Origin of the sequence: Streptomyces misionensis, from assembly GCF_900104815.1 — a bacterium.
GTDB lineage: Bacteria > Actinomycetota > Actinomycetes > Streptomycetales > Streptomycetaceae > Streptomyces > Streptomyces misionensis.
In genome coordinates this window covers 3,654,715-3,709,817 of record NZ_FNTD01000004.1, presented here as the reverse complement: position 1 = coordinate 3,709,817, position 55,103 = coordinate 3,654,715, and the positions used below count along the sequence as shown (strand labels likewise).

Sequence of the window (55,103 nt, the reverse complement as noted above, 5' to 3'; positions counted from 1 at the left end):
CCAGCTGGCCGACGCCGGCCAGTGGAACCACACGCAGTACGGCATACCGTTCGCCGCCTCCACGCGGGTGCTCTTCTACAACAAGACGATGTTCGAGAGCGCCGGACTCACCCCGCCCAGCAGCTGGGACCAGCTGGCGGCCGACGCCAAGGTGCTCAAGGACAAGGGCGTGAAGTACCCCTTCGCGCTGCCGCTGGGCCCCGAGGAGGCGCAGGCGGAGACCATGCAGTGGATGCTCTCCGGCGGCGACGGCGGCTCCGGCGGCACCGGGTACACCGACGACATCGGCACGTACACGATCGACTCCCAGCAGAACGTCTCCACCTTCACCTGGCTCAAGGACGACCTGGTCGACAAGGGGCTGACCGGCCCGGTGGCGCCCGGGAAGCTCAACCGGGCGCAGGCCTTCGCGGCGTTCGCCGACGGCCAGGTCGGCATGGTCAACGGGCACCCCACGCTGATCCAGCAGGCCGAGCAGAAGGGCGTGCGGTTCGGGATGGTGCCGACGCCGAGCCGCGGCGGACGGGCCCGGTCGTCGGTGGGGGTCACCGACTGGATGATGGCGTTCAAGCAGAACGGCCACGCCGAGCAGGCCGGCGACTTCCTGAACTACGTCTACAGCGAGAAGAACGTCCTCGACTTCTCCCGCACCTACGGCCTGCTGCCGGTCACCAGCTCCGCCTCCAACACCATGAGCGCGTCGGACGCGGCGCCCGACAAGGCCCTGCACCCCTTCCTCGACGAGCTGGCCACGTCCGAGCTGTACCCCGTGGGCAAGACGTCCTGGGCGGCGGTCAGCGCGGCGGTGAAGCAGGACATCGGGCAGGCGGTCGCCCCCGGCGGCAGCCCCGCGGGCGTCCTGACCCGCCTCCAGGCGACGGCCACCGCGGCGGACAGCGCCGCCAGCGCGAACTGAGCTACGGTTCCGGTATGGAACTGGGCGACCGCGAGCGGGCCATCCTCGCGCTGGAACGCCGGGGCTTCACGGGCCCCGGCGCCAAGGAACGCGCCATCCGCGAGCAGCTCCACCTCTCCCCGGTCCGCTACTACCAGCTCCTCAACGCCCTCCTGGACGACGAACGCGCCCTCGCCCACGACCCGGTCACGGTCAACCGGCTGCGCCGGATCCGCGACACCCACCGAGCGGAACGCTGAGCCGGCCGGCACCCGCCGGTCACGCGGGGAGGACGCCCCAGGAGTGATGGCGGCCCCCGCTGGATAGTGTCGGTACATGGACCCTCTGCCGACCCCAGCCACCCAGGCCGGCCGGGACGGGCTGGCCGCGTTGCTGGCCAAGCCCCGCACCGCGGTGATCGGCCTGGACTTCGACGGCACCCTCGCCCCCATCGTCGCCGATCCCGAACAGGCCCGCGCCCACCCGGACGCCGTCCCCGCGCTCGCCGCCCTCGCCCCCAAGGTCGCCCACGTCGCCGTGATCACCGGCCGCCCCGCGGGCGTAGCGGTCCGCCACGGCGGCTTCGCCGGCGTCCCGGGCCTCGCCCACCTCACCGTCCTCGGGCACTACGGCGCCGAGCGCTGGGACGCCGTCACCGGCACCGTCTCCGCCCCCGCCCCGCACCCCGGCGTCGCCGCCGTCCGCGCCGAACTGCCCGGCGTCCTCGACCGGGCCGGCGCCTGGCAGGGCACGTGGATCGAGGAGAAGGGCCGCGCGGTCGCGGTGCACACCCGCCGCGCCGCGGACCCGGAGGCCGCCTACGAGGCGCTGCGCGGGCCCCTCACCGACCTCGCCACCCGGCACGGACTGATCGTCGAGCCCGGCCGGATGGTGCTGGAACTGCGCCCGCCCGGCATGGACAAGGGCGTCGCCCTGAGCGAGTACGTCCGCGAGACCGGCGCCGAGTCCGTCCTCTACGCCGGCGACGACCTCGGCGACCTCCCCGCCTTCGCCGCCATCGAGAAGCTCCGCTCCGAGGGCCTGCCCGGCCTGCTGGTGTGCAGCGGCAGCTCGGAGGTCGCCGAACTGGCCGAGAGGGCCGACCTGGTGGTCGACGGCCCCGAGGGCGTCGTACGGCTCCTCGGGGCGCTGGCGGATCAGCTCGACTGATCCGTCAGGGCGTGCAGCTGGTCCAGGAACCACTGGGCCGGCGGCAGCGCCGTGGCCGCCGCGGCCAGCCGCTTCGACCGCTCCGCCCGCTCACCGGCCGGCATGCTCAGCGCCGCGTGCAGCGCCTGCGCCGTGCCCGTGATGTCGTACGGGTTCACCACCAGCGCGTCCTCGCCCAGCTCCGCGTACGCCCCCGCCTCCCGGGACAGCACCAGCGCACAGCCCTCGTCGGAGACGACCGGCACCTCCTTGGCGACCAGGTTCATGCCGTCCCGGATGGGGTTGACCAGGGCCACGTCGGCGAGCCGGTACGCGGCCAGCGAGCGGGCGAAGTCGTCCTTCACATGGAGCACCACCGGCGTCCAACCGTCCGTGCCGTAGCGCTCGTTGATCTCCTCGGCGACCCGTCGCACCTGTTGCGTGTACTCCCGGTAGACGGCCAGGTCCTGCCGGGACGGGTACGCGAACGCCACATGGACGACCCGCTCGCGCCACTCGGGGTGCGCGTCCAGCAGCTGCCGGTACGCCAGCAGCCCGCGCACGATGTTCTTGGACAGCTCGGTGCGGTCCACCCGGACGATCGTCCGGCGGCCCTCGCCGATCTCCGCCCGCAGCGCCGCCATCCGCTCGTCCACGTCCGCCTCGTGCGACCGCGCGCGCAGGAAGTCGGCGTCCGCGCCGAGCCCGTGCACCCCGATCCGGGTGCCGGTGGGAATCCCGGGCCCGAGCACCGCGTGGCAGCACTCGGTGAACGCGTCCGCCCACCGCCGCGTGAGGAACGCCGCCCGGTCCGCGCCCAGGATGCCGGTCAGCAGCTCGGCCGCGATGTCGTCCGGCAGCAGCCGGAAGTACTCCGCCGGGGCCCACGGCGTGTGCGAGAAGTGGCCGATGCGCAGGTCGGGGCGGAGCCGGCGGAGCATCCGCGGGGCGAGCGCCAGGTGGTAGTCCTGGATCAGCACCGCCGCACCCTCGGCCGCCTCCTGGGCCAGCGCCTCGGCGAACGCCCGGTTGTAGGCCTCGTACGCCGCCCACTGCCGCCGGAACCCGGCGTCGAAGACGGGCTCCAGCGGCGTCTGGTAGAGCATGTGGTGCACGAACCAGAGCACCGAGTTGGCGATGCCGTTGTACGCGTCGGCGAAGACCTCCGCGTCGATGTCCAGCATCCGCACCCGCTGCCCGCCGGTGTCCGCGACCGGCAGCAGCCCGCCGTCCGCGCGCCGGGCGGCCGCCCGGTCGCCGTCGCCCAGCGCGGCGCACACCCACACCGCGTTCGCCTCCGGCCCGATGGCCGAAAGGCCCGAGACCAGACCGCCGCCGCCCCGCCTGGGACGCAGCGCCCCGTCCTCGCCGACCGTGTACGAAACCGGGCCGCGATTGGACGCGACCAGCACCTCAGCACCGTGCGTGGAAGCCATGGTCCTCAACCTAGCCCGGCCCGGAAACACTCAAACGTACGGACCGTCCCCGAAAGCGGCCCTGAACAGCCGTACCTCCGGTTTCACGCCACCCGGCGGTGGGCGTACTCGGCGATCTCGGTCATCGGCGGGCGCTCCTCGGTGTCCACCGAGTAGGTGCGCGGCTCGAAGCCCGCCACCCCCCGCTCGAACTGGGTGAGCGAGGGCCGCACCAGATGGCCCCGGGCCAGCCGCAGCTGGGCGGTGCGGTAGATGGCCGCCGCCATCCGGCCGAGCGCCTGCCCGTCCTGGTGCCGGTGCTTGCGCACCCCCACGTCCACCTGGGCCAGCGCGTCCAGGCCCACCAGGTGCAGCGCGTCCACCAGCATGCCCAGCTCCACCCCGTACCCCACCGGGAACGGCAGCCGCTCCAGCAGCGAGCGCCGGGCCGCGTACTCCCCGCCCAGCGGTTGCACGAACCCGGCCAGCTGCGGCCAGTGCATGTTCAGCAGCGGGCGCGCCATCAGCTCGGTGACCCGGCCGCCCTGCCCCGCCGACCCGGCGAGCGGCCGGTCGTACATCGCCTTGACCAGCTGCACGTCCGGTTCGGTGAGCAGCGGGCCGACGATCCCGGTGACGAAGTCGGCCGAGAACTCCCGCAGGTCCGCGTCGACGAAGCAGACGACGTCCCCGCCGGCGACGAGCAGCGAGCGCCACAGCACCTCGCCCTTGCCCGGTACGGCGGGTATCCGGGGCAGGATCGCGTCGCGGTGCACCACCCGCGCGCCCGCCGCGGCCGCCACCTCGGAGGTGCGGTCGGTGGACCCGGAGTCGATCACCAGCACCTCGTCGACCAGCGGGACCCGCTCCACCAGCTCGCGCCGGATCACGGCGACGATCTCGCCGACGGTCTCCTCCTCGTTGAGCGCGGGCAGGACCACGCTGACCGCCTGGCCGGTGCGCTGCTTGGCCGCCAGGAGCTGGTGCATCGGCCGATCGTGCACGGACCAGGAGCGGTCGCTCAGCCAGCGCTCGACTTCTTCCAGCACGGTCCCGGGCTCCTCACGGTTGTCTCGCGGTACGGACGACTATCTCAACTGTCCAGGCCTTCGGTTACAGTCTTGAACAACGCCGATGACCATCGCATGTCGGGGGTCCACGCGCGCCGACAACCGCATACACAACCGAATACCGCTCATCCAGAGGGGCAGAGGGACACGGCCCGATGAAGCCCCGGCAACCCTCCAGCCGGTCTCGTTCTTCGAACAGCGAGGCTCCCGGCTAGGGAAGGTGCCAAATCCGTCTCGCGGCGAGATGCGTCGCGAGGAAGATGAGGAGAAAGGGCCTCGCCTCCCATGGCTGTGCAGACAGTTGCCTCCACCGGCAGTTCCACCGTCGACCTCGGCCCCGCCGCCGCCCTGAGCTGTCGGGAATGCGGCCACCGTGTCCCGCTCGGCCCGGTCTTCGCCTGCGAGGAGTGTTTCGGGCCGCTGGAGATCGCCTACGACTTCTCCGGCTACGACACCGAGGAACTGCGGGCGCGCATCGAAAGCGGCCCCGCCAACATCTGGCGCTACGCCCCGCTGCTGCCCGTCCCGGCGGACGTGGCCGACAAGCCGAACATCAACCCCGGCTGGACCAAGCTCGTCAAGGCCGACAACCTCGCCCGCGAACTCGGCGTCACCGGCGGCCTGTACGTCAAGGACGACTCCGGCAACCCGACCCACTCCTTCAAGGACCGGGTGGTCGCCCAGGCACTGGAGGCCGCGCGCGCCTTCGGCTTCACCACCCTGTCCTGCTCCTCCACCGGCAACCTGGCCGGCGCCGTCGGCGCCGCCGCCGCCCGCGCCGGCCTGCGCTCCTGCGTGTTCATCCCGCACGACCTGGAGCAGGGCAAGGTCGTCATGGCCGCGGTCTACGGCGGCGAGCTGGTCGGCATCGAGGGCAACTACGACGACGTGAACCGCTTCTGCTCCGAGCTGATCGGCGACCCGGCCGGCGAGGGCTGGGGCTTCGTCAACGTCAATCTGCGCCCCTACTACGCGGAGGGCTCCAAGACCCTGGCGTACGAGATCTGCGAGCAGCTCGGCTGGCGGCTGCCCGACCAGATCGTGGTCCCGATCGCCTCCGGCTCCCAGCTCACCAAGATCGACAAGGGGCTCCAGGAGCTGATCAGGCTGGGGCTCGTGGAGGACCGGCCGTACAAGATCTTCGGCGCCCAGGCCGAGGGCTGCTCGCCGGTGTCGACCGCCTTCAAGGCGGGCCACGACGTGGTGCGGCCGCAGAAGCCGGACACCATCGCCAAGTCGCTCGCCATCGGCAACCCGGCCGACGGGCCCTACGTCCTGGACATCGCCCGGCGCACCGGCGGCGCCGTGGAGGACGTCACGGACGAGCAGGTCGTCGCCGCGATCAAGCTGCTGGCCCGGACCGAGGGCATCTTCGCCGAGACCGCGGGCGGCGTGACCGTCGGCGTGACGAAGAAGTTGATCGACAGCGGGATCCTCGACCCGGCGAAGACCACCGTCGTCCTCAACACCGGCGACGGTCTGAAGACCCTCGACGCGGTGGCCGGCACCGGCCTGACCGCCACCATCCGCCCGACCCTGGACTCCTTCCGAGAGGCTGGCCTCGCATGAGCGTGACCGTTCGCATCCCCACCATCCTGCGCACCTACACCGGCGGCCGGGCCGAGGTCGCCGCCGAGGGCGCCACCCTCGCCGAGGTCATCGAGGACCTGGAGAAGAACCACACCGGGATCGCCGCCCGCGTCCTGGACGACCAGGGCAAGCTGCGCCGGTTCGTGAACGTCTACGTCAACGACGACGACGTCCGCTTCGAGCAGGGCCTGCAGACCGTCACCCCGGACGGCGCGGGCATCTCGATCATCCCGGCGGTCGCCGGCGGCTGCTGACCGAATGACCGATCATTACCTTCGGTAAGGACGGTTACGGAAGGTTCATCGGATTGCCCTCTCCGTGAGAGAAGCGGAGGGGGCAATTCTGTGTGATTGAGCGCGGTACAGTTGGGGAACACGCCCCGGATCACCGAGGGGAAGCCCTCGATTCCTCACCGCGAGCCCGATAAGAAGTAGCCAAAGTGCACGGGTTTTCCGCGGCTTTTGTGTTGTTTTCAGGGGCCCGACTTGCCCTGAACTCTGGTGAATTCTCCCCACATTCCGGATCGGTCGCGTCCAGAATTCTCGTCCAATTGACCTGTTGCAGACGGCAGTTGGACAGATACATTCAGCCGCGGTCGACGCGTTCCGGCGCACGCCCCCGACCGATTGGGGGGTGAGGTCTGACCCGGGTCCGCGAAGTGTGGATCTGTGCAAGGGCCAGTAATAGGGGAGTTAGGCATGGCTCAGGGCACCGTCAAGTGGTTCAACGCGGAGAAGGGGTACGGCTTCATCGCGGTCGACGGTGGTGCGGACGTCTTCGTCCACTACAGCGCCATTCAGATGGACGGCTACCGCACCCTGGAGGAGGGCCAGCGGGTCGAGTTCGAGATCTCGCAGGGCCAGAAGGGTCCGCAGGCCGACATGGTTCGCGTCACCGCCTGAACGTTTCTCGACCGCAGGGCCCGCACCTCGCACGAGGTGCGGGCCCTGCGGCATGTCCGGCCGGTGCGTTCGCCCGGGGCTGACGGCGGGCCCGTACCCGCGCAGGCGCCTGCGCCCGCCCGTCACCCGACCGCCACCCCTCGACGAGCCCGCTACGCGGGCGCACCTTGCACTCGGGCATGCCGAGTGCTAATCATTGCGTTAGCACTCTGAAGGTGAGAGTGACAAAGAAGGACCGGGTCGGTGAGGCCCGCAGGCCAGGTGGGGCAAGGAACCGCAGGCCGGCGAGCCGTCCGTCGCGGGCGCGGGCGCGGTCCGAAGGAATCACCCCCAGTCCTGGAGGGACCACTTCACATGGCCAAGATCATCGCGTTCGACGAGGAGGCGCGGCGCGGCCTCGAGCGCGGCATGAACCAGCTCGCGGACGCCGTCAAGGTGACGCTCGGCCCCAAGGGTCGCAACGTCGTCCTCGAGAAGAAGTGGGGCGCCCCCACGATCACCAACGATGGTGTCTCCATCGCCAAGGAGATCGAGCTCGAGGACCCGTACGAGAAGATCGGCGCCGAGCTGGTCAAGGAAGTCGCCAAGAAGACGGACGACGTCGCCGGTGACGGTACGACCACCGCGACCGTGCTCGCCCAGGCCCTGGTCAAGGAAGGCCTGCGCAACGTCGCCGCCGGCGCCAACCCGATGGCTCTGAAGCGCGGTATCGAGAAGGCCGTCGAGGCCGTCTCCGCCGCCCTCCTGGAGCAGGCGAAGGACGTCGAGACCAAGGAGCAGATCGCCTCCACCGCGTCCATCTCCGCCGCCGACACCCAGATCGGCGAGCTGATCGCCGAGGCCATGGACAAGGTCGGCAAGGAAGGCGTCATCACCGTCGAGGAGAGCAACACCTTCGGTCTGGAGCTGGAGCTCACCGAGGGCATGCGCTTCGACAAGGGCTACATCTCCGCCTACTTCGCGACCGACATGGAGCGCATGGAGGCGTCGCTCGAGGACCCGTACATCCTCATCGCGAACTCCAAGATCGGCTCCGTCAAGGACCTGCTCCCGCTCCTGGAGAAGGTCATGCAGTCGGGCAAGCCGCTGCTGATCATCGCCGAGGACGTCGAGGGCGAGGCCCTGTCGACCCTGGTCGTCAACAAGATCCGCGGCACCTTCAAGTCCGTCGCCGTCAAGGCCCCGGGCTTCGGCGACCGCCGCAAGGCCATGCTCGGCGACATCGCCATCCTCACGGGCGGCGAGGTCATCTCCGAGGAGGTCGGCCTCAAGCTGGAGAACGCGACCCTGGACCTCCTGGGCCGCGCCCGCAAGGTCGTCATCACCAAGGACGAGACCACCATCGTCGACGGTGCCGGCTCCTCCGAGCAGGTCAACGGCCGCGTCAACCAGATCCGCGCCGAGATCGAGAACAGCGACTCCGACTACGACCGCGAGAAGCTCCAGGAGCGCCTGGCCAAGCTCGCGGGCGGCGTCGCGGTCATCAAGGCCGGTGCCGCCACCGAGGTGGAGCTCAAGGAGCGCAAGCACCGCATCGAGGACGCCGTGCGCAACGCCAAGGCGGCCGTCGAGGAGGGCATCGTCGCCGGTGGTGGCGTGGCCCTGCTCCAGGCCTCCCAGGTCTTCGAGAAGCTGGAGCTGGAGGGTGACGAGGCGACCGGCGCCAACGCCGTGCGCATCGCCCTGGAGGCCCCGCTGAAGCAGATCGCCGTCAACGCCGGCCTCGAGGGCGGTGTCGTGGTGGAGAAGGTGCGCAACCTGACCCCGGGCCACGGCCTGAACGCCGCGACCGGCGAGTACGTCGACCTGGTCGCCGAGGGCATCATCGACCCGGCGAAGGTGACCCGTTCCGCGCTGCAGAACGCCGCCTCCATCGCCGCGCTGTTCCTCACCACCGAGGCCGTCATCGCCGACAAGCCGGAGAAGGCCGCCGCGGCCGCTCCGGGCGGCATGCCGGGCGGTGACATGGACTTCTGATCGGCCTTCGCCGATCGGGCTTCCTGCCGAGGGCGGCACTTCCTGTCGGACGACAGGGGGTGCCGCCCTCGGGCGTGTCCGGGCTCACAACATGCGCCCGCCGACGGGGGAATGCGGGCCGTCGCGCGACCGCTTACTTAAGGGTCTACAACAATGCACGTTCACATACCGGTTGGTCAGAAGCTCTAGGAGTCCCCCACGTGACCGTCGACACGTCCGCCGCCTCCCGCGCGGCCCAGATCCTCTCCCGCCCCGTCACCCTCAACGGCCTCACCGTCCCCAACCGGATCGCGATGGCGCCGATGACCCGGATGTTCTCCCCCGGTGGCGTCCCCGGCGAGGACGTGCGCTCGTACTACGCGCGCCGCGCCGCCGCCGGCGTCGGCCTGATCGTCACCGAGGGCACCTACGTGGGCCACGAGTCGGCCGGGCAGAGCGACCGGATCCCGCGGTTCTCCGGCGAGCAGGAGCTCGCGGGCTGGGCGAAGGTCGCCGAGGACGTGCACGCCGCGGGCGGCACCATCGTCCCGCAGCTGTGGCACATCGGCATGGTGCGCAAGCAGGGCGAGCCGCCGTTCGCCGACGCGCCCGCCATCGGCCCCTCCGGCATCCGCCTGGACGGCACCGAGGGCCAGGGCAAGGCGATGACCCGGCAGGACCTCGACGACGTCATCGGCGCGTTCGCCGAGGCCGCCGCGGCCGCCGAGCGCATCGGCTTCGACGGCGTCGAGCTGCACGGCGCCCACGGCTACCTCATCGACCAGTTCCTGTGGGAGCGCACCAACCGCCGCACCGACGCGTACGGCGGCGACCCGGTCGCCCGCACCAGGTTCGCGGCGGAGATCGTGTCCGCCGTGCGCGAGGCGGTCTCCCCGGAGTTCCCGGTGATCTTCCGCTACTCGCAGTGGAAGTCCGACAACTACGACGCCCGCCTGGCCGAGACCCCGGAGGAGCTGGAGGCCGTCCTGACCCCGCTCGCCGCGGCCGGCGTCGACGTCTTCCACGCCTCCACCCGCCGCTACTGGCTCCCCGAGTTCGACGGCTCCGACCTCAACCTCGCGGGCTGGACCAAGAAGCTCACCGGCAAGCAGACCATCACCGTCGGCTCGGTCGGCCTCGACGGCGACTTCACCGGCGCCTTCCGCGGCGAGGGCTCCCCGGTCAAGGCCATCGACAACCTCCTCGACCGGCTGGAGGCCGACGAGTTCGACATGGTCGCGGTCGGCCGCGCGCTGCTCCAGGACCCGCAGTGGGCGGCCAAGGTGCTCGCCGGTCGCTTCGACGAGCTGCGGCCGTACGACGCGGCGTCGCTGAAGACGCTCAGCTGAGGAAGCCCTCAACCGAGGAAGCCCTCGACGAAGGACGCCCCGGCCGCGGATGCCCCCCGGCCGGGGGCGGTCCGGGCGGGGGCGCTACAGGTTGTTCATCGGCTCGATGTCGACGCGCACCGGCGTCCCCCACACACGCAGCACCTCGTAGTCGGTGAACTCGTGCACCAGCCGGTAGGCCATGGCGGGCCGCGCGCCGCGCCGCTGGGCGGCGAGATACGCCTCGGCCTCCCGCCGGTCCCGCCGGGGGGTGCCGCACAGCTGCCACTCCTGCCCGTTCCACAGCTCCGGCAGCCACCGCTGCTGGGGCTGCGGGCGGTCCTCCCGGACGCCGTACCGCGAGGGCGCCGAGGCCGCCGGCTGCGCCGGGCCCGGCCGTCCCTGGAACTCCGAGCGGCGGGCCGCCCGGCGCCGGGTCTCGCACAGCAGGCACAGATCGGGCGCGCTCTCGTCCACCGGCCCCTGCGGGTGCTCGGCGCACCGGGTGGCCGGCGCGTTGGTGCCGGCGCTCTCCTCCAGCAGATCCAGCGCCCTGCGCAGATCCGCCCTGATCTCCTGGAGCCGCCCGTCGGGGGTGTCGGCGGCCAGCGCCTCTCCGTGCTCCCCGAGCACCCGAAGGGCCCGGCCGAGGGCGGCCAGCTGGGCGTGGTTCATGGCGGTTCCCGGTCGATAGGCGGCTTCCGTGGGTCCTCCCAGTGTCCAGGACGGGGGCCCGCCGTGGTGGACTGGGGCGTGGTGACTTTGAGCAGGCGACTGGTCGACGTGCTGGGGCGGGTCAACGACACCTACCCCTGGGATCACAACGCGCACTTCCACCCCTGGCTGCTGAGGCGGCTGCCGCGCCGCTTCGGGCGGGCCCTCGACGTGGGATGCGGGGCCGGGGAGCTGGCGCGGGCGCTGGCCGGGCGGGCGGAGCGGGTGACCGCGGTCGACACCGATCCGGAGATCCTGGAGCGCGCGCGGGAGTCCGGCGGGGCCGTGGCCAATGTCGAGTACTGCCTCGGCGCCGCCCCCGACGGGCTGCCGCCCGGACCCTACGACGTCATCACCTGTGTCGCCGTACTGCACCACCTCCCCTTCACCGAGGCCCTCACCCGGTTCCGGCGGGAGCTGGCCCCCGGCGGGACGCTGGTCGTCGTGGGGTGTGCGCGGGACGAGGACGTGCGGGGGGTGGTCTCCCTGGCGCTCAACCCGCTGTTCGGTCTGGTGAAGAACCGCGGCCGGGCGGCCGTCCGGCGGCCCGTGGCCATGACCGCGCCCACCCGGCCGCCCGGGATGACCTTCTCAGAGATTGCCGGACAGGCCCGTCGGCTGCTGCCCGGAGCCCGGCTGCGGCGGCGGTTCTTCTGGCGGTACACCCTTGTGTGGCAGGCCCCCTGAGCGCCTCGTCGCGGCCGGCAGGCCGAAGAGGTACGTCGCGAGGAAGCCGACCGCGTAGCCGGTGAACAGACCGCCCGCGTAGACCGCCGCCGTCGGGCCCGGGCCCCGGTTGCCCGCGAGCAGCGGGAAGAGGGCCCAGCCGGACGGGCCGATCGCGGTCGCGCCGACCCTGGTGCCGAGCATCGCGAAGCAGCCGATGAACGCCCCGCCCGCCGCGCCGCCCGCGCACGCGGTCAGGAACGGCCGGCCGAGGGGCAGCGAGACGCCGTAGATCAGGGGTTCGCCGACGCCCAGCAGGCCCGCCGGAAGCGCCGATCTGATCGTCGTGCGCAAGGAGACGTCGTGGCGCAGGCGGACGTACACCGCCAGTGCCGCGCCGACCTGGCCGGCGCCCGCCATGGACAGCAGGGGCAGCAGCGCGGTGTAGCCCTGCTGGGCGATGAGGGTGGCGTGGATGGGGATCAGGGCCTGGTGCAGGCCCAGCATGACCAGGGGGAGGAAGAGGCCGCCGAGGAGGAGGCCGGCGAGGGCACCCGTGGTGCCGAGGAGCCAGTTCGCCGCCGTGCCGATCGCGGCGGACACCGCGCCCGCCGCGTACATCAGGCCGTACAGCGTGACCAGGCCGGGGACCAGGACCGTCACCGTGGGGGTGAGCAGGACGTCCAGGGCGTCCGGGACGCGGCCCCGGCACCACCGCTCCACCCGCGTGGCCAGGAACGCCGCCGCCAGCGCGCCCAGCACCCCGCCCTGGCCCGGCACCAGATGCACCCCGAACGCCGTCACCTTCGCCACCCCCGGATGGACGACGACCGCCGCGACCGCCGCGCCCAGCACCGGCGTGCCGCCGAACTCCCGGGCGGTCTGGTAGCCGACGAGGACCGCGATCAGCGCCATGAAGGCCCCGGCCACCGTGGACAGCGCCGGGGTCAGGCCGGGGAGCAGGCCGGTGTTCAGCAGCACGCCGTTCAGGCCCGCGAGGACGCCGCAGCCGATCAGGGCGGGGATCAGGGGGACGAAGACGTCGGCGACGCGGCGCAGGGCCGCCCTCGGGCCGGCCCGCCCCCGGGCGGGCGCGGGTCTCGGTGCCGTCCGCGCCGCCACCTGAGCGGTGACCGCCTCCACCACCCCCGGACCCAGCACGATCTGGCAGGCGCCCCCGTCCGTCACCACCCCCAGCACCCCGGGCACCGCCCGCAGCCCCGCGTCGTCCACGGCGTCCGCGTCCGCGAGGGACAGCCGCAGCCGGGTCATGCAGTGCGTGACGGAGAGGACGTTGGCGGGGCCGCCGACATGGGCGAGGACGGCGGTCGCGGTGGAGGCGGGGTCCTGGTGCACCCCCCGAGCGTGCGGGTCAGCCGCTCGCGCGGGCGAGCGCGGCGCGCAGATGGCCGCCGGAGTCCTCCAGAAGGCGGGCGGCCGTCGGGCCGTCCACGTCGGCGAGCAGGGTGAGGATCGCGTTCTTGACCTCGCCGCCGGACTCGGTCAGGGCCCGCTCGATCTCCTCGTCGCCCGCGCCCGTGGCCAGCGCGACGATGCGCCGGGAGCGGGCGCGCAGCTTGGCGTTGGAGGCGCGGACGTCGACCATCAGGTTCCCGTAGGTCTTGCCGAGCCGGATCATCGTGATGGTCGACACCATGTTCAGCACGAGTTTCTGCGCCGTGCCCGCCTTCAGCCGGGTGGAGCCGGTGATCAGCTCGGGGCCCACCACGACCTCGATGCCGTGCTCGGCGGCGGCCGCCAGCGCGCTGTGCTCGTTGCAGGCCAGGCCGATGGTCAGGGCGCCCTGGGCGCGGGCGTGCTCGACGGCGCCGACGGCGTAGGGGGTGCGCCCGGAGGCGGAGACGCCCACCACTGTGTCGTCGGCGGTGAGCTTGAGGGCGTCGAGGTCGGCGCGGGCCAGCTCCGCGGAGTCCTCGGCGCCCTCGACGGAGCTGACCAGTGCCCCGGGGCCGCCCGCGATCAGGCCGACGACCTGGGCCGGGTCGGTGTTGAAGGTGGGCGGGCACTCGGAGGCGTCCAGGACGCCGAGCCGCCCGGCGGTCCCCGCGCCGGCGTAGATCAGCCGGCCGCCGCGCGCCATCCGCTCGGCGACGGCGTCGATGGCGGCGGCGATGTCCGGCAGCCGGGCGGCGACGGCGGCGGGCACGCCGGTGTCCTCGCCGTTCATCAGGCGGGCGATGTCGAGGGTGGGCAGTCGGTCGATGTCGGCGAGTTCGGGGCGGAAGGCCTCGGTGGTCAGCGAGGCCAGCTGGCTGCGCAGGTCTTGGGTGGTCATGGGAGCGGCTCTCTCGGTCTCGGATGCCGGTTCGCGTGCTGGTGTTCCCCCGTGCGGTCGCTCACCTGGAGGCGGAGCGGTGCCGGTGCGCCAGCGCCTCGTACGACGCGGCCAGCGCGGGCGCCGCCGTCTCGTACGTACGCTGGGCCACTCCCACGAACAGGCAGTCCACCACGAGCAGTTGGCTGGTGCGCGAGGACATCGCGGCCGGCCGCAGCTCGGTCTCCCGTGAGGTGGACGTGGTCAGCACGTGGTCGGCGTACTGGGTGACCGGTGAGTCGGGGCGGCCGGTGATCGCCACCGTCGTCGCCCCGCGTTCGAAGGCGGCCCGCAGCGGCTCGATGACGTCCCCCGTCGAGCCGGAGTGGGTGATCGCGACCGCCACGTCACCCGAACGGAGCTGGACGGCGTTGGTCACCGCGAGATGCGGATCGCTGTGCGCGTGCGCTATGAGTCCTATGCGCAGCAGCTTCTGGGTGAGGTCCTGGGCCACGAGCCCGGACGCGCCTATCCCGTACACATCGGTGCGGCGGGCGCCGGCGAGCGCGGCGACGGCCGCGCCGAGCTGGCCGGTGTCGAGCCCGGCCGCGGTGTCGGCGAGGGTCTGCTGCTCCTCGTAGGCCAGCTTGGCGACGACGTCGGCGATGGGGTCGTCCACGGCGATGTCGGTGGTGATGGCCGGCGCGCGCCCGGACTGCTGCTGGGCGGCCAGGCCCGCGAGGGCGAGGCGCAGGTCCCGGTAGCCGGGGTAGCCGAGCAGGCGGGCGGTGCGCACGACCGTGGCCTCGCTGGTGCCGGTCAGTTCGGCGAGGCCGGTGACCGTGAGGGCGGCGCAGCCGGCCGGGTCGCTCGCGACGGCCTCGGCGACGCGCTGCATGGACCGGGTCATCGACGGAGCGAGGGTGCGCACCTTGGCGGCGAGCGAGCCCACGGGACTGCCGAAACTTTCCTTCACGTCCTGGGTCACCTCTGAAAGATATTTTCGGTTCGGTGTCCGGGTCAAGAGTGCGCACAATGGGTCGTATGGAGCCCATCAGTCCCCTTGAACAGGCCCTGCACGCGGCCCGCGCCCTGGTCCTCGCCGATCTGGTCGCCGGCCGGGTCGCGGAGGCGGACGTGGTGTCGCTGGTCGAGGACTCCGTGGCGCAGCGCCGCTGGTGGGTCGAGCAGTGGCCGGACGGCGTGCGCTACGTGGCCGGCCTGGTCGCGCAGGACGTGCAGGACGCGCTGCTGGAGCGGTACGGCCGCTGGCCGCTGTGTCCGGCCTGCGGCTCGGGCGACCCGCACGCGCTGGACGTGGAGCCGGAGCTGGGCCCCGACCCGCACTGGGTGTGCCACAAGGCGGGCGTGAAGGTCGCGGCGGTGGGTTCGCTCGCCTCGGCCTTCGGCGGGGCGCCGTCCGCGTGAGGCGTCCGTGACGGTGTACATCGATCCGCCCACCTGGCCGGGGCACGGGCGCCTGTGGTCCCACCTGGTGAGCGATGTGTCGTACGACGAACTGCGCCTGTTCGCCGACGGGCTGGGGGTGCCCCGGCGGGCCTTCGAACGCGACCACTACGACCTGCCGGAGCACCGGTACGCCGACGCGGTGGCGGCCGGCGCGGTGGAGGTCAGCAGCCGCGAAGTGGTGCGGCTGCTGCGGGCGTCGGGGCTGCGGCGGCCCAAGGGGCTGGTGCGGCGGGGGATTTCGTAGGCGCCCCGGGCCCGCACCGGCCCGCGTTCACGCGTGCCGCTCGTAGGCCAGGAGCCGGTCGTCGAGCGCGCCCAGCGGCTCGAACCCGGCGCGGGTGAGGACGCCCTGGGAGGCGGCGTTGTCCTTCCGGGCCCGCGCGTACAGCGTCCGTACGTCGTCGCGGGCCAGCGCCCAGCCGGCCAGCGCGCGCAGGGCCTCCGTGGCGTATCCCCGGCCGCGGGCGTCCTCGACCAGGTTGTAGCCGATCTCCACCCGCCCGTCCTCGTCCGGGGCGCCGTGGAAGCCGAGGGCGCCGACCGCGCGGCCGTCCTCGGTGCGGACGAGGACGAAGGAGGTGAACTCGGGCCGGTGGACACCGGCTTCGTACGCCTTCACCAGCATCCGGGCGGCGTCCCGGGTGCCCTCCTCGGGGCCGTCGCCGAGCCAGTCGAAGCCGCCGTCGCCGCCGAGGGCGAGATCGCGGGCGGCGGCCGGGCGGACGCCGGTGAGGGTGAGGCGCTCGGTGCCCAGGACGAGGTTGTTGTACCAGCGCCACTCGGTGACCGGGTCCCGGCCGGGCAGCTCGCCGCGGCCGGTCGCCCACAGCAGGGTCGGCCAGGGCTCCGGGCCGGGCTGGACGTGCGGGAAGATCGTGGCCAGGACCGACTCAGCGAGTTCGGCGGGCGGCTCGTAGGCAAGACCGAGGCCCTCGGCCATGTCGTGGGTGTGCAGCAGGACTTCGGCGACGCCCATCGCGGCGAAGCCGTGGCGGTCGGCGGCGCGGAACGGGTAGGGGTGGAAGGCGCGGACGTCCGGCGGCGCGGTGGCCACGGCGGCGGCGAGCAACGCGCCGGTGGCCTCCAGGACCTGGAGCAGGCCCGCGTTGCCGGTGCCCTCGTCCGGCTTCAGCTCGAAGGGTATGTAGGCGTCCCGCGCGCGTCCGGCCAGGTTGGCGGCGTACGCCACGAGGTCGTCCGCGACGTGCACGGCGGTGGTGTGGCAGTCCCACTCCACCCGCCCGGCCCGCACGCCGTGCCAGTCCCGCCCCACCGCCTCCCGCAGTACGGCCACACACCCGGCCACGGCCTCGTTCACCTGGTCGCCGCTCATCGCTCGCATGGCCGCACCCTAGGTGGCGGCCACCGTCAGGGCGAGAGCATTTCCAGTTCGGCGGCGAGGTTGTAGCGGGCCGTGGCCTCCCAGTGCTCCCGGCCGTACGGCGTGCGGAACAGCCGTGGCAGGGCCAGGAGTTGGCGCAGGACGTCGGAACGCCCCTGGTGGAAGGCGTCGTTGGGGACGAAGTGGTACTCCTCGCGGACCTCGGCGGTGTAGACGGCGTACGCCGACGGGGGCGCGGCCAGGATCGCCAGGTCGGCGTCGCACAGCACCTGGCCGTCGCGGTCGTCGTCGGCCGGGTCGTGCGTGACGGTCAGCCGGACGAGCCGGGCCACCTCGGCGGTCTTCGCCTGCGGCACCCCCGCCTCCGGCAGGGCCCGCTCGGCCAGCCGCGCCGACCGCTCCTCGTTCTCCGAGCGCTCCGGCAGGTAGACGGCGTCGTGGAACCAGGCGGCCAGCCGTACGACGTCCGGATCGGCCGCGTACGGCGCCAGCGTGTCGACGTGGTCGAGGACCGCGGTGAGGTGCGCGAGCGTGTGGTAGCGGCGCTGGGGCTCCTGCCAGCGGGCGAGGAGGTGGTCGGCGTAGGGCGCGGGGTCCGGCCCGCCGCCCGGGGCGCGGGCCGCCTCCAGGGCGCGGGCGAAGCGGGTGCGGAGGGCGTCGAGGTCGGCCATGGGGCCATTCTCGCGTTCGGGCGGTGCGGACGGGGGGAGGCATCCTAGCTTGGGCGCATGACTGATCTGCGTGAGGGACGGGATCCCGAACTGCCCGGGCGGCTGCTGACGATCGAGCGGGACGCCCTGATACCGCTGCTGCGTGACCGGCCCGCCGCCGACTTCGCCCTGCCGGTGCCCGCGTGTCCGGGCTGGACCGTGCGGGATGTGCTGGCCCACTGTTCCGCCGTGCTGAGCCGGGTGGTGGAGCGGCGGTTCGAGAAGGGGGTGTTCTCGCCGGAGGCCAACGACCGGGACATCGCCGAGCGCGCCGCATGGACCGACGGCCAGGTGGTGGACGAGCTGGAGCGCGGGATGACCGAGGCCGGTGCGGTGCTCGCACGGGGGGACGGGCGCCTGGACGCCGTCGCCCTCGGCGAGTGGGTGCACGCGGGGGACGTCCGGGAGGTGCTCGGCGCGCCGGGCGCGTACGCGGGCGCGGGCCTGCCGTACGCCCTCGATCTGCTGGCCCGGTACACCCGTGTGCTGGACCACGTGCCCCTCCACGCCGACCTGGACGAACTGGACGAGCCGCTGCTGCTGGGCGCCACCGCCCCGGGTGCCCCGCCCGCGCGCTACATCGGCGACGCCCCCACCCTCGTACGGCTCTACTCGGGCCGCTCGGTCGACGGCCGCGGGTACGAGCTGGCCGGGGCGACGGTGGCGGAGCTGAACGTGTTCGGCTGAGCGGCGGCCGGGCGGTTTCCCGGTGGCGTACTGGCGCCTCCCCGTCGGCGTACTCTTAAATTGGACTAGACCTTTAGTCGGATCTTTGGCCGCGATGAATGGGGTGCCATGAGCAAGCGTGCAGTCCTGGAGGTGATCGCCCTCGACATCGAGGACGCGGTCGCCGCCCAGGCCGGGGGTGCGGATCGCCTGGAGCTGGTCACCGAGATGGCGGCCGACGGGCTCACCCCGTCCGCCGCCACCGTCGCCGGCATCCGCGCCGCCGTGGACATCGAGCTGCGCGTGATGCTCCGCCTGGCGGACGGGTTCGCGGCCGGCGCCGTGGAGCGGCTGCTCCGTGTGGCGGACGAGATGCGGTCGGTGGGCGCCGACCAGTTCGTGCTCGGCTTCCTCGACGCGGACGGCGGAGTGGACCTGGCCGCCGTGGAGCGGGTCGTCGCCGCGCTGGACGGCTGCCGGTGGACCTTCCACCGCGCCATCGACCGCGCCGCCGACCGCGACGCCCTGCGCAAGCAGCTCGCCGACCTGCCCGGCCTCGACACCTACCTCACCGCGGGCTCCGCCACCGGCGTGGACGAGGGGCTGCCCACCCTGCTCGCCGAGTTCGGCCGCCAGGGCGAACCCGGCTACGACCAGACCATCCTCGTCGGCGGCGGGCTGCGCCTGGAGCACGTCCCGCCCCTGCTCGCCGCCGGCCTCGACGCCTTCCACATCGGCGGCGCGGCCCGCCCCCAGGGCTGGCACGGACCGGTGTCCGAGGCGTCCGTCAAGGAGTGGCGCCGGGTCCTGGACGGAGCGGCCGGCCAGGGCCTCACCGGGTAGATGGCCCGGGGCGCGGCGCGTGAACCCTGCCTCGACGCGGGACCGCCCCGCCCCCCGGCCGGGAGACCGGTACGGGAGCGGGGCGGTCGCGAGGGTGCGCCGGGCGCCCGTCAGTCGACGTCCACCGGGCCGTCGTCCGACTTCTTGTTCTTGCCCGAGTGCAGCTGGAGCAGTCCGTTGTTGCGGTTCTCCTCGGTGCGGCGGCCGTCGGACTCCTGGCCGCCGAGGTTCTGCCGGACCGAGTCCAGGATGGTCAGGCCCTGGGAGACCAGGCCGGCCGCGATCTCGCCGAGGCCGTCCGCGCCGTTCAGGACGTTGACGTTGGCGCCGGACAGACCGCCGGCCGCCTCCTTCACGATCTGCGGCAGCTGGTCGATCAGCATCCGGTCCAGCGCGACCCGGTCGTACGAGGCCGCCGCCTCCGCCTGGATCTTCATCCGCTGGGCCTCCGCCGCCGCGAGGATGCGCACCCGCTCCGCCTCCGCCTCGGCCGGCTTCACGACCTCCGCCACCAGCTGCTTCTGCCGCAGCAGCGCCTGCCGCTCGGCCAACTCGGTCTGCGCGTCCAGCACCTCCCGCTGCGCGTGCGCCTGCGCCAGCGGACCGGCCTGCGCCGCCTGCGCCTGCGCGCGGTCCACCTCGGCCGAGTACTCGGCCTTGACGACCGCGGTCTTCCGGGCGTACTCCGCCTGCCGGCGGGCCGCCTCCTGCTCTGCCTCCACGGCCGCCTGCGTGGCCTGCGCCTGCGCGATCTGCGCCTGGCGCTGGATGGCCGCCTTGTGCGGGGCGGACATCGCGTCGATGTAGCCGGTGTCGCCGTCGTCGATCGACTGGATCTGGAGCGAGTCCACGATCAGGCCGATCTTGGCCATCTCGGTCTTGGAGGTGTCCAGCACCTCCGCGGCCAGCTTCTGCCGTTCGGTGACGATCTCCTCGACGGTCATCGAGCCGATGATCGCGCGCAGATGGCCGGCGAAGATCCGGCCGGTGAGCACCGACATCTGGTCCTGGTCGGAGAGGAAGCGCTGGCCCGCGTTGATGATGCTCTCGTGGTCGTTGCCGACCTTGAAGGCGATGACCGCGCGCACGTGCAGGGCGATGCCCTGCTTGGTCACACAGGTCTCGGTGACCTCCGACTCGCACATCGCGAGGGAGAGGAAGCGGGTCTTGCGGAAGAACGGGACCACGAACTTGCCGTGGCCCGTCACCACTCGGAACGGCGCGCCCCCCAGTCCCCGTCGCCCGCCCGAGATCAGCATCGCCTCGTCGGGCGCGGGTACGCGGTATCCGAACATTTTCTCGTACTCCTCAGCAGGCGTCGGCGGCGCCGCCGCCGAGCGCGTCCAATGGATCGGCCCACTCGATGACGCCGACCGCGCGAGAACCCCGTGATTCGATCACGAGCACCGTCGCGCCCGGCGGCAGGGGCTCCTCCGACCAGGCGAGGAACGTCTCGGAACCGCCCCTGACCCGGACCAGGATCTCGCCCGGTCCCGCGGAGCCACGCGTTCCTATGAGGACCTTCCCCGTGCAGCCGATCACGGCCTCGTCCTGCGGCATCACCGGCCGTCCTCCCTCGCCCTGGCCTCAGGATTCCGACGATAGACCCAGTCGGGCCGGGGACCAACGGGTGGGAGGAAACAGCCGTGTACCGGTCTAGACGAGTTGCTCCGGAAGGGGTGCCGCATGGGTCACGACCAGGCCGGAGACCGCTCGGGTGAGGGCCACGTACAGGCGCCGCAGCCCGGTCCGCTCGTCCGGTTCGCCGTCCACCACGGCCTGCGGTTCGTCGAGCACCACGTAGTCGTACTCCAGGCCCTTGGCGAGCGAGGCCGGCACCAGGGTCAGCCGGGTCTCGCGGGTGGTCTCCTCGCCCGGGGCCAGGTACCCGATGCCCGCCGCCGTCAGCGCCTCGGCCAGCGCCGGGATCCGGGCGTCGGCGGCGATCAGGCCCGTCGAGCCCTCGTTGCGCAGCAACTCCTCGCAGGCCGCGACGACTTGGTCCGTGGTGTCGATCGGGCGGACCTCGAAGAAGCCCGGGTTCTCACGGACGGAGGCGACCGGGGTCAGACCGGGCGCGATGTGCGGGAGCAGCCGGGAGGCGTACGTGATGACGTCGGTCGGCACACGGAAACCGGCCGTCAACTCCTCGATGACGCCGTCCGGTTTGCCCAGGTGGGCCAGCGCCTCGTGCCAACTCCGCGTCGCCCAGGGCGTCGTGCCCTGCGCCAGGTCGCCCAGCACGGTGGCGCTGCCCGTGGTGCAGCGGCGGCCCACCGCGCGGTACTGCATCGGGGAGAGGTCCTGCGCCTCGTCCAGGACCACGTGCCCGAGCGAGTGCGTGCGCTGGATCAGGTCGGCCGCCTCGTCGATCAGCACCGCGTCCGCGGCGGACCACTTGGCCGACTTCACGCTGCGCGCGGGCTTGGCCCACAGGATCGTCTTCTGCTCGTCCTCGTCCAGGACGCCCTCGGCGTGCTCGGCGAGGAACTCCGGCTCGCAGAGCAGCCGCAGCACCAGCTTCGCCGGGTCGACGGCCGGCCAGATCGCCTTCACGGCCGCCTTCACCGCGCTGTTGCGCGCCACCGCGTCCTGCACCCGGTCGTCCGGTGCCTCGCCGGCCCGCTCCATCTGCACCAGCACCGCGTGCGCGATCCGCTGCGGCAGGGCTTCGCGGGCGGCGCCGTACCGGATGTCCCGGTCCAGCAACTGCCGGACCAGCTCCTCCAGTTCGTACGCCGGGACCCGCCAGCGCCGCGACCCGCGCACGACCACCACCGGCTCGGTCGGCGTGGTCACGTACGAGTACAGGGCCCGGCGCAGCACCTCGGCCATCCGGGCGTCGCCCTTGACCACCGCGGCGGCCGCCTCGTCGGTGCCGCGCACCTCCACCTGCGCCACCAGGTCGTCCACGGTGGCCTGCTGCACGGACAGCTCGCCGAGGGCCGGCAGCACCTGCTCGATGTAGTGCAGGAACGACTTGTTCGGGCCGATGACCAGGGTGCCGGTGCGGGCGAGGCGCTCCCGGTGCGCGTACAGCAGGTACGCCACGCGGTGCAGGCCGACGGCGGTCTTGCCGGTGCCGGGACCGCCCTGGACGCAGACCGTGCCGCCCAGCCCGCTGCGGACGATCTCGTCCTGCTCGGGCTGGATGGTGGCGACGATGTCGCGCATCGGGCCGACGCGCGGGCGCTCGATCTCCTGCTGGAGCAGCTTGCTGGTGGTGGCCGCCTCGGCGGGGTCGGACAGCCGCTCGTCCTCGTACGCGGTCAGGTCGCCGCCGGTGTAGCCGAAGCGGCGGCGCAGCCCGATGTCCATCGGGTCCTTCTTCGAGGCCCGGTAGAACGGCTGCGAGACCGGGGCGCGCCAGTCGATGACCATGGGGTCGCCGTCGGCGTCGTGCACGTGCCGCCGCCCGATGTAGAACTGCTCGCCCTGCGCGCCCTCGGCCTGCTCCGCCCCCGGTGCGTGCAGGTAGTCGAGCCGGCCGAAGAACAGCGGGGTGTCGCTGAGGTCGGCCAGCGCCTTGATGCGGTCGTCGATCTGGCGGCTGAGCACTTCGGCGTTGACCCAGTTGGCGGTGACGTCCCGGATGTCCAGCGCCTCCACGTCCTCCCGCATGGCGCGCAGGGCGGCGCGGGATTCGGCGAGGTGCGAGCGCTCGCGGGAGAGGGGGTCGACGGCCTGGTCGTGGGCGGACGTGGACAAGGGGGTGCCTCCGGTGGGCCTGCTACGGGCGGTACGACGGTGACGAGGTCGTGCGGGACGACGTGCCGTCCGGTTTCCGGCCGGGCGGCGGCACTCCGGGGAGGGGAGGCGGGCAAGGGGGAGGATTTTAGTGAGGCGCCGTGGCGAACGCCAATGAATATCCCGCGGCCGGTCCGGCCGGCCTGCCGGCCGCCGCGGACGACGCCGGCCGGCGTCAGTCCTCCCGGTCCGGCTCCCACAGCCGCACCAGGGCCCCGTCCCCGGAGACCGTGTACCAGGCGCCGTCCCCCGCCGGGCGGGCGGGCCCGGAGACGGGAACGGGGTAGGAGATCTCGCCGCGAAGGGTCATCCCACGCGCGTCGACCAGCCAGTGGCGGGCGCCGCCGTGGCGGGCGTCGCACCCGGAGGTCCCGGCGATCAGGGTGTCCTCGTCGACGAAGGCCGCGTCGTGGTCCCAGTGGACCCGGTCCTCGCCGGTGCTCCCCGGGTGCCCCGGCACGGTGCCCTGGGCGTCCAGTTCGCGCAGCACCGAGCCGTCCTGCGTCCGGTGGAGGGCGAGGGACCACCGCCCGGTGTCGACGGTCGGCAGGCGCCGGCCGGACGGGCTCGCCGCGAGGAGGATCCGCTCGACACCGATGCGCTCGGCGGCCAGCCGCCGCCCGTCCCAGCGCCCCCACAGCACGGGCGACCCTTCCTCGCCCTCGCCGACGCTCAGCCCCATCCGCGCGGGGTCCGGGTGCGGGGTGTGCTCGGAGCCGGACGCCACGGTCATCGTCCGCGTGCGCCCCAGCACCCTGCCGTCCGCGGCGTCCAGGACTCGTCGAAGGAGAGGTGCGTGAGATCGCGGCCGCCGTACCTAGGGGATGGGGGTGGGCCCAAGTAGGGGTGGGGTCCACCCGGGGGCGTAGGCGGCGGCCCGGGGAATTGGGCCTCTGGGCCGATACCACCGCGAGGCGGACGGTTCCACCATGGAGGCATGAGCGCAGCAACCGTTTCCCCCTCCTCCGCCCGGCCCCCGACCGGGGCCACGGCCGTGGACGGCGCCCCGCGTCACCTCCTCGGCAGCGCCCTGCGCGCCCTGAAGGTGTTCGCCGAGGCGGCGTTCGGCGTGGTGATCCTCGGCGAGTACGGCGAAGAGGCGGGCATACGCCGGGCGTGACGGCGCCCGCCCCCCGCGCCGGTCAGCCCTCCGTCTCCGACAGCAGCTCGTCGGCGTCCATGATCCGGTAGGCGTAGCCCTGCTCGGCCAGGAAGCGCTGGCGGTGGGCGGCGAAGTCCTGGTCGATGGTGTCGCGGGCGACGACCGAGTAGAAGTGGGCCTGGTGGCCGTCGGCCTTGGGCCGCAGCACCCGGCCGAGCCGCTGGGCCTCCTCCTGGCGGGAGCCGAAGGTGCCGGACACCTGGATGGCGACCGTGGCCTCGGGCAGGTCGATGGAGAAGTTGGCGACCTTGGACACCACCAGCACGTTGATCTCGCCCTCGCGGAAGGCGTCGAAGAGCTTCTCGCGCTGGGCGTTGGAGGTCTCGCCCTTGATGACCGGGGCGTTCAAGTGCTCGCCCAGTTCATCGAGTTGATCGATGTACTGGCCGATGACGAGGACCTGCTGACCCGCGAACCGGCGGACGATCGCCTCCGTGACCTTCCGCTTGGTGTCCGTGGTGGCGCAGAAGCGGTACTTCTCCTCCGTCTCGGCCGTGGCGTACGCCAGCCGCTCGGACTCCGTCAGGTTCACCCGGACCTCGACGCAGTCGGCGGGCGCGATGTAGCCCTGCGCCTCGATCTCCTTCCAGGGCGCGTCGAACCGCTTGGGCCCGATCAGGGAGAACACGTCCGACTCACGGCCGTCCTCGCGCACCAGCGTGGCGGTCAGCCCCAGCCGCCGCCGTGCCTGGAGATCGGCGGTGAACTTGAAGACGGGAGCCGGCAGCAGATGCACCTCGTCGTAGACGATCAGACCCCAGTCCCGGGAGTCGAACAGCTCCAAGTGCGGATAGACGCCCTTCCGCCGGGTGGTCAGCACCTGGTAGGTCGCGATGGTGACCGGGCGGATCTCCTTGCGGGTGCCGCTGTACTCGCCGATCTCGTCCTCGGTCAGCGACGTCCGCTTCACCAGCTCGTGCTTCCACTGCCGGGCGGAGACGGTGTTGGTGACCAGGATGAGCGTGGTCGACTTCGCCTCGGCCATGGAGGCGGCGCCCACCAGCGTCTTGCCCGCGCCACAGGGCAGCACGACGACACCGCTGCCGCCGTGCCAGAAGTTCTCCACGGCCTGCCTCTGGTACGGCCGCAGCGCCCAGCCGTCCTCGCGCAGCTCGATGGGGTGCGCCTCGCCGTCCACGTAACCGGCGAGGTCCTCGGCCGGCCAGCCGAGCTTCAGCAGCGTCTGCTTGATCTGCCCGCGCTCGGAGGGGTGGACCACCACGGTGTCGGGGTCGATCCGGGCACCGACCAGCGGGGCGATCCGCTTGGACTTCAGCACCTCCTCCAGCACCGGCCGGTCCGTGGTCGTCAGGACCAGTCCGTGCGCGGGGTGCTTGGAGAGGGTGAGGCGGCCGTAGCGGTCCATCGTCTCGGCGATGTCCACCAGCAGCGCGTGCGGCACCGGATAGCGGCTGTACTGCACCAGCGCGTCCACGACCTGCTCCGCGTCGTGCCCCGCGGCCCGCGCGTTCCACAGGCCGAGCGGCGTCACCCGGTAGGTGTGGATGTGCTCGGGGGCCCGCTCCAGCTCGGCGAACGGCGCGATGGCCCGGCGGCAGTCGTCGGCGCGCTCGTGGTCGACTTCCAGGAGCAGGGTCTTGTCGGACTGGACGATCAGTGGACCATTCACGCGCGGTACACCCTTTCCACTACGGCCTCCCACTACGGCCAAACGTCCAGTGTGCCCCATCCGGCGGCGATCACGGAGGGTCGCGGGCGCCACGCGGGCCCGGGTGCGGGTCCCCGCTCACTCCCCGGCGAGCTCCGCCACCCCCGTGATGCGGTGCAGCGGGTAGGTGCGCACCTCGTCGGCCGTGTGGTCGTACGCGGTCACGAAGCCGCCCTCCACCCGGACCGGGGCGATGACGCGCTGGCTGGCGGCGCCCTCGGCGTTGACGTAGCCGATCCACAGGGACTCCCCGGTGAGCACCGCGGCCTGCACGGTGGCGAGGGTCTCGGCGGAGGAGGTGCGGGGCAGCTCGCCGGCCGCCGGGTCGGCCCCGGCCGGCTTGCGGGGGGCCGTGGCGGCCAGGTCGCCGGCCCGGATGGCGCGGATCGCGGCCGTGAGCAGGGTGGCGTCGGGCGTCGGCGGCCCCTCCGGCACCGGTTCCGGCGCGGTGCGGGGCGGGGTGCGGTGGGCGTGCGCGCGGGCGATCAGGACATCGCCCTCGGCGGACTCGGCGGCGGGCGCGAAGCCCATCGCGCGCAGTCCCTCCAGCAGGGCGGCCGGGTCGGTCTGCGCGGCCAGCACGGTGGGGGCGAGGCGGCGCAGCCGCAGGGCGGCGGCGCGCTTGTCGGCGAGGATCTCGTTCAGCAGGGCGTCGTCGTCGCAGCGGACGTACGCCGAGGCGGCGCCCACCCGCAGATGGCCGTGTCTGCGGGCCACGTCGTCGATCAGGTAGGCGAGCGGCTGCGGGACCGGGGTGCGCGAGTGCCGGGTGAGGAAGTCGTGCAGGTCGGCGGCGGTCCGCCCGGCGTCCAGCGCGCGCCGCACCGACCCCGGGGTGAACCGGTACACGGTCGCGCCGCCCTTGGACTCCACGTCCGCGAGCACCCCGAGCGTCTCGGCGAGCGGCCGCTCCAGCGGGCCCGGCGCCACCGCGGTCAGATCCGCCTGGAGCAGTACGTGGTCCAGGGGCTCGGGCAGCAGCGGCGCGAGGACGCGGGCCGCGGCCGCGGCGGCGGTGGCCTGCTCGGTGGGGGAGAGGAGGGCGGGCAGCGGTTGCTGCGGCGTCGTGCGGTGGTGGACGGGGAGCTTGTCCCCGGGGCCGCTGGGCTCGCCCGCCCCGGACGGGCCGCCCGCGTCGGCGGGACCGGCGGGGCCGCCCGGTGCCGGTGCCCCCAGCAGGGCCCGGCCATGGGCGGACAGGGCGCCCCGGCCCGTCACCCCCAGCAGTTCCGCCTCGGAGAGGGTCCAGCGGGCGAGGCGGGCACGGAGGTCCTCGGTGCCGCCCTCCGCGCCGGTCCGGGCGGTGGACGCGGCACCGCGCGGGGGGCGTTCCCAGCGCAGCCGGGCGAGGACCGAGTCCGGGTCGGGGGCGGTGCCCGCGGGCAGGCCGGCCAGCAGGGTCAGCACCCGGTGCCGCACCTCGGGCGCGGCCGAGCGGTCCAGGCCCGGGCCGAGCGCGGAGAGCGTCCGGTCCTTCGCGTCCCGGCCGCCGACCAGACCGGACGTCCGGGTGCCCGTCAGCCAGGCCTGGGCGAGCCGCGCCCAGCGCTCGGCCGGGGGCCGCTCCAGCCACTCGTCGTAGAAGGGGGTGGCGGCATAGCGTTCGTCGGCCTCGCCGTCGGAGGCCAACAGGCCCGCCGCGTAGGCGAGTTCGACCCAGAACGCGGCCACCGGCTCGGGCGCGTCCAGGGCGATGGCGGTCCGCTTCAGATCGCGCACGCTCAGGCCCCCGGCCCGCAGCACCGCGGGCCCGCCCTCGTTCCAGTCCGTCAGCAGCTCCTCGACGGTGGCGAGGGCGGTGTGGGCCTGCCCGGCGGCCGTCGCGTCCACAACCTGTGGACGGTGGGCGGCGGCCGGCTCCACCGCCGGCGGCAGCGGCTCGGGCTCCCGGTGGGCGCGGCCCGCGCGCAGATGCAGGGCCACCTCGCGGGGCAGTACGACGGTGCCCGGAGCGGTCGGCAGCAGCAGCCCCCGGTCCAGCAGCCAGCGCAGATGGGCGGCCGGTTCCGGGGTGACCTGCCCGTACGGCGGCCCCCACACCAGCCGGGACAGCACCTCCCGGGAGGCGTCCGGGGCCCCGGCGAGCAGCCGGGACATCCTCTTCCGGTCGGTGAACAGGGCGGTCAGCGCGGCCACCGCCGACACCGAGTCGTGCGTCGAGGCCAGCCCGGCGGTGGTCACGATCTCCTGGATCCGCCCCGGAGACATGCCCGAGGTGGCCTCCGACACGGTGGGCCCCAGACCGGTCGGCGAGGGGTGCTGCGCGGAGGGCGCGAGCAGTTCGCGGGCGGTGCGCACCAGGCGCAGCCGATCGTCGTCGCCCCACACCAGCGCCTGTTCGCGCAGCGTGCCGAGGGCGCGGGGCAGCGCGGCGGCCACCGCCTCGTCCCCGGCGTCCCCGGCCATCAGCCCGAGCAGGACGGGGTAGGGGGCCGGGTCCGGGGCCACGGCCAGCGCCTGTGCGGTCTGGAGCGCGAACCGGTCCAGCCGCTCCAGCGCCCGCAGCACCGAGGCCCGGGTGCCGGCCCGGGTGGCCAGCTGGGTCAGATCGGTGGGGACGGGCGTGATGAGGTCCGGGCGGCTGCGCAGCAGCGCGGCCAGGGAGGCGTCGTCCCTGGCGCGGAGGGCCTCCGCGAGGGACCGAGGGGCTGGGTTGGCCTCTTGGCTCATCCGGCCAACGGTAGCGGGTTGTCCCCGGCGGTTCAGCCGTGGCGGGGGCGGCCAGGCTCTGCGCTACCGTCCTCACGGGGTTTCAGTCGGCGTCACCCCGGAGGGATTCCGTGGGCATCGAAAGCGACAAGGTCGTCTACGAGTACCTGAGCCGCGTCGGGGACATCGCGCAGCAGCGGCAGCTGCCGTCGTCCGCCCGGATGCGGCTGGTGTCGGAACTGCGCAACGAGATCGACCGCGACCGGGCGAGGGCCACGGTGGACAGTCCCGCCGCCGTCCGCCGCATCCTGGACCGGCTGGGCACCCCGGACGAGGTGGTCCGGGCCGCGGGCGGCTCCGGCGGCACCGGGACGGCCGGGCCGCCGGCCGCCGTACCGGTCCAGCCCGCGGCCCCCGAGCGGCCGCCGCGCCCCGAGCCGGCCGAGGAGCAGCTCCCGAAGCTGCTGCGCCGGGTCGTGCCCCGGCCCCGCTCCACCGAGCCCCCGGCCGCGCCGGAGCCGTCCGTGCCGAAGGACGCCCCGTCCCCGCCGCACACCGCCCCCGCGCACGAACTGGGGGACACCGCCCTGCCGCCCGACTGGTGGCGGGTGGCCGACGGCCCCTTCGCCGGCGCCGGGCGTGGCGCGCTCCCGGAGACCGACGAGGTGCCGGGTTTCGTCGGCGGTGTGGAGATCCCCGATCTGCTCAAGCGGCCCCCGCACGAGACGGAGCGGGCGCGCGAGCCGGAGAAGGAGGCGGAGGAGGAACCCGGGGAGGAGGCCGCCGAGGCCGCTCCCGCCCGCCGCTTCGGCCTGTTCCCGCGCCGCGCCCCCGCCCCGGCGGAGGACGCCCCCGCCCGCCGTCTGCTCCCCGGCCCCGCGGGCGGCTGGACCAACCCGTTCCTGCTGCTGGCCGCCGCCGCGCTGGTCGTCGGCGCCGTGCTCGGCAACTGGTTCGCGCTGCTGGCGGGCTGGGCGGTCGCCTACACCTCGCGGCGGCTGTCCCCCGCCGAGGCGAAGTGGGCGGTCCTGGTCCTGCCCGGCACGGCGGCCGCGGCGGGCCTGGTGTGGCTGTGGGGACGGCAGAGCGGCCGCTGGGGCGACCCGATCGCCCAGGGCCAGATGGGCGACGCCGTCTCCCAGACGTGGCCGTGGGTGGTGCGCGGCGCGGCCGTCGCCTCGGCGCTGTACCTGGTGTGGCGCTCACAGCGCCGCGGCTGATCGCCCCGGCGGGGGACGCGGGTCACGGGAACGGAGGATGGGGAGCGCCCCGGCCACCTGGCACCATGTTCCCCATGGCCTCCCTCACCGTCGGCTTCGACCTCGACATGACCCTCATCGACTCCCGGCCGGGCATCCGCGCGTGCTACCTGGCGCTGGCGGAGCGCACGGGGACGTACATCGACGCCGATCTGGCGGTCACCCGGCTCGGGCCGCCGCTGACGGACGAGCTGGTGAACTGGTTCCCGGCCGAGGAGGTGCCGGCCGTGGCGGAGCTGTACCGGGAGATGTACGCGTCGATAGCCATCGCGGCGACGCCCGCCATGCCCGGCGCGCGTGAGGCCCTCGCCGCGGTGCGCGCGGCCGGCGGGCGGACCATGGTGGTCACCGCCAAGTACCGGCCCAACGCCGAGCTGCACCTGACCCACCTGGGCATGGAGCCGGACGTCGTCGTGGGCGACCTGTGGGCCGAGCAGAAGGCCGAGGCGCTGCGCGAGCACGGCGCGGGGGTCTACGTCGGCGACCACATCGGGGACGTGCGCGGGGCGCGTACCGCGGGCGCGCTGTCGGTCGCCGTGGCGACCGGCCCCTGCCCGGCGGACGAGCTGCGCGCGGCCGGGGCGGACGTCGTCCTCACGGACCTGTCCGCCTTCCCGCGGTGGCTGGCCGGCTACCGCGACGGTCAGCGGGAGGCCGCGGCCTCCCGCGCCTGACGCCGCCCGGCGGCGACCGACCGCAGCACGCCCGCGCCGGCCACGAGGAAACCGACGCCCATGAGCATGCTCAGGCCGTACATGTAGGTCGGAAACGGCTTGGTTCCGATGAACAGCGGGATCACGGTGATCAGGGCGGCCAGGGCCCCGATGAAGAACACGATGGCACCGGCGCGGATCAGTCCGTCACCGGGCCCGGCGGAATTCGCTTGGGTTTTGTCACGCACCGGACCAGGGTAGTTCCTGCGCGAGAGAACGACCGGGGGACGTCTTGTCACCGGGTCCAAGACCATTAGCCTTGGTAGCAGCGGGTCACGGACGACCCGCTCTAGTGCTATCAAGAGCCGTTTCCGAAGCAGTTTTCCCGACGAGTACGAGGACGAGGACAGACGTGCCTACCGGCAAGGTCAAGTGGTTCAACAGCGAGAAGGGCTTCGGCTTTCTCTCCCGCGACGACGGCGGTGACGTCTTCGTCCATTCCTCGGTTCTCCCCGCCGGAGTCGATGCGCTCAAGCCGGGACAGCGCGTGGAGTTCGGCGTGGTCGCCGGTCAGCGCGGCGATCAGGCGCTTTCGGTGATCGTGCTCGACCCGACGCCCTCCGTGGCCGCCGCCCAGCGCAAGAAGCCCGACGAGCTGGCCTCGATCGTGCAGGATTTGACGACCCTCCTCGAGAACATCACCCCGATGCTGGAGAAGGGCCGTTATCCCGAAAAGGCCTCCGGCAAGAAGATCGCCGGCCTGCTCCGCGCGGTCGCCGACCAGCTGGACGTCTGACAACGCCGGCCCGTCCGGCTCCCGTCAGGGGAACGCGAGCGCGTCCGGGCCGAGGGGCGGTACCAGTCCCTCGGCCGCCGCACGGGTGAGCAGCCCGCGGATCGCCGCGTAGCCGTCCTCGCCGAGGTCGGCGGTGAACTCGTTGACGTACAGCCCGATGTGCTGGTCGGCCACGGCCGGGTCCATCTCCTGGGCGTGCGCCATCACGTACGGCCGGGAGATTTCCGGGTCGTCCCAGGCGGCCCGCACGGAGGCGCGCACCGAGTCGGCGAGCCGGGTCAGCGCCTGCGCGCCCAGCGACCGCTTGGCCACGATCGCGCCCAGCGGGATCGGCAGCCCGGTGGTCCGCTCCCAGTGCTCGCCCATGTCGGCGAGCTTGTGCAGCCCGTAGTTCTGGTAGGTGAAGCGGGCCTCGTGGATCACCAGCCCGGCGTCCACCTTGCCGTCCCGCACGGCCGGCATGATCTCGTGGAACGGCATGACCACGATCTCGCCGACGCCGCCCGCCCGTCGGCCACCACCCTCAACCGAGGGCCCTGCGGGCCCGCCCCTTTCGATTCCGACCGTGTCGGCCGCCCACAGCCGGAACAGCAGATAGGCCGTCGACTTCTCGCTGGGCACCGCGACCGTACGGCCCGTCAGGTCGGCGCCGGCCTCCTTGGTGAGCACCAGCGGCCCGCAGCCCCGGCCGAGCGCGCCGCCGCAGGGCAACAGCGCGTACTCGTCGAGGACGTACGGCAGGACGGCGTACGACACCTTCAGCACGTCGAACTCGCCGCGCTCGGCCATGCCGTTGGTGATGTCGATGTCGGCGAAGGTCACGTCCAGCGCGGGCGCGCCGGGGACGCGGCCGTGGGCGAGGGCGTCGAAGACGAAGGTGTCGTTGGGGCAGGGCGAGTACGCGATCTGCAACTGCTCACTGGTCATGCGGTTTCCAACTCTCCAATGCGGGCGCGAGCTTCCCGAAGGCCGCGGTGAGGGCGGCGAGGGCGTCGCCGATGCGCCAGGCGGCGCGGTCGCGGGGGCCGACCGGGTTGGAGATCGCGCGGATCTCCAGCACCGGCACGCCCTGGGCGGCGGCGGCCTCGGCGACGCCGAAGCCCTCCATGCCCTCGGCGAGCGCGCGGGGGTGCCGGGCGCGCAGCGCGGCGGCGCGGTCGGCGGTGCCGGTCACGGTGGACACGGTCAGCGCCGTGCCGGTACGGGCTCCGGTGGCTTCGGCCACGGCCCGTACGAGTGATTCCGGCGGGTGGTGGGTGACGGTCCCGAAACCGAGTTCGGTGACCGGCACGAAGCCGTCGGCGGTCTCGGCGCCCAGGTCGGCCACGGTGATGGCGTCGGCGACGACGAGCGAGCCGAGCGGCGCCCCGGGCGCGAAACCGCCGCCGATCCCGGCCGAGACGACCAGGTCGTAGGGGGCGCCGTCGAGGGCGGCCGCGGTCAGCGCGGCGGCGGTGGAGGCGGCGGCCCGGGCCGGTCCGACCCCGGCGGCGAGCAGATCGACCACGGCGGTGGCCGGGGAGCCGGCGGCGGTGGCCGTACGGCGGAGCACCGCGCCCGGGAGCGGCAGCTCCTGGGCCGGTTCGGGGAACGCCTGTGCCACCGCGTCCCGTTCGGCCGGGACCGCAGTGGCCACGAGGACACGTGCGGACGTGGTGATCAGGCCTTCTTCTTCACCTTGAAGGACCACACGCCCTGGGTCGCCTTGGAGCCCATCTGGATCACCACGGAGTTGGTGTCGCCGCCGGTGTTGTACCGGCTGTTGAAGAACGCGTCGCTCGGCAGCGTGCGGTACGTCGAGGTGTTGTAGTTGATGAACGGCTGACCGTTGATCAGCACGGCCCACCCGGCGTCCGCGATCTTCGGGTCGACGCCGATGCGCAGGGTGTCGACGTCGCTGAGCGAGATCGCCTTGGCCTCGTCGACCTTCTTGGCGCAGGTCTTCAGCGAGGCGGCGGTCAGGTTCTTGCCGTCGTTGTAGCAGAGGGCCTCGGAGTGGACCGTGTTCCCGCCGACGGTGAGCGACGCGACGGGGGTCGGCTTGGAGCAGCCCGACAGGACGAGCAGTCCGGCGGAAACGGCGCCGGCGGCGGCGACGGCGCGGCGGCGTCGCACAACGGATTGCAGCGTGGTCATGGCCGAAGGCTATCGGGCGCCCGGAGCCGTCCGGCCACGTGGGGTGCGGCGTGCCCGGTTCGTTACGCCAGTCGTGTCCGCGACAACCCGGCCGTGTCCGGGCCGTCACCCGCCGTCACCTCGCCCGCCGCTTTCACGCCATCCGGGCCCGGCCGCCGTGGCGCGCCGAACGGACCAGGCCGCGCAGCGTGCTCAGCCAGCCGACGGCCACGAACGCGGCGCCGACCAGCAGTCCGACCGTGCCGTTGAGCGGCATCACGATGCCGACCGCGCCGCCGAACACCCACGCCATCTGCAGCAGCGTCTCCGAGCGGGCGAACGCCGAACTGCGCACCAGTTCCGGCACGTCCCGCTGGATCAGCGCGTCCAGCGCCAGCTTGGCCAGCGCCTGCGCGAACCCGGCGACGGCGGCGAGACAGGTCACCAGGACGGCCCCGAAGAAGAGCGCGGCCACGATCGCCGCGCCCAGGACCACCGCGATGACCGTCACGATGATGATCTCCGGGGCGCGTGATCTCAGCCACGCCCCCACCGCCGTGCCCAGCGCGTTGCCCGTGCCGGCCGCGACGCCCACCAGCCCCAGCGAGACCGCCGCGCTCTGGCCGGTCATCGGCTGCTCGCGCAGCAGGAAGGCGAGGAAGAAGATCAGGAAGCCGGACAGGCAGCGCAGGGCGGCGTTGGCGGCGAGGGCGTGCGTCACGGTGGCCCCCACGGCCCGCAGCACCGGCCGCTTCCCCTGCCGCCTGCGGTGCGGCTCCCGCGGCGGGCCGGCCGCGAGCAGCGCCACGTCCTCGCCCCGCGCCGAGTCCACCTTGGGCGGCAGCGAGAAGGACAGCGCGGTACCGCCCACGAAGATCAGGAAGGCGCCGTACAGCGGCCAGGGGTCGCCGAACCGGTGCAGCCCCGCCGCGATCGGCGCGGCCACCCCGGTGGCGAGCAGCCCGGCCAGCGTCACCCGGGAGTTCGCCTTCACCAGCGAGAACCGGGGCGGCAGCAGCCGCGGTACGACGGCGCTGCGCACCACGCCGTACGCCTTGGAGGCGACCAGCACGCCGAGCGCGGCGGGATACAGGCCCAGGCTGCCGGTCGCCACCGCGCCCGAGATCACCAGCGCGAGCAGCGCCCGCGCCAGCATGGCCGCCGCCATCGCGGCCCGCCGCCCGTGCGGCAGCCGGTCCAGCAGCGGGCCGATGACCGGGGCGAGCACGGTGAACGGCGCCATGGTGATCGCCAGGTACAGCGCGACCCGCCCGCGCGCCTCGTCGGTCGGCACCGAGAAGAACACCGTGGACGCCAGCGCCACGGTGATCATGACGTCCCCGGCGCCGTTCACCGCGTGCAGCTCGATCAGCTTGCCGAGGCCCGACTCACCGGCGCCGTGCGCGTGCGTGGCCCGGCGGATGCCGCGCGCGGCACCGGTGACGGGGAGGTGCAGGGCACGCCCGACGGACCGGACGGCGCCGCCTCCCCGGCGGACACCGCCACCCCGAACCCCACGTTTGTCCGCGGTCGCCACGAGGTTCATAGTGCCCCGAGAACCCTCCGGATAGTGCGGATACGGCACGTATGGCGGCGAACCGCACCCGCCGGACCGGCGAGAGGGGCGGGCCGGGTGGGGGAGAATGCCGTCGAGCGGCAACGAATCCTGTTCGGTGTAGCGTGCGTATCTCAGCCATAACGCAGAATGGATGGCAGAGGTGCGCCCAGCGCGCGGATGCAGACGTCGATGCGGTCCTGAGGTCCGCTCCGTCGGCCAACCCCGCCGGAGGCAGCCGCCTTGACGAGACGGCGTAGGAGAGAAGCGATACCTGTGAGCGCAGCGACAACGCGAAGCCGCACCCCCGACCGTCTGTGCGCCGAGGCGGTCGACCTCGCCCGGGGCGCCGCGGAGGAGGCGGCCGCGCCCGGTGTGGTCGGCGAGCACACCGGACTCGTCTCCGAGGGCGACCGTGTTGTCACGCACTTCTTCGAGTGCAAGGAGCTGGGCTACCGGGGCTGGCGCTGGGCCGTCACCGTGGCCCGCGCCTCGCGCGCCAAGGTCGTCACGCTGGACGAGGTGGTGCTGCTGCCCGGCCCCGACGCTCTGCTCGCGCCCGAGTGGGTGCCGTGGAGCGAGCGGCTGCGCCCGGGCGACCTCGGCCCCGGCGACCTGCTCCCCACCGACCAGGACGACCTGCGCCTGGAGCCCGGCTACACCGGCGAGGAACAGCCGCCGCCCAACTCGGTGATGTCCGAGGAGATGGCCGAACTGGCGGACGCCGAGGACGCCGACGTCACCCCGGGCACGCCCGCGGCCCAGCCGACGGCTCCCTCGCGCGGCTCGATCGCCGCGGTGGCCGAGGAACTGGGCATGCGCCGGGCCCGCGTCCTGTCCCGGTACGGGCTGCACAGCGCGGCCGACCGCTGGGAGGAGGCGTTCGGCCCGAAGACGCCGATGGCCCAGGCGGCCCCGGCCACCTGCATGACCTGCGGCTTCCTGACGCCCATCGGCGGCTCCCTCGGCCAGGCCTTCGGCGTCTGCGCCAACGAGTTCGCCCCGGCCGACGGCCGGGTGGTCTCCCTCGCCTACGGCTGCGGCGGCCACTCCGAGGCGGCGGTCATGCCCAAGCCCCCGCAGCCCGCCCCGCCGGTCGTCGACGAGACCCGCGTCGAGCCCTTCCCGCTGCACCCGGCCCGCGACTCCGGTTCGGTCCCGGAGGCGCCGGACGAGGAGACCGCCGAACTGGGCCACTCCTGACCGTGGTCCGGCTCGCACGGGACACCGACCTGCCCGCCTTCCTCTCCCTGGCGGCCGAGGTGGAGCACTGGTTCGGCCCGATGGTGGACGACCCCGGCTTCACCGACGCCGTGCGGCGGGGCATCGCCGGTGCCACGGCCCTGGTCGCCGACGGGCCCGGCCCGCTCGGCGCCCTCCTGTTCGGCGGTACCGCCCCGGTCCACAAGGTGCACTGGCTGGTCGTCGGCGAACGGGCCCGGGGCACGGGCGTGGGCCGCGCCCTGCTGGCCGAGTCGCTGCGGCGGTTCGTGCGGCCCCCCGCCACCGTGGAGGTCGTCACCTTCGGCCCGGACCACCCCGGCGTGGTGACGAGCGGCGCCCGCGCCTTCTACACGGCCCTCGGCTTCACCCCGGGCGAGCCGGCCGCCCCCGGCCCGGAGGGCGGCTCCCGGCAGGTCTACCGCCTGCGGGTGTCCTGACCCCGGGCACCGCCGCGAAGCGCCCCGCAGCGGACCGCCGATGTCGGCGGCGCGCTGTACCTTCTTCCTCACGTCGACGAGGAGTGTGAACGTGAGCAGCAAGTACGTGCGGCCGGCGGCCGAGGGTGCCGATCCCTTCGGGACGGCCCGGCTGCGTCGCGGCGTCCTCGACGCCTGGGCCACCAGCCCCGCGCGGTTCCGCGAGGACGCCAACGCGGAGGAGGACCTGGTCCTGGGCGGCTACCGCGACCGCCTGGTGATCGAGCTGGCGCAGAACGCGGCCGACGCCGCCGCGCGTTCGGGGGCTCCCGGCCGTCTGCGCCTCACCCTGCGCGACAACGTCCTGGTCGCGGCCAACACCGGTGCCCCGCTGGACGCGGCGGGCGTCGAGTCCCTCGCCACCCTGCGCGCCTCCGCCAAGCGGGACGCCGAGTCCACGCACGGCGCGGTGGGCCGGTTCGGCGTCGGCTTCGCCGCCGTCCTCTCGGTGACGGACGAGCCCGCGCTCGTCGGCCGGCACGGCGGGGTGCGCTGGTCCCTCGACGAGGCCCGGGAGCTGGCCGCCGACACCGCCCGGCACAGCCCCGGACTCGGTGACGAGGTCCGCCGGCGCGCGGGCCACGTGCCGCTGCTGCGGCTGCCGTTCGCCGCCGAGGGCACCGCCCCCGACCCGTACGACACCGCGGTCATCCTGCCGCTGCGCGACGCGGCCGCCGCCGACCTCGCCGAGCGGCTGCTGAACGCCGTGGACGACGCGCTGCTGCTGACCCTCCCCGGTCTGGAGGAGGTCGTCGTCGAGGTGAACGGCGACGCGCCCCGCACCCTCCGCCGCCGCACCGAGGGCGCCGTCACCGTCGTCGAGGACTCCCGCGAGGGCACCACCCGGTGGCGGACCACCACCGCCCACGGCCCCCTCGACCCCGCACTCCTCGCCGACCGGCCGGTGGAGGAGCGGCTGCGCCCCCACTGGTCGGTGACCTGGGCCGTCCCGGAGGACGACGAGGGCCGCCCGCTGCGGCCCCGCACGGCCCCCGTGGTGCACGCCCCCACCCCCAGCGACGAACCCCTGGGCGTCCCCGCCCTGCTCATCGCCTCCTTCCCCCTCGACACCACCCGCCGGCACACCGCGCCCGGCCCCCTCACCGACTTCCTGGTGCAGCGGGCGGCCGACGCCTACGCCGCGCTGCTCGCCGGGTGGCGCCCGGTGACGGAGGGCGCCGTCGACCTCGTACCCGGGCCGCTGGGCAAGGGCGAGCTGGACGGGGCGCTGCGCGAGGCCCTGCTGGAGCGGCTGCCGCGCACCGCCTTCCTGCCGCCCGCGCTGCCCGGCGCGGACGGCGCGGACGGCGCGGACGGCGAGGACGAGCTGCCGGGGGCGCTGCGGCCCCGGGACGCCGAGATCGTGGAGGGCGCGGGCGCCGACACCGTGCGGGTGCTCGCCGAGGTGCTGCCCACCCTGCTGCCCGCCGGCCTGGAGCGCCGCGCCGAGCTGCGCGTGCTCGGCGTGGCCCGGCTCCCGCTCGCCGACGCCATCGACCGGCTGGCCGGCCTGGAGAAGGACCCCGACTGGTGGTGGCGGCTCTACGACAGCCTCGCCGGCATCGACCCGGACCGGCTGTCCGGGCTGCCCGTGCCGCTGGCCGACGGCCGGACGACGATCGGCCCGCGGCAGGTGCTGCTGCCCACCCCCGACGGCGCCCGGATCGACGTGGACGTGCTCGGCCGGCTCGGGCTGAAGGTCGCCCACGAGGACGCCACGCATCCCCTGCTGGAGAAGCTGGGCGCGCTGCCCGCCACCCCGCGCGCGGTGCTCACCACCCCGCAGGTGCGGGCCGCCGTCGCCGCCTCGCTGGACGAGGAGGGCGGCCTCGCCTGGGAGGAGGACGCCCCGGACGCCGAGGAACTGGCCGACACCGTCCTCGGGTTGGTGCGTGACGCGGGCCTGGAGCCCGGCGAGGAGCCCTGGCTCGGCGCCCTCGCGCTGCCCGACGAGGACGGCGAACTCGTCCCCGCGGGCGAGCTGGTGTACCCGGGCAGCCCCTTCGCCCGGGTGATCCGTGAGGACGAACTGCCCACGGTGGCCCGCGAACTGGCCGAGCGGTGGGGCGAACAGCCGCTCACCGCCTGCGGGGTGCTCGCCGGCTTCGCCCTGGTGCGCGCCACCGACGTCGTCCTCGACCCGGACGAACTGGAGCCCCGCGAGGGCGACTTCGCCGAACCGGACGACGCCGGGCTGCTGGACGCGGTGGACGTGTGGTGCGAGGACATCCTCGACCGCTTCCCGGACAGCCCGGTGCCGCCGGTCGCCACCGAACTCGTCGCCGTGCGCGACCTCGACCTGGTGGCCGACGACCACTGGCCCGAGGCCCTCTCCCTGCTTGCCCGGCCGCCGCTGCGGGACGCGCTGACCCAGCCGGTGCGCGTCCTGCTGCCCGACGGCACCCACGAGGTCGTCCGGTCGTACACCGCGTGGTGGCTGCGCGGGCACCCGGTCCTCGACGGGCGGCGCCCGGCCGGACTGCGGGCCGCGGGCGGCGACCCGCTGCTGCGCGGGCTGTACGACGAGGCCGACGCCACCGGGTTCGAGGACGAGCAGGTGCTGCGGGCGCTCGGGGTGCGGACCTCGGTCGGCGCCCTCCTGGACGAGCCGGGCGGCGCCGCCGAGCTGCTGGACCGCCTCGCCGACCCGGACCGCCCGGTCACCGCGGCCCAACTGCACGGCCTGTACGGAGCGTTGGCGGAACTCGACCCGGAACAGGTCACACTGCCCGACGAGTTGCGGGCCGTGCTCGACGATCGGGTGACGGTCGTGGACGCCGCGGACGCCGTGGTGGTCGACTCCCCGGACCTGCTGCCCTTCACCTCCGGCGTGCCCCTGCTGCCCGTACGGCCGTCCCGGGCCGCCGAGTTGGCCGAGCTGCTCCAGGTGCGGCGGCTGAGCGAGTCCGTCACCGGCGAGGTGCACTCCGAGGGCACCGAGCACGACGTGCCGGGGGCGGTGCGGGTGCTGCTCGGGCCGCGCACGCCCGAGACGTACGTCGAACACGGCGAACTGGTCGTGGACGGCGTCGAGATCGACTGGCGGCTGACCGACGACGGGGTGCTGCACGCCGCCACCCTGGAGGGGGTCGCCGCGGGCCTCGCCTGGGCGGCGGGGCAGTGGCCGCGCCGGTTCGAGGTCGCGGCCCTGCTGGAGGACCCGTCCCGCACCGAGGAGTTGGCCCGGGACCGCTGGTTCGACTGATCCGCCGAGCCCCGTTCCAGTCGATCTTCAGAACTCTCTTACAGTTTCTTCAGATTGCGTACAACCGTTCCCCTGCGTGCCGTGTCTGACGAGTCGGAGTCGCACCCGACTCCCTCAAACTACGTACGCAGGGGAACCGCACATGCGCATTCGTGCCACCGTGGCCGCCGTCTCCGGCGCCCTGGCCCTCTCCGCCCTCGCCCTGCCCGCGGCCCACGCCGCCGACCAGGCGCGGGTGCCCGCGGAGAACTCCGTGAGCAAGGTCGCCCACACCGCCCACCAGGGCCGTTCGTCGTTCGCCGCCGTCGCCTCGGGCACGCCGTACCAGCTGAACGCCACCTTCTCCAACGTGAAGGTGAACAACGGCAAGAACATCGCCGTCGGCACCACCAACGTGGTCAAGGTGCCGGTGTCCTTCACGCTGACGCACGGCACGGACGTCAAGATCCACGCGAAGGACTTCTTCGCGGCCGTCGAGCTGTACCGCGGGACCTCCTTCGAGGACTCGATCTGGTTCTACGACAGCACCAACGGGTCCTGCACGGACTCCTCCGCGACCGTCGCGAACTGCAAGGCCACCGTCTCCATCGACCCGGCCGAGCTGCTCAGCGAGGACGCCGGCAGCTGGAAGGCCGCCGCCTACGCGGTCGCCTTCAACGGCCAGAACCCGTCCGACCCGGACCTGGACAAGGTCGGCGTGGCCGTGAAGGACCCGACCAACTCCTTCAAGCTCCAGCGCTACTCCAAGCTGACGGTCAACGCCAGCCCGGAGCCGGTGAAGAAGGGCAAGACCATCACCGTCGTGGGCAAGCTGTCCCGCGCCAACTGGGACGACGGCAAGTACCACGGCTACACCGGCCAGCCGGTCAAGCTGCAGTTCCGCAAGAAGAACTCCAGCACCTACACCACCCTGAAGACCATCAAGACGGACTCCACGGGCAACCTGAAGACGACGACCAAGGCCACGGTCGACGGCTACTTCCGGTACTCCTTCGCGGGCACCTCGACCACCCCGGCGGTCAGCGCCGCGGGTGACTACGTCGACGTGAAGTAACCCCTCGCCGGAGCGGACCCGGCCCGGCCCCGGTGGCGCACCCCGCCACCGGGGCCTCGGTCTGTGCGGGGCAAGGTAACGGACGGACAAAGAATGGCCGGTTCGCGCTCTTGCCGTACAACTCATCCCCGGTCTCGTGGATCTGATCACCCGAGTCGACCGACTCCACGATCACTTCTCCCTCCGAGGGAACGCACATGCGCATACGTGCCACCGCGGCCGCCGTTCTCGGCGCCCTGGCGCTCTCCGCCCTCGCCGTGCCCACCGCCCAGGCGGCCGGCACGACGGCCCCCAACGTCACCTTCTCGAAGATGAAGGTGAACGCCGGCAAGGCCATCACCGTCGGGGCCACCTCCACGGTCAAGGTCAAGGTGACCTACACCGTCACGCACCCCAGCACCGTCTCCCTGTCCGGCATCGCCACCGGTCCGCTGATCTACCGCGGCACCTCGGCCAAGAGCCCCGACAACGAGTTCATCAGCGACGACCCGGGCACCTGCACCAAGGTCGACTCCACGACCGCGAACTGCTCGGCCACCATCGCCGTCACGGCCGCCGACCTGTACAACTCCGAGGCCGGCACGTGGAAGGAGGGCGGTCTCGCCGTCAACTCCTCCGGCGGCATGAAGTGGCAGAGCGACCTGGGCACCATCCCGGTCCGCCGCGCCGCCAAGCTCACCGCCGACGCGACCCCCGAGCCGGTCAAGAAGGGCAAGACGCTCACCGTCACCGGCAAGCTGACCCGCGCCGACTGGCAGAAGGGCACCTACGTCGGCTTCGCCGGCCAGTCCGTCAAGCTCCAGTTCCGCAAGGCGGGCACCAGCACCTACACCACCCTCAAGACGATCACCTCGTCCTCGACGGGCGCGCTGAAGACCACGGTCACGGCCGGCTCCGACGGCTACTACCGCTACAGCTTCGCGGGCACGTCCACCACCTCGTCCGTCTCCGCCGCGGGCGACTACGTCGACGTGCAGTGAGCGGCTCCTAGGCTCCTAGTCGGGAAAGCGGCGGGCGACCCACTTCCACAGGAACTCCAGGGCGGCCGCCGCCACCACCGAGATCGCCACCGCCGTCCACGGCATGGCGAGGCCGACCAGCTTCAGCGCGAAGAAGTCCTGGAGCGCCGGTACGACGAGCACCAGCAGGAAGGCCACGGCCATCGCGGCCACCAGCGTCACCCGCCACCAGGTGTAGGGGCGGGCGATGATCGCCAGCACCCACATGGAGATCAGGAACAGGGTGAGCGTGGCGGCGCTGGTCTCCGCCTCCAGCTGCCCGGAGCCGGAGCCCGCGTAGTGGTGCCGGGCGATCAGGTACGTCACGAAGGTCGCCACGCCGGCCACCACGCCGCCCGGGATCGAGTACCGCATCACCCGGTGCACGAAGTGCGGTCTCGCCCGCTCCTTGTTGGGCGCCAGGGCCAGGAAGAAGGCCGGGACCCCGATGGTGAGGGTGGAGAGCATGGTCAGATGGCGGGGCAGGAAGGGGTACTCCACCCGCCAGCACACCACCAGCACCGCGAGCAGCACCGAGTAGACCGTCTTCACCAGGAACAGCGTCGCCACCCGCGTGATGTTGCCGATCACCCGGCGACCCTCGGCGACCACCGACGGCAGGCTCGCGAAGCTGTTGTCCAGCAGCACGATCTGCGCCACCGCCCGGGTCGCCTCCGAGCCGGAGCCCATGGCCACGCCGATGTCCGCGTCCTTCAGCGCGAGCACGTCGTTCACGCCGTCCCCGGTCATCGCCACCGTGTGCCCGTGCGACTGGAGCGCGCCCACCATGTCCCGCTTCTGCTGCGGGGTGACCCGCCCGAAGACGGTCCCCGCGTCCAGCGCGTCCGCCATCGCGGCCCGGTCCTGCGGCAGCCGCCGCGCGTCCGTCGCCGTACCGTCCAGGCCCAGCTTGGCCGCGACCGCGCCGACCGAGACGGCGTTGTCCCCGGAGATGACCTTGGTCCTCACCCGCTGCTCGGCGAAGTAGCGCAGGGTGTCGGCCGCGTCGGGCCGCAGCCGCTGTTCGAGGACGACCAGGGCGGTGGGGCGGGCGCCGCGCGCGGGCGCCGCGTCGTCCAGGTCGCGCTGCGCCCGGGCCAGCAGCAGCACCCGCAGCCCCTGCTCGTTGAGGCGCTCGGTCTCGGCCAGCGCCGGGTCGCCGGCGCCGAGGAGGACGTCCGGGGCGCCGAGCAGCCAGGTGCTGGTCTCGCCGTCGCCCTCGCTGAACGCGGCCCCGCTGTACTTGCGGGCGGAGGAGAAGGGGAGCGACTCGACGCAGCGCCACTCGTCGTTGTCGGGACAGGCGTCGATGATCGCCTGGAGGGAGGCGTTGGGCCGCGGATCGGACTCGCCGAGCGCGCCGAGCACCTTGCGCACGTATCCCTCGTCGGCGCCGTTCAGCGGGCGCAGCTCCGTGACGTCCATGCCGCCCTCGGTGAGGGTGCCGGTCTTGTCCAGGCAGACGGTGTCCACGCGGGCGAGGCCCTCGATGGCCGGCAGTTCCTGGACGAGGCACTGCTTGCGGCCGAGCCGGATGACGCCGATCGCGAAGGCGACCGAGGTGAGCAGCACCAGCCCCTCCGGGACCATCGGGACGATGCCGCCGACGGTGCGGGCCACGGCCGCCTTGAGGTCGTCGTTCTTCACCACGAGCTGGGTGACGACCAGGCCGATCGCCGCCGGGACCATCATCCAGGTGACGTACTTGAGGATGGTGGAGATGCCGGTGCGCAGCTCGGAGTGGACGAGCGTGAAGCGGGACGCCTCCTCGGCCAGCTGGACGGCGTAGGCCTCCCGGCCCACCTTGGTCGCGGTGAAGGCGCCGCCGCCCGCGACGACGAAGCTGCCGGACATCACCGGATCGCCGGGGCGCTTGACCACCGGGTCGGCCTCGCCGGTGAGCAGGGACTCGTCGATCTCCAGCCCGTCCGCCTCGGCGCACACCCCGTCCACGACGACCTTGTCGCCGGGCCCGATCTCGATGAGGTCGTCCAGCACGATCTCGTCGGTGGCGATCTCGGCGGCCGTGCCGTCCCGGCGCACGGTCGGCCGGGCCTCCCCGATCACCGCGAGCGAGTCGAGGGTCTGCTTGGCCCGCCACTCCTGGAGGATGCCGATGCCGGTGTTGGCGAGGATCACGAAGCCGAAGAGGCTGTCCTGGATCGGCGCGACGAACAGGGTGATCACCCACAGCACGCCGATGATCGCGTTGAACCGGGTGAAGACGTTCGCCCGGACGATCTCGCCGAACGAGCGGCTGCTGCGCACGGGCACGTCGTTGATCCGGCCACGCGCGCGCCGCTCCGCCACCTCCGCGCCGGTCAGTCCCGTGGCCCGGGTCCGGGGCAGGGCCACCGGGTGTACCGGATCGAGCTCGGCGCCGGCGTCTATATGGCTCATGTATCCGACGTTACGTGGCCTTTGCCCGCGCGCCCACCCGGCCCGGGTCCCCGGGCCGGGGTCAGTCGGCCGATGCCGAACGGGCCCTCTTGATGGCGGCGTCCCGCTTGCGCACGTACCAGATGCCGATCAGCCCGAGCCCGCCGCCGGCCAGGCACGTCCACAGCCACCACAGATGGCCGTGGTCCTGGAACCAGCCGTAGAAGGGGAGCTGGACGAGGAACAGGACGAACCAGATGATCGTGCCGCCGGTGATGGTGGCGACCACGGGCCCCTCCAGGGGCTCGGGCGCCTCGTGCTGGGGGATCCACTTGGCCATGCCGCACAGCTTACGAGGCGATCGGGCGGCCACCTGGTCCGACCGGGCGCGCACCGAATCTACGCGCGGAGATAGCGATCTAGTGACTCAGACGTTCATACTGAAACCGTTTGTCCTTGACCGCTTCTAATCGTATGAAACTCCAACGGGGCTCGGGGGAACCCTGTCGGTGATGAGGTCCCGCATGTCCACCTCGGCAGCTGCCAAGGTCCCCACCCCCGAGAAGCCGGGCGGTCCGACGCCCGCCGGAGGCTCCCTCGACCGCTACTTCAAGATCTCCGAGCGCGGCAGTTCCATCGCTCGGGAGTTCCGGGGCGGTCTGGCCACCTTCTTCGCGATGGCCTACATCATCGTGCTGAACCCGATCATTCTGGGCAGCGCGAAGGACATGTACGGTCACCATCTGGACAATGCCCAGCTGGTGACGGCGACCGCGCTGACGGCCGCCTTCAGCACCCTGCTGATGGGTGTCATCGGCAACGTCCCGATCGCGATGGCCGCCGGCCTCGGCGTGAACTCGGTCGTCGCGCTCCAGCTGGCTCCCCGGATGACCTGGCCGGACGCGATGGGCATGGTCGTCCTGGCCGGTTTCGTGGTGATGCTGCTGGTCGCCACGGGCCTGCGCGAACGCGTCATGAACGCCGTGCCGTTCGGCCTGCGCAAGGCGATCTCGATCGGTATCGGCCTGTTCATCATGCTGATCGGCCTGGTCGACTCCGGCTTCGTCAGCCGTATCCCGGACGTCGCCCAGACCACCGTCCCGCTCCAGCTCGGCACCGGCGGTCACCTCACCGGCTGGCCGGTCCTGATCTTCGTCCTGGGCGCGCTGCTCACCTTCGTGCTGATCGTGCGCAAGGTGCCGGGTGCGATCCTGATCTCCATCGTCGGCATGACCGTCCTCGCGGTGGTCATCAACCTGATCGCCAAGGTCCCGTCCTGGGGCCTGACGGTGCCGAAGTGGCCCGGCAACCCGGTCGCCACCCCCGACTTCGGCCTGGTCGGCCAGGTCAGCCTGTTCGGCGGCTTCTCCAAGGTCGGCGTGCTGACCGGCGTCCTGTTCGTCTTCACCGTCCTGCTGTCGTGCTTCTTCGACGCGATGGGCACGATCATGGGCATCAGTGACGAGGCCAAGCTGACCGACGCCCAGGGTTACATGCCGGGCATCAACCGGGTGCTGTTCGTGGACGGCCTCGCGGTCGCGGCGGGCGGCGCCAGCTCCTCCTCGGCCACCACCGCCTTCGTGGAGTCCACGGCCGGCGTCGGCGAGGGCGCCCGCACGGGTCTCGCGAACGTGGTCACCGGCGGTCTGTTCGCCATCTCGCTCTTCCTCACCCCGATCGCCACGATGGTGCCGTCCCAGGCGGCCACCCCGGCGCTGATCGCGGTCGGCTTCCTGATCATGTCGAACTCGGTCAAGGAGATCGACTGGGCCGACTACACGATCTCCATCCCGGCGTTCGTGACGATGCTGATGATGCCGTTCACCTACTCCATCACCAACGGCATCGGCATGGGCTTCATCACCTTCACGGTCCTGCGCCTGGCCGCGGGCCGCGCCCGGGAGATCCCGGTGCCGATGTACGTCGTCTCGGCGGTCTTCGCCTTCTACTACCTGATGCCGGCCCTGGGTCTGACCTGAGCCGACCCGTTCCGCGGCGTCCTCAGGTGACGCCGTAGAACTTCTCCGTCTCCTCGACGGCGGTCTGGAACCGCTGGTCGAAGTCGTCACGAATGAGCGTGCGGACCACATAGTCCTGCACGCTCATTCCTCTTTTCGCCGCGTGCCGCCGGAGCCGTTCGAGCAGCTCCCCGTCTATCCGCAGGCTCAGCACAGTGGTCCCCATGGGTACGAGGGTCGCCACAGCCGCTCTCCCTGCGCGTCGCTTTCCGGCACCGGCTCACCCATACGGGTGATCGACGGGTTTCAGTGGCCGGGATCACGGGCACCTGGGTGTGTCCCATTGGTCTTTAGCTAGAGTAATGAGTTACTCTAAAGAACATGCCGGACCTCACCCATGGCGACGACGCTGCCGCCGTGAACGCCCTCCGCTCCGCCGTGATGCGGCTGTCCCGCCGGGTCAAGCACCAGCGGGTCGACGAGTCGCTGAGCCCCACCGAGATGTCGGTGCTCGGCACGCTGTCCCGCTGCGGCTCGGCCACGCCGGGCGAGCTGGCCCGCAAGGAGCACGTCCAGCCGCCGTCGATGACCCGCATCGTCGCGCTGCTCGAAGCCAAGGGCCTGGTCCGGCTGGAGCCGCACCCGGAGGACCGGCGCCAGAAGGTCGTCACCCAGACCGAGCAGGCCGAGACCATGCTCGAAGAGAGCCGCCGCAAGCGCAACGCGTTCCTGGCGAACCTCGCCGACGGTCTCGACGAGGAGGAGTGGGCCAAGCTGCGCGCCGCCGCCCCCGTGCTGGAAAAGCTCGCACACCTGTAAGCAAGCCCCTGAAGGAGGCGACGCTGTTGAGTACGGGATCCGGAACACCTTCCGCCCCCGCACCCACCGCCCCTACTACCCCCGCCCGCAAGTCCTCGATGTTCAGCTCGTTGAAGGTCAGGAACTACCGCCTGTTCTTCGTCGGCCAGGTCGTCTCCAACACGGGGACCTGGATGCAGCGCATCGCCCAGGACTGGCTCGTCCTCAGTCTCACCGGCTCCTCCGCGGCCGTCGGCATCACGACGGCCCTGCAGTTCCTGCCGATGCTCCTGTTCGGTCTCTACGGCGGGGTCCTGGTCGACCGGCTGCCCAAGCGCCCCGCGCTCCTGGTCACCCAGTCCTCGATGGCCCTCAGCGGCCTCGCGCTCGCCGCGCTGACGCTCACCGGTCACGTCCAGGTCTGGCACGTCTACCTCGCCGCGTTCTTCGTGGGGCTCGCCACGGTGGTCGACAACCCCGCCCGGCAGTCCTTCGTCTCCGAGATGGTCGGCCCCGACCAGCTGCACAACGCGGTCAGCCTGAACTCCGCGAACTTCCAGTCCGCGCGCCTCGTCGGCCCGGCCGTCGCCGGCCTCATGATCACCGGTGTGGGCACCGGCTGGGCGTTCCTCGCCAACGGCCTGTCCTTCGCCGCGCCGATCACCAGCCTGCTGCTGATGCGCGCCCGTGAGCTCTTCCCGGTCAAGCGGACCCCGCGGGCCAAGGGCCAGCTGCGGGAGGGCCTCCAGTACGTCGCGGGCCGCCCGGAGCTGATCTGGCCCGTGGTCCTGGTCGGCTTCATCGGCACCTTCGGCTTCAACTTCCCGGTGTGGCTCTCCGCCTTCGCCGACAACGTGTTCCACGTGGGCGCCGGCGGCTACAGCCTGCTGAACACGCTGATGGCCCTGGGCTCCCTCGGCGGCGCCCTGCTGGCCGCCCGCCGCGGCTCCGCCCGGATGCGGCTGCTGATCTTCGCCGCGCTCACCTTCGGGGTGCTGGAGATCGTGGCCTCCCTCGCCCCCGCGTACTGGCTGTTCGCCGTGCTCATGGTGCCGATCGGGATCTGCGGCCTCACGGTCAACGTCACCGCGAACACCACCGTGCAGATGGCCACCGACCCCGCCATGCGCGGCCGGGTGATGTCCCTGTTCATGATGGTCTTCATGGGCGGCACCCCGCTCGGCGCCCCGGTGATCGGCTGGATCACCGACACCTACGGCGCCCGGGCCGGCTTCGCCCTCGGCGGTGTCGTCTCCGCCCTCGCGGCCGGCACCATCGGCCTCATCCTCGCCCGCGTCGGCGGCCTGCGGCTGTCGGTCGGCTGGCACGGAGGGCACCCGCGCCTGCGGTTCGTCCAGCGCAAGCGCGAGGAACTCGCCACGGCCGTGTGACCATCCCCGGAGGGTGCGGCTACCGCACCCTCCGGGCCAGCACCTGCCCCGGCCAGCCGTCCTGGCTGAAGGACTCGGTGCGCACGAACCCCTGGCGCTCGTAGTAGGCGACCAGCTTGCCGTCGTCGCCCGCGTAGCAGTCCACCCGCAGCAGCGAGATCCCCGCCCGCCGGGTCACCTCGGCCGCGTGGGCGAGCAGCGCGGCACCGGCGCCCCGCCCCTTGAACCGGGGGTCGGCGGCGAGCAGATGGATGTACCGCTCGGGCTCGCCGGCGGGCTCCACATAGGAGCCGGGCGCGTCGGTGAGCGTCAGGGTGGCGGCCGGCATTCCGTCCGACTCGGCGATGTACGGCGTGCCCGCGGTGGCGTACCGGTGCACCTGTGCCACGGCCCGGGGATTCGCCGACCAGGCTCTGGTGCCCCACTGCCCGGTACGGCCCTCGGCCACCAGCCACCGCACGGCGCCGTCCAGCAGGCCGAGGATCAGGGGAGCGTCGTCGGGGCCGCCTTCGCGGATGGTGAGCGTCATGGCGGTGATCCTGCCCACGCGCCCGGGACGCGATGTGCGGTCCGCGATCTCTCCGGGATGTCTCGGGGATGCCCCGGTGGACGCGTCGGGGGTGTCTCGGGGGCGGCTGCGGGACACATCGGGGTCGCCGCCGGGATGTCTCTGGGATGGTGGGGGCATGAGACTCTTCGCCGCCGTACTGCCGCCGCAGGAGATCGCCGCCGAACTCGCCGTCGAGGTCGACCGGTTGCGGCGGCTGCCGGGCGCCGACGGGCTGCGCTGGACGGGCCGCCCCGGCTGGCACTTCACCCTCGCCTTCTACGGCGAGGTCGCCGACGACGTCCTGCCCGGTCTGTCGGACCGCCTCGCCCGCGCGGCCCACCGCACCGCCCCCTTCCGGCTGGCCCTGGCCGGCGGCGGCCAGTTCGGTCACGGCCGCGCCCTGTGGGCCGGGGCCTCGGGCGACGTGGCCGCGCTGCGTCTGCTCGCCGACCGGGCGGAGGCGGCGGGCCGCAAGGCCGGGGTGCCGATGGGGGAGCACCGCCGCTACCAGGCCCACCTGACGCTGGCCCGCGGCCGCGAGGCGGTGGACGTACGGCCGTACGTCGAGCTGCTGCGCGCGTTCGCGGGCCGGAGCTGGACCGTGACCGAGCTGGCGCTGGTGCGCAGCAACCTGCCGACGTCGGGGGAGCGGGGCGAGCAGCCGCGGTACGAGGCGGTCGGGCGCTGGGAGTGCGGGGCGTCCGGTTAGGCTCGATGCGTGGACCCGAAAACCCGGAACCGGATCATGGCCGGTGCGCTTGTGCTGATGTTGGTGGTCGTTGCCGTGGCGGCGGCGGTGCGGTAGGGGCCGGGGAACCGCGGCCCGCACCGGCCGCGGCCGGTCGTGGCCGACCGCGCGGTTCCCCGCCCCTCGCGGGCGTTCGCCCGCCCGCCCGGTGTCACCAGGCGAAGGCCTCCGGGGACGGGCCCGGGCCCGGGAAGATCTCGTCCAGGCCGGCGAGGAGTTCTCCGCTCAGCTCCAGCTCCACCGCGCGCAGCGCCGACTCCAGCTGCTCGGCCGTGCGCGGGCCGACGATCGGGCCCGTGACCCCGGGACGGGTGAGCAGCCAGGCCAGCGCGGCCTCGCCGGGCTCCACGCCGTGCTTGTCGAGCAGGTCCTCGTAGGACTGGATCCGCGCGCGGGCCGCGGGGTCGGCGAGGGTGTCGGCGGCGCGGCCGGAGGCGCGGCGCCCGCCCTGCACCTCCTTCTTGATCACACCGCCGAGCACTCCGCCGTGCAACGGGGACCAGGGGATGACCCCGAGGCCGTACTCCTGCGCGGCCGGGATGACCTCCATCTCGGCGCGGCGCTCGGCGAGGTTGTACAGGCACTGCTCGCTGACGAGGCCGATGGTGCCGCCGCGGCGGGCGGCGGTCTCGTTGGCCTGGGCGATCTTGTAGCCGGGGAAGTTGGAGGAACCGGCGTAGAGGATCTTGCCCTGCTGGACGAGGGTGTCGATCGCCTGCCAGATCTCGTCGAAGGGGGTGTTCCGGTCGACGTGGTGGAACTGGTAGAGGTCGATGTGGTCGGTCTGCAACCGCTTCAGGCTGGCGTCCACCGCGCGCCGGATGTTCAGCGCGGAGAGCTTGTCGTGGTTGGGCCAGGCCTCGCCGTCGCCGGCCATGTTGCCGTAGACCTTGGTGGCGAGGACGACCTTGTCGCGGCGGTCGCCGCCCTTGGCGAACCAGTTGCCGATGATGGTCTCGGTGCGCCCCTTGTTCTCGCCCCAGCCGTAGACGTTGGCGGTGTCGAAGAAGTTGATGCCCGCGTCCAGTGCCGCGTCCATGATCGCGTGGCTGTCGGCTTCGTCCGTCTGCGGCCCGAAGTTCATCGTCCCGAGAACCAGTCGGCTGACCTTGAGTCCGGTGCGTCCAAGCTGCGTGTACTTCATGGTCACCAAGCCAACGGCTTGGAGTGCGCTCCAGGCAAGGGCGGGTGGTTGTTCGCGGGGGAAGTGCGTGGTCTTGACGAGGAGACCGAGCGCGGTGGTGGTCGTGTCGACGTCGGTCCTACGTCTGCCCGATCCCCCACGCCTCCCGCATCGCCCCGGCGAACGCCTCCGCGATCCGCTGCTCGCCGCTGGCGTTGGGGTGGGTGCCGTCGTAGGTGTCGACGTGGATGTCGTACGCGGCGGGCCGGGACGCCAGCAGGATCGGCGACCGGGGCTCGTCCAGGTCGGCGGCCGCCTTGGCGAGGAGGACGTTGAAGAGGTCCACCTGCTCGGCGAAGGGGGCGTCCGTCTCGGCGCGGACGTTGGGGATCACCGGCAACAGCACCATGCGGACGCGCGGGTCGGCGTCCCGGGCGGCGGCGATGAAGGCCCGGACGTTCTCGGCGGTCTGCTCGGCGTTGGTGTAGAAGCCGAGGTCTATCAGGCCGAGCGAGACGAGCAGGACGTCCGGCCGGCACTCCCGGACCGCCCCGCCGATCAGCGGGGCCATGTGCAGCCAGCCCTCGCCCCAGCCCGCGAGGTGGGCGCGGGGGAAATCGGGGTCGGCGTAGTCGAGGGACGTCGGCTCGCCGGACTGCTTGTCGTACAGCGTCTCGCGCGGGCCGACGAGCGTGACGTCGGGGTCGTGCGTACGGCGAAGGAGCTGCCACAGCCGGTGACGCCATGTGTGTTCGCCCGCGCTCCCGATCGTCATGGAGTCGCCCACGGGCATGAACCTGAGCATCCGCTCATCATGGACGATCACGGCCGCGGGGTGGGATGCGGGGCCGTGTGAGGCCCGCCACGTGCGGGCGCGGGCGGCCCGGGCGGAGGGCCGAACGCCCGGCGGGAATGGCAGTCTTGGCCCATGCGCCGACCGTTCGCCCTGCTCGCCGCCGTCCTGCTGGCCGGCGCCTGCGCGTTGCCCGCCTCCGCCGCCGAGGGGGCCGGCGACCAGGGGTTCACCCTCAAGGACCCGAGGATCGCCGAGTCCAGCGGGCTCGCCGCCTCCCGTCTGCACCCCGGCATCTACTGGACGCACAACGACAGCGGCGACGGGCCGTACATCTACGCCGTCGACAGCCGGACCGGGCGGACCGTGGCCCGCGTGACACTGCGGGGCGTCGGCTCCCCGCGCGACGTCGAGGCGATCTCCATCGGGCCGCACGACGAGATCTACGTCGGGGACATCGGCGACAACTTCGACGGGCGCTGGCCCTATGTCTGGATCTACCGGCTGCCGGAGCCGAAGGTGCTCGAGGACCAGACGATCACGGCCACGCAGTACGTGGTGAAGTACGCCGACGGGCCGCGCAACGCCGAGTCGATGGTCGTGCACCCGAAGACCGGGCGCGTCTACATCATCGACAAGAAGGAGAACGGCGGCCACCTCTACGAGGGCCCGGCCACCCTGTCCACCACGGGCAGCAACGTCTTCAAGCCCATCGCCCCGATCGACCTGTGGGCCACCGACGCGGCGTTCTCCCCCGACGGCCGGCAGCTCGCCGTGCGCGGCTACCTCGGCGGCATCTACTACGCCTGGAACGACGGCCACATCAAACGTGCCGGCACCCTCGACGTCCCCCTCCAGGGCCAGGGCGAGGGCGTCACCTACTCCGACGACGGCACGAAGCTGCTGTACAGCAGCGAGGGCGCCGACAGCGCGGTGGTCGCCAAGGACGCCCCCGACCGCCCCGGCGGCGGCTCCCCGTCGACGGGCAACGGCTCGTCCGGCACCCACACCCCCGGAAACAAGAGCCTCCCCCTCGGCGCGGCCGCGATCGCCGTCGTACTGGTGGCCCTGGTCGCGGCGGGAAGGCGGCGGCGCCGCGGGAGGTGAGGGAAAGGTGCTGGGAGGTCGGGGGAATCGGGGGCCCGTAAGGCAAAGGGCGCCCAGCCGTAGCGGGCGCCCTTCGTCGGCGTGCCGAGAGGTCAGAGCTTCTCGATCACGTAGTCGACGCACTTGGTCAGTGCCTCGACGTCCGCCGGGTCGATCGCCGGGAACATGGCGATGCGCAGCTGGTTGCGGCCGAGCTTGCGGTAGGGCTCGGTGTCCACGATGCCGTTCGCGCGCAGCACCTTGGCCACGGCGGCGGCGTCGATCTCGTCGGAGAAGTCGATCGTGCCGATGACCTGGGACCGCTTGGCCGGGTCGGTGACGAACGGGGTCGCGTACTTCGACTCCTCGGCCCAGTTGTAGAGGCGGGTGGCGGAGTCCTTCGTACGGGCCGTCGCCCAGTCCAGGCCGCCCTGGCCGTTGAGCCATTCCAGCTGCTGGTTCAGCAGGAAGAGCGTGGCGAGGGCCGGGGTGTTGTACGTCTGGTTCTTGCGGGAGTTGTCGATCGCCGTGGGCAGCGAGAAGAACTCGGGGATGTGCCGGCCGGACGCGTGGACGCGTTCGGCGCGCTCGATCGCGGCGGGGGAGAAGACGCCGATCCACAGGCCGCCGTCGGAGGCGAAGGACTTCTGCGGGGCGAAGTAGTAGACGTCGGTCTCGGTGACGTCCACCGGCAGGCCGCCCGCGCCGGAGGTGGCGTCGACCAGGACGAGGGAGCCCTCGTCGGCGCCGGTCACCCGGCGGATGGGCATGGCGACACCGGTGGAGGTCTCGTTGTGGGTGAAGGCGTAGACGTCGACGCCCGCCTCGGCGCTGGGCTCCGGGTGCGTGCCGGGGTCGGCGGCGATCACGGTCGGCTCGGCGAGCCAGGGCGCGAGCTTGGCCGCCTTGGCGAACTTGGAGGAGAACTCGCCGAAGTTGAGGTGCTGGGACTTGTTGTCGATCAGTCCGTGGGTGGCGATGTCCCAGAAGGCGGTGGAGCCGCCGTTGCCGAGGATCACCTCGTAGCCCTCGGGCAGGGAGAACAGCTCGGAGATCCCCTCGCGGACCTTCCCCACCAGGTTCTTCACGGGCGCCTGGCGGTGGGAGGTGCCGAGCAGGGAGCTTCCGGTGGCGGCGAGGGCGTCCAGCGCCTCGGTCCGCACCTTGGAGGGGCCCGCACCGAAGCGTCCGTCGGCGGGCTTGATGTCAGCGGGAATCTGGATGTCGGCCACGTCTCGGAGGGTATCGGCTGGGCGAAACGGGACGGAACCGTGTCCGTCGGATGAGACGAGATCACCAGGACACGGACTTGTCGGGTCGTACGACGATCAGGCCGAGCCTGTGGACAACTTCCGGTGACGGTCGGTGATCGGATGCATCCTGGACGCATGACGGATCACTCGGGTCTCGAAGCGGAACTGCGCGGGTGCGTCCGGGGCGAGGTCGGCTTCGACGCCACCGCCCGGGCGCTCGTGACGATGGACGCGTCCAACTACCGGCGCGTCCCGGCGGGAGTGGTGGCCCCCCGGGACGCGGACGACGTGGCGGCGGTCCTCGGCGTGTGCCGGGCGCGCGGCGTGCCGGTGGTGGCCCGCGGCGGAGGTACGTCGATCGCCGGTCAGGCGACCGGTACAGGCGTCGTACTGGATTTCACCCGCCATATGAACGGCCTGCTGGAGCTGGACCCGGGCACCCGCACCGCCGTCGTGCAGCCCGGCCTCGTCCTCGACCGCCTCCAGCGTGCCGCCGCCCCGCACGGCCTGCGCTTCGGTCCCGACCCCTCCACCCACAGCCGCTGCACCCTCGGCGGGATGATCGGCAACAACTCCTGCGGCTCCCACTCGGTCGCCTGGGGAACCACCGCGGACAACGTGCGGGAGCTGTCCGTCCTCACCGCGCGCGGCCGGCGGCTGCGGCTCGGCCGGGACTGGGCGGGCGCCCCCGAGGGGCTGCGCGAGCTGGCGCGGGGCGAGTTCGCCCGGCTGCGCACCGGCTTCCCCGACCTGCCCCGGCGCATCTCCGGGTACGCGCTGGACGCGCTGCTCCCCGAGAAGGGCGCCGACGTGGCCCGTTCCTTCTGCGGTTCCGAGGGCACCCTCGGCATCCTCACCGAGGCGGTCGTCCGCCTGGTCGAGGCACCCCGCGCCCACGCCCTGGCGGTGCTGGGGTACGGCGACGAGGGGGCCGCCGCCGAGGCCGCCGCCGGCCTGCTGCCCCACGGCCCGCTCACCGTGGAGGGCATGGCCGCCGACCTGGTGCCGTCGGGCGCGGGACTGCCCCGGGGCGGCGCCTGGCTCTTCGTTGAGACGGGCGGCGCGTCCCGGGCGGAGGCCCGGGCCCGCGCGGAGGCGATCGTCCGCGCGGCCGACGTGGTCGACTCCCTCGTGGTGACCGACCCCGCCGCCCAGCGGACCCTGTGGCGCATCCGCGAGGACGCGAGCGGCACGGCGACACGGATGCCGGACGGCTCCGAGGCCTGGCCCGGCTGGGAGGACTGCGCGGTGCCGCCCGCCCGGCTCGGCGCCTATCTGCGCGACTTCCGCGCCCTGCTGACGTCCCACGGCCTGCGCGGCACCCCGTACGGCCACTTCGGCGACGGCTGTATCCACGTCCGCATCGACTTCGACCTGCTCACCGCCCCCGGCATCGGCCGCTTCCGGCGCTTCTCGGAGGAACTGGCCGACCTGGTGGTGGCCCACGGCGGTTCGCTGTCCGGGGAGCACG

At 73.0% G+C, this 55,103-nt stretch carries 54 protein-coding genes and 1 riboswitch (2 of these 55 only partly in view); of the genes, 28 read left to right on the top strand and 26 right to left on the bottom strand.

Annotation, left to right across the window (positions count from 1 at the left end):
* From BLW85_RS18395 to otsB, 3 genes are all read left to right on the top strand, one after another.
* Nucleotides 1-916, top strand: the 3' portion of a protein-coding gene (locus BLW85_RS18395; RefSeq protein ID WP_208624971.1) for an extracellular solute-binding protein. It extends 359 nt beyond the left edge of the window; 916 of the gene's 1,275 nt are visible here — the last part of the coding sequence; the start codon falls outside the window, past its left edge; the stop codon is at nucleotides 914-916.
* A 14-nt stretch (nucleotides 917-930) separates the two neighbouring features.
* Entirely contained in the window at nucleotides 931-1,155 is a 225-nt protein-coding gene (locus BLW85_RS18390) for a DUF3263 domain-containing protein (RefSeq protein ID WP_070024030.1), read from the top strand.
* A 76-nt stretch (nucleotides 1,156-1,231) separates the two neighbouring features.
* A complete protein-coding gene (otsB, locus tag BLW85_RS18385) occupies nucleotides 1,232-2,065 on the top strand; it encodes a trehalose-phosphatase (RefSeq protein WP_070024029.1) in 834 nt (277 codons plus the stop codon).
* Here otsB and BLW85_RS18380 read toward each other — a convergent pair.
* Together BLW85_RS18380 and BLW85_RS18375 are read right to left on the bottom strand one after the other, a co-directional pair.
* On the bottom strand, nucleotides 2,053-3,480 hold the full coding sequence (locus tag BLW85_RS18380) for an alpha,alpha-trehalose-phosphate synthase (UDP-forming) (protein ID WP_071828473.1): 1,428 nt from the start codon (nucleotides 3,478-3,480) through the stop codon (nucleotides 2,053-2,055). The two genes, otsB and BLW85_RS18380, sit on opposite strands and share 13 nt — an antisense overlap.
* An 83-nt stretch (nucleotides 3,481-3,563) precedes the next feature.
* Entirely contained in the window at nucleotides 3,564-4,508 is a 945-nt protein-coding gene (locus BLW85_RS18375) for a glucosyl-3-phosphoglycerate synthase (protein WP_074992621.1), read from the bottom strand.
* A gap of 143 nt (nucleotides 4,509-4,651) precedes the next feature.
* Nucleotides 4,652-4,796, top strand: a riboswitch (SAM riboswitch).
* A gap of 18 nt (nucleotides 4,797-4,814) precedes the next feature.
* On the opposite strand from BLW85_RS18375, the gene thrC reads away from it, so the two are divergent.
* The 5 genes from thrC to BLW85_RS18350 all read left to right on the top strand — a co-directional run bounded on the left by thrC (nucleotide 4,815) and on the right by BLW85_RS18350 (nucleotide 10,326).
* On the top strand, nucleotides 4,815-6,098 hold the full coding sequence (thrC, locus tag BLW85_RS18370; protein ID WP_070024022.1) for a threonine synthase: 1,284 nt from the start codon (nucleotides 4,815-4,817) through the stop codon (nucleotides 6,096-6,098).
* Complete coding sequence (locus BLW85_RS18365) at nucleotides 6,095-6,373, top strand: MoaD/ThiS family protein (RefSeq protein WP_070024021.1); 279 nt, start codon at nucleotides 6,095-6,097, stop codon at nucleotides 6,371-6,373. The genes thrC and BLW85_RS18365 overlap by 4 nt, the downstream gene beginning before the upstream one ends.
* 444 nt (nucleotides 6,374-6,817) lie before the next feature.
* Nucleotides 6,818-7,021: a cold-shock protein gene (locus BLW85_RS18360; protein ID WP_004986573.1), complete on the top strand. Its 204-nt coding sequence runs from the start codon at nucleotides 6,818-6,820 to the stop codon at nucleotides 7,019-7,021.
* A gap of 354 nt (nucleotides 7,022-7,375) precedes the next feature.
* Nucleotides 7,376-8,998 carry a chaperonin GroEL gene (groL, locus tag BLW85_RS18355; protein WP_037653355.1) on the top strand — a complete coding sequence of 541 codons (1,623 nt, stop codon included), beginning with the start codon at nucleotides 7,376-7,378 and terminating at the stop codon, nucleotides 8,996-8,998.
* Between the two features lie 200 nt (nucleotides 8,999-9,198).
* The gene (locus BLW85_RS18350) at nucleotides 9,199-10,326 is read left to right on the top strand and encodes an NADH:flavin oxidoreductase (RefSeq protein WP_074992620.1); all 1,128 of its coding nucleotides are present in this window, start codon (nucleotides 9,199-9,201) and stop codon (nucleotides 10,324-10,326) included.
* Nucleotides 10,327-10,410: 84 nt separating this feature from the next.
* On the opposite strand, the gene BLW85_RS18345 is transcribed toward BLW85_RS18350, so the two are convergent.
* A complete protein-coding gene (locus tag BLW85_RS18345; RefSeq protein ID WP_070024015.1) occupies nucleotides 10,411-10,980 on the bottom strand; it encodes a hypothetical protein in 570 nt (189 codons plus the stop codon).
* Nucleotides 10,981-11,043: 63 nt separating this feature from the next.
* Here BLW85_RS18345 and BLW85_RS18340 point away from each other — a divergent pair, with 63 nt between their 5' ends.
* Entirely contained in the window at nucleotides 11,044-11,706 is a 663-nt protein-coding gene (locus tag BLW85_RS18340) for a class I SAM-dependent methyltransferase (RefSeq protein ID WP_244174880.1), read from the top strand.
* Here the strand turns inward: BLW85_RS18340 and BLW85_RS18335 are convergent.
* From BLW85_RS18335 to BLW85_RS18325, 3 genes are all read right to left on the bottom strand, one after another.
* On the bottom strand, nucleotides 11,611-13,041 hold the full coding sequence (locus BLW85_RS18335) for a PTS transporter subunit EIIC (protein WP_074992619.1): 1,431 nt from the start codon (nucleotides 13,039-13,041) through the stop codon (nucleotides 11,611-11,613). The two genes, BLW85_RS18340 and BLW85_RS18335, sit on opposite strands and share 96 nt — an antisense overlap.
* A 16-nt stretch (nucleotides 13,042-13,057) precedes the next feature.
* The gene (gene murQ, locus BLW85_RS18330; RefSeq protein ID WP_070024011.1) at nucleotides 13,058-13,981 is read right to left on the bottom strand and encodes an N-acetylmuramic acid 6-phosphate etherase; all 924 of its coding nucleotides are present in this window, start codon (nucleotides 13,979-13,981) and stop codon (nucleotides 13,058-13,060) included.
* Nucleotides 13,982-14,042: 61 nt separating this feature from the next.
* Nucleotides 14,043-14,948: a MurR/RpiR family transcriptional regulator gene (locus tag BLW85_RS18325; protein ID WP_070024009.1), complete on the bottom strand. Its 906-nt coding sequence runs from the start codon at nucleotides 14,946-14,948 to the stop codon at nucleotides 14,043-14,045.
* Between the two features lie 56 nt (nucleotides 14,949-15,004).
* Between BLW85_RS18325 and BLW85_RS18320 the strand changes: the two genes are divergently transcribed.
* Both BLW85_RS18320 and BLW85_RS18315 read left to right on the top strand, forming a co-directional pair.
* A complete protein-coding gene (locus tag BLW85_RS18320) occupies nucleotides 15,005-15,388 on the top strand; it encodes a hypothetical protein (protein ID WP_070024007.1) in 384 nt (127 codons plus the stop codon).
* Nucleotides 15,389-15,395: 7 nt separating this feature from the next.
* Nucleotides 15,396-15,674 (top strand): DUF4031 domain-containing protein, encoded by a 279-nt coding sequence (locus tag BLW85_RS18315; protein ID WP_070024005.1) that lies wholly within the window; start codon nucleotides 15,396-15,398, stop codon nucleotides 15,672-15,674.
* Nucleotides 15,675-15,701: 27 nt separating this feature from the next.
* On the opposite strand, the gene BLW85_RS18310 is transcribed toward BLW85_RS18315, so the two are convergent.
* On the bottom strand, nucleotides 15,702-16,772 hold the full coding sequence (locus BLW85_RS18310) for a GNAT family N-acetyltransferase (protein ID WP_079172360.1): 1,071 nt from the start codon (nucleotides 16,770-16,772) through the stop codon (nucleotides 15,702-15,704).
* 26 nt (nucleotides 16,773-16,798) lie between these two features.
* Nucleotides 16,799-17,443: an HD domain-containing protein gene (locus BLW85_RS18305; protein WP_070024002.1), complete on the bottom strand. Its 645-nt coding sequence runs from the start codon at nucleotides 17,441-17,443 to the stop codon at nucleotides 16,799-16,801.
* Between the two features lie 57 nt (nucleotides 17,444-17,500).
* Between BLW85_RS18305 and BLW85_RS18300 the strand changes: the two genes are divergently transcribed.
* Together BLW85_RS18300 and BLW85_RS18295 are read left to right on the top strand one after the other, a co-directional pair.
* Nucleotides 17,501-18,169 carry a maleylpyruvate isomerase family mycothiol-dependent enzyme gene (locus BLW85_RS18300; RefSeq protein WP_070024001.1) on the top strand — a complete coding sequence of 223 codons (669 nt, stop codon included), beginning with the start codon at nucleotides 17,501-17,503 and terminating at the stop codon, nucleotides 18,167-18,169.
* Between the two features lie 108 nt (nucleotides 18,170-18,277).
* Entirely contained in the window at nucleotides 18,278-18,991 is a 714-nt protein-coding gene (locus tag BLW85_RS18295) for a copper homeostasis protein CutC (RefSeq protein WP_070024000.1), read from the top strand.
* A gap of 110 nt (nucleotides 18,992-19,101) precedes the next feature.
* Here BLW85_RS18295 and BLW85_RS18290 read toward each other — a convergent pair whose 3' ends face one another.
* The 4 genes from BLW85_RS18290 to BLW85_RS18275 all read right to left on the bottom strand — a co-directional run bounded on the left by BLW85_RS18290 (nucleotide 19,102) and on the right by BLW85_RS18275 (nucleotide 23,471).
* Nucleotides 19,102-20,286, bottom strand: a complete 1,185-nt coding sequence (locus BLW85_RS18290) for an SPFH domain-containing protein (RefSeq protein WP_074992617.1) — start codon at nucleotides 20,284-20,286, stop codon at nucleotides 19,102-19,104.
* Nucleotides 20,287-20,299: 13 nt separating this feature from the next.
* Nucleotides 20,300-20,551, bottom strand: a complete 252-nt coding sequence (locus BLW85_RS18285) for a hypothetical protein (protein WP_070024484.1) — start codon at nucleotides 20,549-20,551, stop codon at nucleotides 20,300-20,302.
* 96 nt (nucleotides 20,552-20,647) lie between these two features.
* Nucleotides 20,648-22,612, bottom strand: coding sequence for a HelD family protein (locus BLW85_RS18280; RefSeq protein ID WP_244175034.1), 1,965 nt, complete (start codon nucleotides 22,610-22,612; stop codon nucleotides 20,648-20,650).
* Between the two features lie 301 nt (nucleotides 22,613-22,913).
* On the bottom strand, nucleotides 22,914-23,471 hold the full coding sequence (locus tag BLW85_RS18275) for a hypothetical protein (RefSeq protein WP_074992615.1): 558 nt from the start codon (nucleotides 23,469-23,471) through the stop codon (nucleotides 22,914-22,916).
* A 204-nt stretch (nucleotides 23,472-23,675) separates the two neighbouring features.
* On the opposite strand from BLW85_RS18275, the gene BLW85_RS18270 reads away from it, so the two are divergent.
* Nucleotides 23,676-23,858, top strand: coding sequence for a hypothetical protein (locus tag BLW85_RS18270; protein ID WP_070023991.1), 183 nt, complete (start codon nucleotides 23,676-23,678; stop codon nucleotides 23,856-23,858).
* Nucleotides 23,859-23,880: 22 nt separating this feature from the next.
* On the opposite strand, the gene BLW85_RS18265 is transcribed toward BLW85_RS18270, so the two are convergent.
* A complete protein-coding gene (locus BLW85_RS18265) occupies nucleotides 23,881-25,530 on the bottom strand; it encodes a DNA repair helicase XPB (RefSeq protein WP_070023988.1) in 1,650 nt (549 codons plus the stop codon).
* 117 nt (nucleotides 25,531-25,647) lie between these two features.
* A complete protein-coding gene (locus BLW85_RS18260) occupies nucleotides 25,648-28,239 on the bottom strand; it encodes a helicase C-terminal domain-containing protein (RefSeq protein ID WP_074992614.1) in 2,592 nt (863 codons plus the stop codon).
* A 110-nt stretch (nucleotides 28,240-28,349) separates the two neighbouring features.
* On the opposite strand from BLW85_RS18260, the gene BLW85_RS18255 reads away from it, so the two are divergent.
* Both BLW85_RS18255 and BLW85_RS18250 read left to right on the top strand, forming a co-directional pair.
* Entirely contained in the window at nucleotides 28,350-29,438 is a 1,089-nt protein-coding gene (locus BLW85_RS18255; protein WP_074992613.1) for a hypothetical protein, read from the top strand.
* 65 nt (nucleotides 29,439-29,503) lie between these two features.
* A complete protein-coding gene (locus BLW85_RS18250; RefSeq protein ID WP_070023984.1) occupies nucleotides 29,504-30,151 on the top strand; it encodes an HAD family hydrolase in 648 nt (215 codons plus the stop codon).
* Here the strand turns inward: BLW85_RS18250 and BLW85_RS18245 are convergent.
* Entirely contained in the window at nucleotides 30,121-30,378 is a 258-nt protein-coding gene (locus tag BLW85_RS18245; protein WP_070023982.1) for a hypothetical protein, read from the bottom strand. The genes BLW85_RS18250 and BLW85_RS18245 overlap by 31 nt on opposite strands.
* 164 nt (nucleotides 30,379-30,542) lie before the next feature.
* Between BLW85_RS18245 and BLW85_RS40600 the strand changes: the two genes are divergently transcribed.
* Nucleotides 30,543-30,926, top strand: a complete 384-nt coding sequence (locus BLW85_RS40600) for a cold-shock protein (RefSeq protein ID WP_030734743.1) — start codon at nucleotides 30,543-30,545, stop codon at nucleotides 30,924-30,926.
* A 24-nt stretch (nucleotides 30,927-30,950) separates the two neighbouring features.
* Here BLW85_RS40600 and BLW85_RS18235 read toward each other — a convergent pair whose 3' ends face one another.
* The 4 genes from BLW85_RS18235 to BLW85_RS18220 form a co-directional block, all read right to left on the bottom strand.
* On the bottom strand, nucleotides 30,951-31,853 hold the full coding sequence (locus BLW85_RS18235; RefSeq protein WP_074992612.1) for a 1,4-dihydroxy-6-naphtoate synthase: 903 nt from the start codon (nucleotides 31,851-31,853) through the stop codon (nucleotides 30,951-30,953).
* On the bottom strand, nucleotides 31,843-32,586 hold the full coding sequence (locus BLW85_RS18230; protein ID WP_279628632.1) for a futalosine hydrolase: 744 nt from the start codon (nucleotides 32,584-32,586) through the stop codon (nucleotides 31,843-31,845). The genes BLW85_RS18235 and BLW85_RS18230 overlap by 11 nt, the downstream gene beginning before the upstream one ends.
* The gene (locus BLW85_RS18225; RefSeq protein WP_070023979.1) at nucleotides 32,586-33,062 is read right to left on the bottom strand and encodes a DUF2771 domain-containing protein; all 477 of its coding nucleotides are present in this window, start codon (nucleotides 33,060-33,062) and stop codon (nucleotides 32,586-32,588) included. The genes BLW85_RS18230 and BLW85_RS18225 overlap by 1 nt, the downstream gene beginning before the upstream one ends.
* A gap of 133 nt (nucleotides 33,063-33,195) precedes the next feature.
* Nucleotides 33,196-34,587: an MFS transporter gene (locus BLW85_RS18220; RefSeq protein ID WP_074992610.1), complete on the bottom strand. Its 1,392-nt coding sequence runs from the start codon at nucleotides 34,585-34,587 to the stop codon at nucleotides 33,196-33,198.
* 285 nt (nucleotides 34,588-34,872) lie between these two features.
* Between BLW85_RS18220 and BLW85_RS18215 the strand changes: the two genes are divergently transcribed.
* The 5 genes from BLW85_RS18215 (at nucleotide 34,873) to BLW85_RS18195 (ending at nucleotide 41,535) form a co-directional block, all read left to right on the top strand.
* Nucleotides 34,873-35,799 (top strand): DUF3027 domain-containing protein, encoded by a 927-nt coding sequence (locus tag BLW85_RS18215; RefSeq protein WP_070023976.1) that lies wholly within the window; start codon nucleotides 34,873-34,875, stop codon nucleotides 35,797-35,799.
* Complete coding sequence (locus BLW85_RS18210) at nucleotides 35,796-36,257, top strand: GNAT family N-acetyltransferase (RefSeq protein WP_107409318.1); 462 nt, start codon at nucleotides 35,796-35,798, stop codon at nucleotides 36,255-36,257. The genes BLW85_RS18215 and BLW85_RS18210 overlap by 4 nt, the downstream gene beginning before the upstream one ends.
* A gap of 40 nt (nucleotides 36,258-36,297) precedes the next feature.
* A complete protein-coding gene (locus BLW85_RS18205; RefSeq protein WP_074992608.1) occupies nucleotides 36,298-39,501 on the top strand; it encodes a sacsin N-terminal ATP-binding-like domain-containing protein in 3,204 nt (1,067 codons plus the stop codon).
* Between the two features lie 142 nt (nucleotides 39,502-39,643).
* Nucleotides 39,644-40,555, top strand: coding sequence for a hypothetical protein (locus tag BLW85_RS18200; RefSeq protein ID WP_070023969.1), 912 nt, complete (start codon nucleotides 39,644-39,646; stop codon nucleotides 40,553-40,555).
* A 197-nt stretch (nucleotides 40,556-40,752) separates the two neighbouring features.
* Entirely contained in the window at nucleotides 40,753-41,535 is a 783-nt protein-coding gene (locus BLW85_RS18195) for a hypothetical protein (RefSeq protein WP_074992607.1), read from the top strand.
* A gap of 15 nt (nucleotides 41,536-41,550) precedes the next feature.
* Here BLW85_RS18195 and BLW85_RS18190 read toward each other — a convergent pair whose 3' ends face one another.
* On the bottom strand, nucleotides 41,551-43,953 hold the full coding sequence (locus BLW85_RS18190; protein ID WP_074992606.1) for an HAD-IC family P-type ATPase: 2,403 nt from the start codon (nucleotides 43,951-43,953) through the stop codon (nucleotides 41,551-41,553).
* A gap of 61 nt (nucleotides 43,954-44,014) precedes the next feature.
* Nucleotides 44,015-44,272, bottom strand: a complete 258-nt coding sequence (locus BLW85_RS18185; protein WP_070023964.1) for a DUF2530 domain-containing protein — start codon at nucleotides 44,270-44,272, stop codon at nucleotides 44,015-44,017.
* Between the two features lie 184 nt (nucleotides 44,273-44,456).
* Between BLW85_RS18185 and BLW85_RS18180 the strand changes: the two genes are divergently transcribed.
* Nucleotides 44,457-45,911, top strand: coding sequence for an NCS2 family permease (locus BLW85_RS18180; RefSeq protein WP_070023962.1), 1,455 nt, complete (start codon nucleotides 44,457-44,459; stop codon nucleotides 45,909-45,911).
* Nucleotides 45,912-45,933: 22 nt separating this feature from the next.
* On the opposite strand, the gene BLW85_RS18175 is transcribed toward BLW85_RS18180, so the two are convergent.
* Nucleotides 45,934-46,116 (bottom strand): ribbon-helix-helix protein, CopG family, encoded by a 183-nt coding sequence (locus tag BLW85_RS18175; protein WP_070024482.1) that lies wholly within the window; start codon nucleotides 46,114-46,116, stop codon nucleotides 45,934-45,936.
* Nucleotides 46,117-46,271: 155 nt separating this feature from the next.
* Here BLW85_RS18175 and BLW85_RS18170 point away from each other — a divergent pair, with 155 nt between their 5' ends.
* Both BLW85_RS18170 and BLW85_RS18165 read left to right on the top strand, forming a co-directional pair.
* Nucleotides 46,272-46,709, top strand: a complete 438-nt coding sequence (locus tag BLW85_RS18170) for a MarR family winged helix-turn-helix transcriptional regulator (RefSeq protein ID WP_070023960.1) — start codon at nucleotides 46,272-46,274, stop codon at nucleotides 46,707-46,709.
* Nucleotides 46,710-46,807: 98 nt separating this feature from the next.
* A complete protein-coding gene (locus BLW85_RS18165) occupies nucleotides 46,808-48,079 on the top strand; it encodes an MFS transporter (protein WP_070023957.1) in 1,272 nt (423 codons plus the stop codon).
* A gap of 19 nt (nucleotides 48,080-48,098) precedes the next feature.
* Here the strand turns inward: BLW85_RS18165 and BLW85_RS18160 are convergent, their stop codons facing one another.
* Entirely contained in the window at nucleotides 48,099-48,608 is a 510-nt protein-coding gene (locus BLW85_RS18160) for a GNAT family N-acetyltransferase (RefSeq protein WP_074992605.1), read from the bottom strand.
* 157 nt (nucleotides 48,609-48,765) lie between these two features.
* On the opposite strand from BLW85_RS18160, the gene thpR reads away from it, so the two are divergent.
* Complete coding sequence (gene thpR, locus BLW85_RS18155) at nucleotides 48,766-49,338, top strand: RNA 2',3'-cyclic phosphodiesterase (RefSeq protein WP_070023954.1); 573 nt, start codon at nucleotides 48,766-48,768, stop codon at nucleotides 49,336-49,338.
* Between the two features lie 190 nt (nucleotides 49,339-49,528).
* Here thpR and BLW85_RS18150 read toward each other — a convergent pair whose 3' ends face one another.
* On the bottom strand, nucleotides 49,529-50,521 hold the full coding sequence (locus BLW85_RS18150; protein ID WP_074992604.1) for an aldo/keto reductase: 993 nt from the start codon (nucleotides 50,519-50,521) through the stop codon (nucleotides 49,529-49,531).
* 118 nt (nucleotides 50,522-50,639) lie between these two features.
* The gene (locus BLW85_RS18145; protein ID WP_074992603.1) at nucleotides 50,640-51,305 is read right to left on the bottom strand and encodes an SGNH/GDSL hydrolase family protein; all 666 of its coding nucleotides are present in this window, start codon (nucleotides 51,303-51,305) and stop codon (nucleotides 50,640-50,642) included.
* Between the two features lie 123 nt (nucleotides 51,306-51,428).
* Here BLW85_RS18145 and BLW85_RS18140 point away from each other — a divergent pair, with 123 nt between their 5' ends.
* Nucleotides 51,429-52,400 (top strand): hypothetical protein, encoded by a 972-nt coding sequence (locus BLW85_RS18140; RefSeq protein WP_074992602.1) that lies wholly within the window; start codon nucleotides 51,429-51,431, stop codon nucleotides 52,398-52,400.
* A 92-nt stretch (nucleotides 52,401-52,492) separates the two neighbouring features.
* Here BLW85_RS18140 and serC read toward each other — a convergent pair whose 3' ends face one another.
* Complete coding sequence (serC, locus tag BLW85_RS18135; RefSeq protein WP_074992601.1) at nucleotides 52,493-53,611, bottom strand: phosphoserine transaminase; 1,119 nt, start codon at nucleotides 53,609-53,611, stop codon at nucleotides 52,493-52,495.
* A gap of 156 nt (nucleotides 53,612-53,767) precedes the next feature.
* Here serC and BLW85_RS18130 point away from each other — a divergent pair, with 156 nt between their 5' ends.
* Nucleotides 53,768-55,103: the start of an FAD-binding and (Fe-S)-binding domain-containing protein gene (locus BLW85_RS18130; protein ID WP_074992600.1), read on the top strand. The gene runs 1,559 nt beyond the window's last position; only the first 1,336 of its 2,895 coding nucleotides appear in the window; it begins with the start codon at nucleotides 53,768-53,770; its stop codon lies beyond the right edge, outside the window.

Coding starts and splice junctions, on each gene's coding strand:
- BLW85_RS18390 (WP_070024030.1), top strand. CDS start 931: ATGGAACTGGGCGACCGCGAGCGGGCCATCCTCGCGCTGGAACGCCGG.
- BLW85_RS18185 (WP_070023964.1), bottom strand. CDS start 44,272: ATGGCCAAGTGGATCCCCCAGCACGAGGCGCCCGAGCCCCTGGAGGGG.
- BLW85_RS18295 (WP_070024000.1), top strand. CDS start 18,278: ATGAGCAAGCGTGCAGTCCTGGAGGTGATCGCCCTCGACATCGAGGAC.
- BLW85_RS18205 (WP_074992608.1), top strand. CDS start 36,298: ATGTCGGCGGCGCGCTGTACCTTCTTCCTCACGTCGACGAGGAGTGTG.
- BLW85_RS18190 (WP_074992606.1), bottom strand. CDS start 43,953: ATGAGCCATATAGACGCCGGCGCCGAGCTCGATCCGGTACACCCGGTG.
- BLW85_RS18195 (WP_074992607.1), top strand. CDS start 40,753: ATGCGCATACGTGCCACCGCGGCCGCCGTTCTCGGCGCCCTGGCGCTC.
- BLW85_RS18220 (WP_074992610.1), bottom strand. CDS start 34,587: ATGAACCTCGTGGCGACCGCGGACAAACGTGGGGTTCGGGGTGGCGGT.
- BLW85_RS18285 (WP_070024484.1), bottom strand. CDS start 20,551: ATGCCGCAGGACGAGGCCGTGATCGGCTGCACGGGGAAGGTCCTCATA.
- BLW85_RS18300 (WP_070024001.1), top strand. CDS start 17,501: ATGACTGATCTGCGTGAGGGACGGGATCCCGAACTGCCCGGGCGGCTG.
- BLW85_RS18200 (WP_070023969.1), top strand. CDS start 39,644: ATGCGCATTCGTGCCACCGTGGCCGCCGTCTCCGGCGCCCTGGCCCTC.
- BLW85_RS18250 (WP_070023984.1), top strand. CDS start 29,504: ATGTTCCCCATGGCCTCCCTCACCGTCGGCTTCGACCTCGACATGACC.
- BLW85_RS18165 (WP_070023957.1), top strand. CDS start 46,808: ATGTTCAGCTCGTTGAAGGTCAGGAACTACCGCCTGTTCTTCGTCGGC.
- thrC (WP_070024022.1), top strand. CDS start 4,815: ATGGCTGTGCAGACAGTTGCCTCCACCGGCAGTTCCACCGTCGACCTC.
- BLW85_RS18275 (WP_074992615.1), bottom strand. CDS start 23,471: ATGACCGTGGCGTCCGGCTCCGAGCACACCCCGCACCCGGACCCCGCG.
- BLW85_RS18345 (WP_070024015.1), bottom strand. CDS start 10,980: ATGAACCACGCCCAGCTGGCCGCCCTCGGCCGGGCCCTTCGGGTGCTC.
- BLW85_RS18150 (WP_074992604.1), bottom strand. CDS start 50,521: ATGAAGTACACGCAGCTTGGACGCACCGGACTCAAGGTCAGCCGACTG.
- BLW85_RS18225 (WP_070023979.1), bottom strand. CDS start 33,062: ATGACCACGCTGCAATCCGTTGTGCGACGCCGCCGCGCCGTCGCCGCC.
- BLW85_RS18180 (WP_070023962.1), top strand. CDS start 44,457: ATGTCCACCTCGGCAGCTGCCAAGGTCCCCACCCCCGAGAAGCCGGGC.
- murQ (WP_070024011.1), bottom strand. CDS start 13,981: ATGACCACCCAAGACCTGCGCAGCCAGCTGGCCTCGCTGACCACCGAG.
- BLW85_RS18305 (WP_070024002.1), bottom strand. CDS start 17,443: ATGGCCGACCTCGACGCCCTCCGCACCCGCTTCGCCCGCGCCCTGGAG.
- BLW85_RS18145 (WP_074992603.1), bottom strand. CDS start 51,305: ATGCTCAGGTTCATGCCCGTGGGCGACTCCATGACGATCGGGAGCGCG.
- thpR (WP_070023954.1), top strand. CDS start 48,766: ATGAGACTCTTCGCCGCCGTACTGCCGCCGCAGGAGATCGCCGCCGAA.
- BLW85_RS18235 (WP_074992612.1), bottom strand. CDS start 31,853: ATGACCAGTGAGCAGTTGCAGATCGCGTACTCGCCCTGCCCCAACGAC.
- BLW85_RS18360 (WP_004986573.1), top strand. CDS start 6,818: ATGGCTCAGGGCACCGTCAAGTGGTTCAACGCGGAGAAGGGGTACGGC.
- BLW85_RS18270 (WP_070023991.1), top strand. CDS start 23,676: ATGAGCGCAGCAACCGTTTCCCCCTCCTCCGCCCGGCCCCCGACCGGG.
- BLW85_RS18175 (WP_070024482.1), bottom strand. CDS start 46,116: ATGGGGACCACTGTGCTGAGCCTGCGGATAGACGGGGAGCTGCTCGAA.
- BLW85_RS18160 (WP_074992605.1), bottom strand. CDS start 48,608: ATGACGCTCACCATCCGCGAAGGCGGCCCCGACGACGCTCCCCTGATC.
- BLW85_RS18320 (WP_070024007.1), top strand. CDS start 15,005: ATGGAGCCCATCAGTCCCCTTGAACAGGCCCTGCACGCGGCCCGCGCC.
- BLW85_RS18365 (WP_070024021.1), top strand. CDS start 6,095: ATGAGCGTGACCGTTCGCATCCCCACCATCCTGCGCACCTACACCGGC.
- BLW85_RS18380 (WP_071828473.1), bottom strand. CDS start 3,480: ATGGCTTCCACGCACGGTGCTGAGGTGCTGGTCGCGTCCAATCGCGGC.
- BLW85_RS18280 (WP_244175034.1), bottom strand. CDS start 22,612: ATGCGGGAGGACGTGGAGGCGCTGGACATCCGGGACGTCACCGCCAAC.
- BLW85_RS18170 (WP_070023960.1), top strand. CDS start 46,272: ATGCCGGACCTCACCCATGGCGACGACGCTGCCGCCGTGAACGCCCTC.
- BLW85_RS18290 (WP_074992617.1), bottom strand. CDS start 20,286: ATGTTCGGATACCGCGTACCCGCGCCCGACGAGGCGATGCTGATCTCG.
- BLW85_RS18260 (WP_074992614.1), bottom strand. CDS start 28,239: ATGAGCCAAGAGGCCAACCCAGCCCCTCGGTCCCTCGCGGAGGCCCTC.
- BLW85_RS18140 (WP_074992602.1), top strand. CDS start 51,429: ATGCGCCGACCGTTCGCCCTGCTCGCCGCCGTCCTGCTGGCCGGCGCC.
- groL (WP_037653355.1), top strand. CDS start 7,376: ATGGCCAAGATCATCGCGTTCGACGAGGAGGCGCGGCGCGGCCTCGAG.
- BLW85_RS18310 (WP_079172360.1), bottom strand. CDS start 16,772: ATGCGAGCGATGAGCGGCGACCAGGTGAACGAGGCCGTGGCCGGGTGT.
- otsB (WP_070024029.1), top strand. CDS start 1,232: ATGGACCCTCTGCCGACCCCAGCCACCCAGGCCGGCCGGGACGGGCTG.